This window comes from Ensifer sp. MJa1, from assembly GCF_037026475.1.
In the GTDB taxonomy this organism is placed as follows: domain Bacteria; phylum Pseudomonadota; class Alphaproteobacteria; order Rhizobiales; family Rhizobiaceae; genus Ensifer.
Genome location: NZ_JAKUMO010000009.1, coordinates 1 through 55393, shown reverse-complemented (window position 1 = coordinate 55393; position 55393 = coordinate 1). Strand labels below are relative to the sequence as shown.

Genomic DNA, 55393 nt, shown 5'->3' with positions numbered 1-55393 from the left:
AACCGCAGATCCGCACAAGACACAACCGTCTGCCCCGATACCGCTACTATGACGGCCCCTATACCGATCGCTTCGGACACCGCGGCGGATGGATGCGCGACCGGGCGGGGCGCGACATCTGGACATCCGGTGGCCGCCGCAACGATGGCCGCCCGGGCATCTATGACGGCTTGTCGGAACCGCAGACCCGCACGCGCCACAACCGCTTTCCTGGATACCGCCCCTATCCCGGGCCCTATGCCGAGCGTTGGGGCAACGGTGGTGGATGGATCCGAGACCGGGCCGGGCGCGAGATCTGGACGACCAGCGGCCGCCCTTATAGCTACGGCCGGGGAAGCTATGGCGGTGACGATTTTCCGGACAGCATCTCGGGCATCGGCACCTATGGCGGCGGTATTTCCGCCTATAGCGACCCGGGCAACGGCATCTACATCAATGTCGAAGGCAACTACGTCTACTCGGACGACGGCGATTACACGCAGCCGCCACAGGGCAATCGCGGCAAGATCATCAACGTCACGCCGAAGAACATGAACAGTTCCTGCTCTTACGAGCACGGCGTCTGCGTGATCCGGCGATAGCCACCCAGATGGCCGGCTAGTCCGGCCGCCATCACAGGCAAGAAATCATACGCCCATGGCGCCAATAATCGCGCCCATGGCGAGGAGCACCAGCAACCAGTGCACGCCGTCGATCAGCGTCAGGTCCCAGCCAAAGCCCTGATAGCGATGATTGACGACGATGGTGGTCGCAACGAAGCCGAGCCAGAGGAAGAAGGCGGAAGCGACACCGTTGACGAGTGTCACCTGTCCCGGCCCAAGATGGCCGACAGTGCCTGCGACCATGATTGCCATCACCAGTTCCGACCCGAAGGATATGGCGAAAAGCACCGGCGACATCTGCGCGCCGGCTGGATCGATGCGGGCCGCCTTCATCCAGGGCTTGCCAAGGATACCGTAATAGATCGCGCCAAGTGCAAAGGCCGCGATGGCGGCGATCAACACCGCGAGATAGTTCATGCCCGCAAATGCCATGTTCGTTTCCCCCGTTTTGGGCGGATTGGAATCGATGGCGCTGGGGCTGTCAACCGCCCGCGGAAACCGGCTCGGGAGCGCCGAAGTGCCAGACGGTCGTGCGCTTGACCTCGCTGTCTTCCAGTGCCCGGGTCACCGGCACCTCGTAGGTTGCAAGCGCCGTCATCATCTCGCGCGGGCAATAGGAGCGGCCGGGATCGCCGACAATGACGGTGGCTCCCCCGGCCGAAAGAGATGAAAACCATGGCTTCAGCCGATCGGCGAAGGCCTTGTCGTAGAAGACATCGCCGGCGAGATAGACATCGGCATCCAGATCGCGGCCGGTGATATCCTCTCCCGTATAGGCAACGGCCACTTGATTGAGTTCGGCATTGAGCCGGACCGCCGTTTCCGCCCACGGATCGATGTCGGCGGCAAGCACCGAGGCAGCCCCCGCCTTCATTGCGGCAATCGCCACCAATCCCGATCCGGAGGCAAAGTCGACGACACGGCGTCCGCGCACCACCTCCGGATGGTCGAGGATGTAGCGGGCCAGCCCCTGCCCGCCGGCCCAGGCAAAGGCCCAGAACGGCGGCGGCAGGCCGATCGCCTCGAGCTCTTCTTCCGTCTTCAGCCAGAGATCATGCGCCTCGGTTGCGAGATAGAGGCGGATCTCCGGCACATGCGGCGGCGAAAGTTCGTCGGTGTTGGCGAGGATGAAGCTCTCCGGATCGGTCTTCAAGAAACACTCCGAGCGTGGTGCGAAAAGCGGAAACCGGTTTTCGGACAGATCACGCGTAACTCAAGGCTAGCGCGGCGGGTTGTCGAAGCCACCCATGCGGCAGACCTGGATCCACTCGTCCTCGGTCACCGGCTGCACCGACAGGCGCATGGACGTGACGAGCGACATCTTGGCGAGCTTCGGATTGTCCTTGATCTCCTTCAGCGTCACCGGGCGCGGCACATCCATCACCGCGCGGATATCGACGCAGTCCCATCGGGCATCACCCTCGGCGGTCGAATCCGGATGCGATAGCGCACAGACCTCGGTGATGCCGACGATCTCGAGCCCTTCGTTCGAATGATAGAAGAAACCCTTGTCGCCGATCTGCATCGCCCGCATGTTGTTGCGCGCCAGATAGTTGCGCACCCCGGTCCATTCGGTGCCCTTGGCGCCGGCATCCTTCTGCATCTGCCAGGACCATTTGAAGGGCTCGGACTTGTAAAGCCAGAATGCCATCGCGCCTCAAGCCTCCGGATTGTTGAAGACCCAGTTGAAGGCCTTGATCTCGACGTTTGAAAAGAGTCCTGCCTTGGCATAGGGGTCGGCTTGGGCGATCGCGCGGGCTTCCTCGAGCGTCTCGGCCTTGACAATGACCAGGCTTCCGGTCGGCTTGCCGTCGTCGCCGAGGAACGGGCCTGCCATCTTCAGAATGCCCTTGGCATTGAGGTCGTTGAGATAGGCGACGTGATCCGGGCGGGTATCGAGCCGAAGCTGCAGCGCGCCTGGCTTGTCGGTGCAATGAAGTGCGAAGAGCATGCTTCCTCCTGAAGTTGTCGTTTAGCGCGGGATGCGGTCGGAAAACCGCATTGCACGTTTCGTCATCCTGCCGACCCGTTCATTCCTGGGTGATCGGGCGGGACATCAATTGTTCGAGTGCCGAGCGGACGTCGAGCTTGCCGTCGATGATCGCCGCGACCGCTTCCGTGACCGGCATTTCGACGCCGAGGTCATGGGCGACACGCGCGGCAACCGATGCGGCAAAGGCGCCTTCGACCAGTTCACCCTTTCGCGCGCCGGCGCGGCCGTCCTTGCCGAGCGCAATGCCGAAACGCAGGTTGCGCGACTGGTGGCTGGTTGCCGTAAGCACGAGATCGCCGAGGCCGGACAGACCGCGCACCGTATCCGCCTCGCCGCCCTCGGCGACGATGAAACGCGACATCTCGGCAAGCCCGCGCGCAATCAGCGCGGCGCGGGCGCTGTCGCCAAGGCCGGCGCCCTCGACAATGCCGCAGGCGATCGCCAGCACGTTCTTGAGCGCGCCACCGAGCTGCACGCCGATGCGATCCTCGGACGGATAAAGCCGGAATGTCGGACAGGAGAGCGCCTCGGCCAGCCATGTCGCCGTCGAAGTATCGGCCGCGGCGACGACCATCGCGGTCGGCAACCCCTTGGCGATATCGGCGGCAAAACCGGGACCGGAGAGCACGCCGATCGAATGGCCGGGCAGTTCTTCCGCCAGCACATCGGTCAGCAACCGGCCGGTCGCCTGCTCCATGCCCTTGGCACAGGTAACGATGGTGGCGGTCGCATTGATGACGCGGCCATACTGGCGCGCGGCGGCCCGATGCGCCTGCGACGGCATGACGAAGAGCACGATTTCCGCATCGGCAAGCACCGCGGCATCGGCCGTGTGCTTCAATGCCGGCGGCAGATCGATGCCGGGCAGAGCCTCTTCGTTGCGACCGGTATTGCGGCAGGCTTCCGCGATCTCGGCGCGGCGCGCCAGAAGCGTCACATCGCTGCCTTCGCCCGACGCCGCGACTGCAGCAAGGGCCGTGCCAAAGGCGCCAGCGCCGACCACGACGATCTTCGGCCCGAGTTTGGAGGTATCGTTCATTCGCTATCCGTCATGTCCTGACTGAATTCACTATGCCTTGGCGCCGCGCTTGCCGGAGCCGAGCAGCGTCTGTGCTTGGGCGTCGAGCGGCCAGCGCGAGCGCGGCGCGACATCGAGGCCATCCGCCGCCATGCCCGCGGCGAGACGTTCCGCCCCCGCCCAGGCGATCATCGCCGCATTGTCGGTGCAGAGCGCATGCGGCGGGGCGATGAACGCGAAACCGTTCTTGTCGCAAAGTTCCTGCAGCGTCGCCCGCAGCACCTGGTTGGCGGCAACCCCACCGGCAACGACGAGTGCCGGTTTTTCGACCGAGGCATGCTCCGCCTTGAAGCGCTTCAGGCCGCGCCCGACCCGGTCCTTCAGCGTGCGCGAGATCGCCCGCTGGAAGGAGGCGCAGATGTCGGCGATGTCCTGATCGGTCACCGGTTCCAGCGATTGCGCCGCCTGACGCACGGCCGTCTTCAGCCCCGAGAAGGAAAAGTCGAGCCTGGCGTCGCCGACGAGCGGCCGCGGAAAATTGAACCGTTCCGGGTTGCCCGTGCGCGCCGCCCGCTCGACCGCCGGACCGCCCGGATAGGGAAGCCCGAGCAACTTCGCCGTCTTGTCGAAGGCTTCACCGAGCGCATCGTCGATCGTCGTGCCCCAGCGCTCGTACTCGCCAACACCTTTGACGAGGATCAGTTGGGTGTGGCCGCCCGAGACGAGCAGCATCAAATAGGGGAATGGCAGTCCATCCGTCAGCCGTGCCGTCAGCGCATGGCCCTCGAGATGGTTGACCGCATAGAGCGGCTTGCCCGTTGCGCGCGCGATCGCCTTGCCGGTCATCAGACCGACAATCAAGCCGCCGATCAGACCGGGACCACTTGTCGCAGCGATGGCATCGATGTCGGACAGCGTGACGCCGGCGCGCAACAGCGCCTCCTCGATCAGCGTGTCGAGCGCTTCCACGTGGGCGCGCGCCGCGATCTCCGGAACCACGCCGCCATAGGCGCTGTGCTCTTCCAGCTGGCTCAGAACGACGTCACCGAGAATATGTCCTTTGCCGTCGGAATCGCGCAGAATGACGGAAGCGGCGGTTTCGTCGCAGCTTGTTTCTATGCCGAGGATGCGCAGGGGCGGAGACATCAGGAACTACTCAAAGATTGCGGTCGCACCGAAAGGTGGGTACACGGAACTCCGGTAACAATGGATAGCCTTTGATGCAAACAAAACCTTTCCGGATCGGCACGCGCGGCAGCCCGCTGGCGCTCGCCCAGGCCCATGAAACGCGCGATCGCCTCGCCGCAGTGCATGGTCTTTCGCCGGAAATGTTCGAGGTGGTCATCCTCTCGACCAAGGGTGATCGCATCACCGATCGCTCGCTCGCAGAGATCGGCGGCAAGGGCCTGTTTACCGAAGAAATCGAACAGCAATTGCTGTCGGGCGAGCTCGATTTCGCCGTGCACTCGTCGAAGGACATGCCGACGAAACTGCCGGATGGACTCTGTCTTTCCGCCTATCTGCCGCGCGAGGATGTTCGCGACGCCTTCATCGGCCGTACGGCGCCGAAACTGATGGACCTGCCTGAGGGCGTGACCGTCGGTTCGTCGTCGCTGCGCCGCCAGGCGCTGATCCGTCGGCTCAGGCCCGATATCAACGTCATCACCTATCGCGGCCAGGTGGAAACCCGACTTCGAAAGCTTGCCGAAGGCCAGGTGGATGCGACGCTTCTCGCCTATGCCGGCCTGAAGCGGCTTGGCATGACCGACGTTCCAACCGAACTGCTCGATCCGGAAGCGTTTCCGCCGGCACCCGCGCAGGGCGCAATCTGCATCGAGAGCCGGATCGGCGATAGCCGCATCAACGACCTGCTTGCGGCCATCGACGATGCGCGCACCCACGAGGCGGTTGCCTGCGAGCGCGGCTTCCTTGCCACACTCGACGGCTCCTGCCGCACACCGATCGCCGGCCTCGCCACCTCCGACGGCAAGCATCTGCGCTTTTCCGGCATGATCCTCACGCCGGACGGCCAGACGCATCATCGCGTGGAGATCGAGGGCAAGACAGCCGACGCCGAGGCGCTGGGCCAGAAGGCCGGCGAAGAGATCCGCGCCAAGGCCGGCCCCGGCTTCTTTGCAAGCTGGTCCTAGGCCGATGCGCGTGCTCGTCACCCGGCCGCTTCCCGCCGCCGAGGCGACCGCGCGCCGGCTGGAGGCTGCCGGCCACGAAGCGATCCTGCTGCCGCTGATGCGCGCAACCCACCTTACCGCGTCTGCCAGCGCCGCGCTCGAGGCGCCCTATGCGGCCATCGCCCTGACCAGCGCCGAAACCGTGAGAGTCCTTGCCCTGTCAGGCGACAACCTGTCAAAGCACCTCATCACTCCGTGCTTCTGCGTCGGCGAAGCGACCGCACAGGCAGCCGAACAGCTCGGCTTCACCGATATCCGCACGGGAGCTGGAACTGGCGAAGCGCTGGCCGAACTCATCGCTGTGTCCGTCGTCACCCCGCCGCAACTCCCGCTGCTTTATCTGACCGGTACGCCGCGTTCCAATGGCCTGGAAGAGGGCCTGAGGCAGCGTGGCATCGATTACAGAACAGTCGAATGCTACCGGATGGAGCCGATCGCCCATGTTGGCGACAGGCTCGTGGACCTGGCGCAGTCCAACCGACCCGATGCCGTCGTTCTCTACTCGCGCGAGACCGCGCGCCACCTTGTCCGCATCCTTGCCGAAGCGGGCCTCGATACGGCTTCCCTGTCACCGCGCTACCTCTGCCTCAGCCCTGCCATTGCCGCAGCGCTGCCAGGCGGGACGCTGTCGCAGACCGCCGCAAGGCCCGATGAAGACAGTCTTTTTAGGCTGCTCTAAAGCGAAAAGAGGAAAGGTTCTGGCGGTTTTCCGCCCGCATTCCGCGCCCGTCCCATGGCAATTCGGACAAAAACGGAACGGAGGGGCTTTCCCTCACCGTTCGGGCTGACTAGGTTTGAAAGAAGAGCCGACAGGCACCAACGGTAAGAGGTCACCATGGTATCGGAAAACCCGCCGCGCCGCTCGAAGTCCGAGAAGAAGGAACCGCTGACGATCGACCTCGAAGCGGAAAAAACCGTCGTGGAACCGGTCGAGGCCGAAACAAGTCGCGAAGAGGTGGCGGAGGCCACAGTCGAAAGCGCTGCAAGCGATGCCCCGGCAGAAGATCCCGCCGCGGACAGCAGCGATGACAGCGCGGGTGGATCCCGCCTGCAAGAAGAGATCGAGGAACAGCGCGCCGATGCCGCCGCGGCCGTTTTCACGGAAGAACCACCGCATGTCGCCCCCCGCGAACCGGAACCGGCACGAAAGCCGGTATCCAACTCCGGCGCGCTTGCCGCCGGAATTGTCGGCGGCCTGGTGACCTTGCTCGGTTTCGGCGGTCTGCAATATGCCGGCGTCATTCCGGCGCTTGGACCAGATCGCGGTGCTTCCCAGCAGAGCGTATCTGAGGAATTGCAGGCGCTGCGCGACCAGATCGCAGCACTGCCCGCGCCCGCTGCCGTCGTCGACAACACAGCACTCGAGGGCCGTATCGCCGCGCTGGAGCAGTCCGGTTCTCAGGCCGGTTCGAATGCTGCCTCCACGGCAGAGGCCGAGGCGCTGAAGGCGCAGGTGGAAAACCTCACCAAGGAGATCGCCGGCCTCAAGTCCACGCTCGCCGACGCGCAAACGGCGGCAACCGCCGAAAAGGCCGAACTCACGAGCCGCATCGAATCTGCCGAACAGAAGCTCAGCGAGCCGGTCAACGACATCCAGATGGCGAAGGCCGTCGCCGTCACGGCGCTCAAATCCGCGATCGACCGCGGCGGGCCCTTCCTCGCCGAACTCGACGCGTTGCGCAGCATCGCGCCGGACGAACAGGCCGTCGCCGGACTGGCTGCGGACGCTCAGGTGGGCGTGCCGACCCGCACCGATTTGCGGCGCGAGTTCCCGGCGACCGCCGATGCGATGCTCGACGCCCTCAACCAGCCGGACCCGAACGAAGGCATCTTTGATCGGCTGGTGTCGAGTGCGATGTCCGGCATTCGCGTCCGTCCGGTCGGCAGTGTCGAGGGCGACACGCCGGAGGCGGTCATCGCCCGCATCGAGGATAAGCTCAACAGCGGCGACCTGAAGGGCGCCGCTCTGGAATGGGAGGGCTTGCCGGCCGCCGCCAAGCCGGCGGGCGAGGCCTTCAAGGCCAAACTCGACCAGCGCCTGCGTGTCGAAGGCGTGATCGATGCCGCCGTTGCCGCGACGATGGCGAAACCGGGCACCGCGGGCTGAGGGAACCAGATATGATCCGCATTCTGCTTTTCATCCTCATCGTCCTCGGTCTCGGCCTCGGTTTCGCGTGGCTCGCGGACCGGCCGGGCGAACTGTCGCTCGTCTGGCAGGGGCAACTTGTCGAGATGAGCCTGATGCGCGCCGCATCGCTGCTGATCTCGCTGATCGCCGCGGTGCTGATCGCCGTCTGGCTGGTGCGCACCATCTGGCTGTCGCCGCACACGGTCACCCGCTATTTCCGCGCCCGCAAGCGCGATCGCGGCTACCAGGCGCTTTCGACCGGCCTGATCGCCGCCGGCGCCGGCGACGCCAATCTTGCCCGCAAGATGACGGCCCGCACCCGCGGCCTGATCAGCGCCGATCAGGAGCCGCTGATCCATCTGCTTGAAGCGCAGACGGCGCTGATCGAAGGCAAGTACGACGATGCCCGCCGCAAGTTCGAGCTGATGGCCGACGACCCGGAAACCCGCGAACTCGGTCTTCGCGGTCTCTACCTCGAAGCCAAGCGTCTTGGTGCTCATGAGGCTGCCCGGCAATATGCCGAACGCGCCGCCGAAAAGGCGCCGCACCTGCCCTGGGCTGCACTCGCAACGCTCGACAGCCAGAGCCAGGCCGGACAATGGGACGACGCCCTGCGCCTGCTCGACCAGAGCCGGGCTGCCCATGTGGTCGACCGCAAGGAAGCCGATCGCAAGAAGGCGGTGCTCCTGACCGCGCGTGCGATGACAAAGCTCGAAGGCGACGCGAAGGCAGCGCGCGACGATGCGCTCGCAGCGCTGAAGCTCGACGAACATCTGGTGCCGGCAGCGCTGATGGCCGCCAAGGCGCTGTTTCGCGAGGACAACCTGCGCAAGGGCACTTCAATCCTCGAAAAGAGCTGGAAGCATGAACCGCATCCGGAGGTGGCGCGCCTCTACGTGCGGGCCCGTGGCGGCGACACAGCCGTCGACCGGCTGAAGCGCGCCCGCAAACTCGAAGCGCTCAGGCCGAACAATGCCGTCGCCATGGCGGCCGTTGCGGAAGCGGCGCTTGAAGCACGCGAGCTGCTGCTCGCCCGCACCAAGGCCGAAGCCGCAGCAAGGCTTGATCCGACCGAGAGCGTTTTCCTGTTGCTGGCCGACATCGAGGAGGCCGACACCGGTGACGAGGGCCGCATCCGCCACTGGATGGCGCAGGCGTTGCGCAGCCCGCGGGACCCCGCCTGGACCGCCGACGGCGTGACGTCGCCGACCTGGCTGCCGGTCTCACCGGTCAGTGGCCGGCTCGACGCCTTCGAATGGAAGGCCTCGCCGCACGCGCTTTCGGCGACGGTCGACCACGACCAGTCGGACGCCGACGAGGCGATCCGCAGCCTGCCGCCGGTCGCGGTGGAGCCGCATGCACACGAGGTGGTCCCAGCGACCCGACGTGCCGATGCGCCGGTCATCCTGGAAGCCGAACCCGAAGAACCCCGCGTCGAGCCGTCGCCGATCAAGGTCGCCGAGCGCAAGCCGGTCGAAGCGGTCGCCGACAAGCCTGCGCCCAAGAAGGGGAAGGCAGAGGCTGCGAACGGCGAGCAAGTGCCGGATCCCTTCTTCGGGCGGCCGCCGGACGATCCCGGTGTCCGTGATCCGACCTCCGGCGAACAGGCGCCGGAAAAGGCCGGTTTCCGATTATTCTGAGTTCTCAAGGGGCTGTGGCAAGATCAATGTTTGAACGCTTCCGGACGTTTCTCGACGGGCTGACCGGCCCGGCGACGCGCATAGAGCATGGCGATCCGAGGGTGGCCGTCATCGCTCTCTGTTTCCAGGTGATGGAAGCGGACGGCAGGATCCTCGCATCCGAGCGTCGCAAGATGCGCAAGATCATCAAAGAGCACTACAATCTCGATGATGCGTCGCTCTCCGCGCTGATCGAAGCGGGCGAAACTGCCGAAAGCGAGGCGATCGACTTCTACCAGTTCACCGCCGAGATCAAGCGCCACCTCTCGGAAGAACAGCGCATCGAACTCGTCGGCATGCTCTGGGATGTCGTCTACGCCGATGGCGAGCGCAGCGAGATGGAGGATCACGTGATCTGGCGGATCGCCGATCTGCTCGCCGTCTCCGGCCGCGACCGCGTGCTGCAGCGGCAGGAGGCTGCGGCCAGGAGCGAGACAGCCGTGCCGACCGAGAGCCAACAGGAAAACTGAAATGCCGATGCCGGAGACGACCGACAGGAAGCCGGTTCTCATCATCCTGCACCAGGAGCGCTCAAGTGCCGGCCGCGTCGGCCAGATTCTGCTGCAGAAGGGTTTCCCGCTCGACATCCGCCGCCCGGCCCTTGGCGACGACCTGCCGTCGACCCTGGAGCATCATAGCGGCACGATCGTCTTTGGCGGCCCGATGAGCGCCAATGACGAGGAGGAATTCGTCCGCCGCGAAATCGACTGGCTTTCCGTCCCGCTCAAGGAAGACAAGCCCTATCTCGGCATCTGCCTCGGCGCGCAGATGCTGGCGCGCAACCTCGGCGGCACGGTTGCGCCGCATCACGAAGGCATGACCGAGATCGGCTGGTATCCGCTGGTGGCGACGAAGGCCGGCAAGGCGCTGATGGACTGGCCGGCCATGGTCTACCACTTCCACCGCGAAGGCTTCGATCTGCCGGCCGGCGCCGAGCTTCTGGCAACGGGCAGCACCTATCCCAACCAGGCCTTCCGCTACGGCGACAATGCCTGGGGCATCCAGTTCCATGGCGAACTGACGCGCGCGATGATGCATCGCTGGGTCGTGCACGGTGCGCACCGCTTCGAAATGCCGGGTGCGCAGATCGGCAAGGCCCATCTCGACGGCCGCATGCAGCATGACGGGCCGCTGCGGACCTGGATGGAGAGCTTTCTTGAACTGATCTTCCTGCGCGACGAGCGGCAGCAAACCCTTCCAGAAAAAGCGTAACGCGGACTTCGGTCCGGAGCTGCGTGGTCCAAGGAAGCGGTCTGCCGAACAGGCACGCCTCTATTTGTGATGCGCAGGCACGTCGAGTGTGTCGATCTTGCGCAGTTGCGGGAAGCCCAGCGCCCAGAGCCCTGAGACCAGCAGCGTGCCCATGCCGCCGAAGACGACGGCAAAGACCGCGCCGAAGCCGGACGCCATCATGCCGGCGCGGAACTCACCGAGCTCGTTGGATGCACCGATGAAGACCATGTTGACGGCGTTGACCCGGCCGCGCAGCTCGTCCGGCGTCCACAGCGTGATCAGCGTCTCGCGCACATAGACGGAGATCATGTCGGCAGCGCCCATGACGACGAGGGCCACGATCGAGATCCACGGCGTCGCCGAAAGACCGAAGATGACGGTACCGAGACCGAAGAGCGCAACGCCCGTGAACATATAGAAGCCGGCGCGATGGCGGATCGGATGCGCTGCGAGCCACACGGCCATGCCGACGGCGCCGATGCCGGGTGCTGCCCGAAGCAGGCCGAGCCCCCACGGTCCGAGGGCGAGAATGTCGCGGGCAAAGACCGGCATCAGTGCGACGGCACCGCCGAGCAGTACGGCGAAGAGATCAAGCGATATGGCGCCGAGCACCACCTTCTCCGCCTTGATGTAGCGGAAACCGGCGGTGATCGTCTTCCAGCTTTGCGCCGAGGGCGCAGTGCGCGTCGCCGGCTTCGGGATGGCAAAGACCATGAGGGCCGAGGCCAGGAAGAAGCAGACGCCGACCGTATAGGGTACGACCGCGCCGAGCGCATAGATCAGGCCGCCCGCGACCGGGCCGACGATCATCGCGGTCTGCCAGGAGGTGGAGTTCCAGGCGATCGCGTTCGGCAGGTCTTCGGCCGGCACCAGATTGGGCGCCAGCGACTGCGAAGCGGGCGCCAGGAAGGCGCGCTCGATGCCGAAGACGACGAGGATGGCATAGACGGGCCAGGGCGAGAAAAGCCCGGTAACGGTCAAGATGAGCAGTGCTGCGGCGCAGAGCGTGCTGACAACCATGCAGACGCCCATGATCATGCGCCGGTTGTAGCGGTCGGCGACCGTTCCGGTAACAAGGATCAGCACCAGCGACGGCAGGAACTGGAAGAGACCGATCAGGCCGAGATCGAACGGATCGCGGGTGAGATCATAAATTTGCCAGCCGACGGCCACCGAGATGATCTGGATCGCGAAGTAGGCGAGGAAGCGGGAGAAGAAATAGCGGCGATAGCCGACATGCCGGAAGGCGGCAAACCGATGCGAGGCATGAACGGCGGACATGGGGGAAGCGCTCCTAGGACACGCCACGCAAAACTGCACAGCGGTTTGGCGATAAAGGCAGGCGACAAATCAAAAACTTAAGGCGCATGGAGCGAAACGGAAAGATCGCGACACGCTTTCGTCTGAACCGACTGTCGTGCGGCCTCATGTTAAACATGATCGCGCCCGAATAAACCGGCGTACTTGCTCGTTTAGGTCTCAATGTCTACATGTCTGTCAATAACGATTTGGAGACCGGCATGCTTGCTGTCATCGGCACCTTGAACTTCATCATCAACATCGCGTGGTTTCTGGTCATCGCGTCGGCCATCTTTTCCTGGCTCTATGCGTTCAACGTCATCAACGTGAACAACCAGGCGATCAACATGATCGGCCGCTCGCTCTATCAGCTGACCGAGCCGCTCTACCGTCCGATCCGCCGGGTATTGCCCGACATGGGCGGCGTCGACCTATCGCCGCTGGTCGTGCTCGTGATCCTCTACTTCATCCAGCTGTTCCTCAACACGACGATCGCGCCGGCTCTGCTTGGCTAACGATGGCCAGTTCGGCCTTCAGCGCACATGGTGATCATGTGCGCGTCACGGTGCGTCTGACGCCGAACGGCGGCCGCGATGCCATTGAACGCTTGGAAGCGGCTGCCGACGGCGAAGAACATCTGAAAGTACGCGTCAGCGCGGTTCCGGAAAAAGGCAGGGCCAACCAGGCACTGATTGCGCTTCTGGCGAAGAAGCTTGGGCTGCCCAAGAGCAGGCTCTCCCTCATCTCAGGCGAAACACAGCGCAAAAAAATCCTCCGGATCGAGGGCGATCCGGAGGATTTAAGGAAGCGACTTGCTGAGCTCGTCGGCCGTTAAGCCTACTTTGCTATAAGCTTACTTGGCGCCCTTGGCGCGCTCGACGGCTTCCTGGATGAGCTTCTTGGCGACCGAAGCATCCTTCCAGCCGAAGATCTTGACCCACTTGCCGGGCTCCAGATCCTTGTAGTGCTCGAAGAAGTGCTCGATCTGCTTCAGGGTGATTTCCGGCAGGTCGGTGTACTCGACGACCTTGTCATAGCGCTTCGTCAGGTGCGACGACGGAACCGCGATGATCTTTTCGTCCTGGCCGGAATTGTCTTCCATCATCATCACGCCGATCGGGCGGACGTTGATGACGCAGCCCGGAACCAGCGGGCGGGTATTACAGATCAGAACGTCGATCGGGTCACCGTCGTCGGACAGAGTGTGTGGCACGAAGCCGTAGTTACCCGGATAGGTCATCGGCGTGTAGAGGAACCGGTCAACAACGAGCGTGCCGGCTTCCTTGTCCATCTCGTACTTGATCGGATGGCCGCCGACGGGAACCTCAACGATGACGTTGACATCTTCTGGTGGATTCTTTCCGATGGAAATCGCGTCGATGCGCATGGACTACTCCAGGGTCAGTTGGGAAGTTTGCCCGTCGGATAAAGGGAAACATGCCGCGATGCAATATAACTTTCGTCCGCAGCGCAGATTCAACCGGTCGTTTCGTGTCTGCCGAGCGACCTCTATAGATCCTCTCGCCGCGCTCAAGGGAGCTCCACATGAACGGAAGGGTTGCATTCCTGCTGCCGGTACTTCTTTCCGCTGGATCGGCCATGGCCAATGAGAGCGTCTACACCGACATCGGCCGCGACAAGTGCAAGACGATTGCGGAAGAGGAGGGCATCTATGCGCTGATGACCTGCGCGGGTCATGGCGACTACCCCGTTCGCTTCAAGGAAGCCGACATCCGCCAGAGCGTCTCCTTCGGCCACCTCAACCAGCGCTATGCCGACGGTGCCTTCGAGAGCTTCATTCCGTTCAACCATACCGGTACGACGGTGGAGTGGCGGATTGCAAAGGGCGGCACGCCCGTCGCAACGATCCTGCGCTGGTTCATCGAGAACACGGATGCATCCGGTGCATCCGTCCCGGCGCTGCAGGGGCAGGTACTCGTCATCTCCAAGGTGGCGCAGAAGGACGATGGCAAGGGCTGTGTTGCGGGCTACGTCGATGCACTTGCCAATCACGATCCCAACACGCTCGCCCGCAAGATCGCCGACGAAGTGGCGCCGACCTTTCGCTGCGGCACCGACAAGGCGGCCTATCACGGCATGCGCGGCGACAAGGCGGCCGAACCCAACAACGAGCTACCCGAATAAGCTCTTGATTTCAGCATTTTGTAGGAAAGCTGGCGGCGGCGCTTAGTTCCAGACGAAGCCGACCTTTTTCAGGTGCTTGTCGCCAAAATCTTCCATGCCCTCGGCAATATCGGTGCCGCCGGCGCCTTCGAAGAACTGGTAGGCGTGCTCGCTATCCTCGAGGCACCAGACGACCAGCCCCTTGCAGCCGAGCGAGCGCAGCAGGCTCTTGGCTTCGCCGAAGAGAATGCGCCCGAGACCGATGCCCTGATATTCCGGCCGAAGGTAGATCTCGTAGATCTCGCCTTCCTGCGGCAGTGCCTTGGCGCGGCTGAGCCCGAGCGTTGCATAGCCGGCGATGGTTCCGGCGACGTCGACGACGAGCAGCGTCGCGGGTCCGCGCGTCGCCTTGCGCCACCAGGTCTCGTCGCGGCGATTGACCATTTGCACGAGGGGACGATGGGGAATGAGACCGCCATAGGCCTGCAACCACGAAACGCGGTGCACATCGGCGATTGCCGAAGCTTCCTGCGGCTCCCCTGGCCGGACCTCGATCGAAACAGTCTTCATGACTCGCGACTCTAAACGCACACAGGGCGAACAGGAATCCCGCCCGGTTGCCTGCCAGCGTTAACCCACAGGCAACTTTAACGGCACCCAATGGAAGGTTAACGCCTTTTTAACTTTATCCGCAAGTCGCCCATCCGTGGCACACACAGCAAAAAACCCCGGATCGCTCCGGGGTTTTTTAGAAAGTCTTGGGATCGCTTGGGATCGATCAGGCAGCGCCAGCGGTACGGGCCTTTTCGAAGCGCTTGCGATCGTTCGGGTCGAGGTAGAGCTTGCGCAGGCGGATCGACTTCGGCGTCACTTCGACGAGTTCGTCGTCCTGGATCCAGGACAGCGCGCGCTCGAGCGTCATGCGGATCGGCGGCGTCAGACGAACAGCTTCATCCTTGCCGGCAGCGCGCATGTTGGTGAGCTTCTTGCCCTTGAGCACGTTCACTTCGAGGTCGTTGTCGCGGGTATGAATGCCGATGATCATGCCAGCATAGACCTTCTCGCCGGCGTCGATGATCATCGGGCCGCGGTCTTCCAGGTTGAACATAGCGTAGGCGACCGATTCACCGGCGTCGTTCGACAGCAGAACGCCGTTGACGCGACCACCGATCTCACCCTTGTAGGGCTGGTAGTCGTGGAACAGGCGGTTCATGATCGCGGTGCCGCGGGTGTCGGTCAGAAGTTCCGACTGGTAGCCGATGAGGCCGCGGGTCGGCGCGAAGAACACCAGACGGACGCGGTTGCCGCCGGACGGACGCAGCTCGACCATTTCGGCCTTGCGCTCCGACATCTTCTGCACGACGACGCCCGAGTGCTCTTCGTCGACGTCGATGACGACTTCTTCGATCGGCTCGAGCAGCTGGCCGTTGTCGTCCTTGTGCATGACGACGCGCGGACGCGACACGGCAAGCTCGAAGCCTTCGCGGCGCATGGTTTCGATCAGAACCGCGAGCTGCAGTTCGCCGCGGCCAGACACGAAGAACGAGTCCTTCTCGGAGGATTCCTCGATCTTCAGCGCGACGTTGCCTTCGGCTTCCTTGAACAGGCGGTCGCGGATGACGCGGCTCGTGACCTTGTCGCCTTCGGTGCCGGCAAGCGGGCTGTCGTTGACGATGAACGACATGGTGACGGTCGGCGGGTCGATCGGCTGCGCGGTCAGTGCCTCGGTGACCGACGGGTCGCAGAAGGTGTCGGCGACGGTGCCCTTGGTGAGGCCAGCAATGGCAACGATGTCGCCTGCCTGCGCCTCTTCGATCGGCTGACGTTCGATGCCGCGGAAGGCGAGGATCTTCGAGATGCGGCCGCTTTCGAGCAGCTTGCCGTCCTGGCCGAGAACCTTGACGGCCTGGTTCGGCTTGACCGAGCCCGAGTGAACGCGGCCGGTGATGATGCGGCCGAGGAAGGGGTTGGCTTCAAGGATCGTGCCAATCATGCGGAACGGGCCTTCGGCAACCGTCGGCTCCGGCACGTGCTTGAGCACCAGGTCGAGAAGCGGCGCCATGCCCTGGTCCTTCGGACCTTCCGGGGCAACGTTCATCCAGCCGTCTCGGCCCGAACCGTAGAGGATCGGGAAGTCGAGCTGTTCGTCGGAAGCGTCGAGGTTGGCGAAGAGGTCGAAGACCTCGTTGATGACTTCTTCGTGGCGGCCGTCCGGACGGTCGATCTTGTTGATCGCGACGATCGGCTTCAGCCCGACCTTCAGCGCCTTGCCGACGACGAACTTCGTCTGCGGCATCGGGCCTTCGGAGGCGTCGACGAGAACGATGGCGCCGTCCACCATCGACAGGATGCGCTCGACTTCACCGCCGAAGTCGGCGTGGCCGGGGGTGTCGACGATGTTGATGCGGGTTCCCTTCCACTCGACCGAAGTCGCCTTGGCGAGAATGGTGATGCCGCGCTCCTTTTCGAGGTCGTTGGAATCCATGACGCGTTCGGCAACGCGCTGGTTTTCGCGGAACGAGCCCGACTGCTTCAGGAGCTCGTCAACAAGGGTCGTTTTCCCATGGTCGACGTGCGCGATAATCGCGATGTTACGAATGCTCATTTTTCGTCTCGGAAGGTTTAGGGCAAGCCCCGATGGGCCACGCCGCTTTTTCAATGGTCGCGCTCATACAGGTTTTTTTGCGAATGCGAAAGGGGGGCACGGCGAAGAGACCGGCAGCGAAAGGCCGACTGGCCATGGCTTTGCAACCGATACCGGTCCCGTGAGCCGGGTTTGCGAAGATGCCGGGCACCACCGAATTGATCATGCGACCGCCGCCGGATCGAGCGTCACGCGCCACAGTTCCTGGTCCTGCCGGTCCATCAGCCGGACGGTCATCTGCTTCGTCTGACCGTTGATGTCGACGATGCCGAAGAACTGCAGACCGACCGATGGCGGCAGGTTGCTGTCGATGCCGCCGCCCGACGCCTTGATGAAGCGAACCTCCGGTTCGAAGGTCATGTCGAGCTCCTTCGGCCCATAGGTTCCGGAATGAAGCGGACCCGACACGAACTCCCAGAAAGGGGCAAATTCCTTGAAGGCGGCGCGCGACGGGTCGTAGTGATGCGCGGCGGTGTAGTGCACGTCTGCCGTCAGCCAGACCAGATTGTCGATCGCATTGTCGCGGATGAATCTGAGAAGATCGGCAAATTCCAGCTCCCGCCCGGTCGGCGCGCCATTGTCGCCATTGGCAATCGCGTCCGATCCGCGCCGGTTGGCATAATCGTCCCAGACGACGAGCCCAATCGGCATGTCGCAGGCAATCACCTTCCAGACCGCGCGGGAAGCGGCAAGCTCACGCTTCAGCCAGTCCGCCTGCCGCCAGCCGAAAAGCTCACCACCCCCCTCACCCTGGTTGGCGCCGCGATAGGAGCGCAGGTCGACGAAGAACACGTCGAGCAGAGGGCCGTAACCGACCTTGCGGAAGATGCGGCCGGGCTGCGTCGGCGGCATGCGGATCGGCGTCATCTCGTGAAACGCCCGCGCGGCGCGGGCCGCGTAGACGGCGACGTCCTTTTCCGGATAGCGCGAATCGTCGCGAAGGTCTGTCGAGGCGGACCAGTTGTTCAGCACCTCGTGGTCGTCCCACTGATAGAAGGTGGGGCAGACGGCATTCAATTGCCGGACATGGTCATCGAGCAGATTGTACTTCCATTGCCCGCGATATTCCTCGAGCGTGCGCGCGACGTCACGCTTCTCATGCGTCACCACCCGGTTTTTCCAGACGCCGCCATCGCGAAGTGTGATCTCGTCGGGGATCGGGTTGTCGGCATAGATCGTATCGCCGGAATGAATGAAGAAGTCCGGCTCGTGCTGCCGCATGGTCGAATAGCTCTTCATGCCGACATCATCGATGCCCCAGCCCTGCCCGGCGGTGTCGCCCGACCAGACGAAGCGGAGCGAGCGCTTGCGCAGAGGGGCCGTGCGGAACCGGCCAATGACCGGCTCTGAGACACGATTGACGTCATAGAGGTCCGTGGCGGTGAAGCGATAGAAGATGTCCTGGTCCGGCAACAGGCCGTCGAGCGAACATTTCACCGCGCAATCGGTCTGCGGCGTCGCCGCGAGCTCGGCATGGCGGACCGGATTGGAGAAACTCTCCGTCGTCGAATATTCGACCGATACGCGCGACGGCCGATCGACCCGGGTCCAGATCATGCCAGACGACGTATCGACGTCGCCAGACTGCACGCCATGGACGAATTCCGGCCGGCCGTAACCTCGTGCATAGAAAGGTGTCGCAAGACCGGACGAAGCCACGAAGCCAGCGGCACCGGCGGACAGAAGGAAAGAACGCCTCGAAAGCGTCTTGAGGATATCGGCCAAACAGACCTCCGAATCGACCGCGCAATCGCGCGTGCCGGACCTTTGGTCATCCCGATGTCAGCGACGTAACAGCCGCATGAAACAATTTGAACGATTTGGCGACAGTTCGGTGAAGGTTCCGACCACCATGACCGGTCGCGAGGCGATGGCAAAAGCAGCCAATGCTGCTATCAAGGCTATGCCCGTTCGATCCGGTGAATCCGGACAACGATCGAAATTGAATACCGCCGACCGGTGGCGATGCACTCGACAGGTCCTCATCATGTCCCATTCGACGGCCACATCGGCGCGCGATCGCCTGGAGCAGATCCTGAGCCGGCTCAACGAACGCCGGCATGAGGAGAAGGCCTTCATGCGCGTTTACGCCGACAGCGCCCGCGCCGAGGCGGATGCGGCCGACCGGCGACGCCGGGAAGGCAACGGCCTCGGACCGCTCGACGGCAAGATCGTCTCGATCAAGGACCTGATCGACGTCGCAGGCGAGCCGACCCTTGCCGGCTCGGTCATCCGGCGCGATACGCCAGCAGCCGAAAGGGACGCGCTCGTCGTCCGACGTCTGCGCGCCGCCGGCGCGGTCATCATCGGCAAGACCCATATGACCGAGTTCGCCTTCACGGCAGTGGGGCTCAATCCGCACTACCCCGCGCCTGGCAACGCCACGGACAAGACCCTCATTCCCGGCGGTTCCTCCTCTGGTGCCGGCGTCTCGGCGGCGGAAGGCACCTGCGATATCGCCATCGGCTCCGATACCGGCGGCTCCATTCGCATTCCCGCAGCGCTGAACGGCATCGCCGGCTTCAAGCCGACGGCGCGCCGCATCCCGCTCGACGGGACCTTCCCGCTTTCGCCAACGCTGGATTCGATCGGCCCACTGGCCCGCGCAGTCGCCGATTGCGCGATGGCCGACGCCGTCATGGCCGGCGTGCAACCCTATCCGCTTGCTGCCCGCCCCGTAGCCGGCCTTCGCATCGGCATCCCCTTCGGCCTGCTGCTTGAGGATCTTTCGCCCGAAATCGCTACCGCGTTTTCCGCAAGTCTCGACCGGCTCGCCGGTGCCGGTGCCGAGATCGTCGACTGCACGATCGACGACCTGATCGGACGCCTGAGACAAGCAACGCGGATCGGCTCGATCGCCGGGCTGGAAGCCAGCCGGATCCACGCCGCCTGGCTGCCCGATGACACGGCACCGGTGGATGAAAGGGTCAAGGCGCCGTTGCGCCGGCGCCTCGCCGTTTCCGATGAGGCCATCGCGAACCTTCTCCAAACGCGCCGCGCGCTCGCTGCGGAGATGGATGAAAGGCTGTCGGCCTACGACCTCGTCGCCTTGCCAACGACACCGATTGCCGCCGTACCGATCGCCAGCCTCGAAACGGATGAGGCCGAATACGACCGTGTCGAGGGCCTGCTGTTGCGCAACTGCCAGGTGGCCAACCAGTTCAACCTCAACGCCGTTACCCTGCCGATGCCCGGACTGACGCGTCCGGCCGGCTTGATGCTGGTGGGGCGCAATGGAACCGATGAAACCGTGCTGGCGACGGCTCTTTCTGCCGAGGCGCTTCTCCGGGACAAATGACGCGGCTGTGACCGGAAAATACAGCGCGTGTCACCGAGCAGCGAGATGGTCTGCCCAGCGGGTGCTTCTCAATGGCATCCGCTCAGACGCGCGTGCGCGCAGTCCCCGATGGGCAAACGATCTGGACTTGCGGAAAAACTAGCGCTGACGCTTGAGCAATCGGATAACCAGCCATACGGGCACGCCGATGACCACCAGGGTTATCACCATGCCAGATCGAAAATGTCATCACGCCTGCCCCCCTTAAAGCGCTGCCAGCGTTCCGGCAGGCAGCTTCGACGTCACGAGGTTACGTTGACGCTCATCCGATCCGCAATCACAGATAGGCTTCCAGATGCAGGCATCCCGGAAACGTCGCACAAAAGGCGGCGTCAGTGCATGGTCTCGCCTGCGATCTCATCACTCAAGATGCGGAACGCATCTTCAAGCGCGGCGACCAACGTATCCGTCAGTTCCTCTCCGTCATTGTCGGCGAGATAGAGGGCAACCATCGAATCCGACGGATCGCGATACTGCTCGATTTCGTTTGACATATCATTGTCCTTCATTCGCCGTGTCACATTCCGGCCATTGACGTGACGATAGGCGGAGGGACTTGCGCAAAGCTGGCGCGAAGCAACGCGCCAGTTTCACCGGCGTCTCTATAGAAGCGATCACGCCCCAGGAACAGGACACATCCCCTCTTATCCGTGGACTGCGAACACGGGCAGCGTTGCCGCAGATCCTGTCGTGCGTCGACCGCCACAGATATTTGCGCGTTCACACCATTTTCGATTCGCGGATTTTTGCGCTAGAGGACGCCAAACGATTGTTGGAAGTGAGCATGTCAAAGAAACCGAAGCGCGACGACGCCGATGACCTCCAGCGCCTCAAGCTCGACTTCCCCGAGATCCACGCCGACCTCCTGGCGGGACGGATCCCGTCCTTGCGAAAGGCACTGGTGGCAGCAGGGCTGAAGGACGAGCGCACACGCCTCGACAAGCTCAAGAACTCCTGGAACAAGGCAAGCTCCGGCGAACGTCAGGCTTTCCTCGCGTGGCTCGGTACGAACGGCGTTGACCAGGTGACCGACAAGGACACTGGCAGCGAAACACAGCCGTCGCGTCGCACTCAGCCGGGAATTGCCAGCGGCCGTTACCTTCTTCCCGAAACGGTCACCGAGATCCGGGCGATCATGAACCGGCGCCGGATGCGGCCGAACGCGATCATGGCGGAAATGGGCTTTCCGGCCGACGACATGTCGTTGACGCGTGCGCTAGCCAAGGGCGCCAGCTTGCGCCTGTCGGTCATTGCCGCTCTGGAGGTCTGGCTTCGCAACAACAGCGACCAGTGACGTCAAAACATCTCGACATCCACATTTCCGTTTTCCTGGCCGTATCCGCGCCAGGCACGGCACTTCAAGGGATAGCTGTGATCTTTGTGCGTCCCGCAAGAGGCGCGGCGCTTCATCCTTGACCGCCTCGTCAAGCCGCAGGCCATGTATGGCTCGACGCGCCCGACACGGGCTGACGCGCGATTAAGAAAAATACAACCTAAAACTGAGCCAGCCCTTGAAAGCACAAAAGCGGTGCTTTATTTTATTAGCATGGCTCAACTCAACCATACATCGATCCTTCGCTACGACCTCGCGCCGGATGATGATGCACGCCAGGCCCTGGACGAGACCTTTGCGGCCTACGGCTCCATGCTTGCCATGCTCAACGAACTGGCCGCCGAAAAAGCCGGGGCAAACCTCGTGACGCTGCACGAGCTGGCCTATGAAACCGTCCGGGAGCACACCGGCCTGCCGGCACGGCTGGTGACCCTCGGCCTGCGCGACTTTGCGGCGAACCGCGGACATGCCGGCAGCATCACAAGGCTGCCGCTGGACGAGAAACTGTTCGCGATCAAGGGTCCCTCGGACCTGACCGTTGCCACCGTGCGCGGTCGGGTCGCCATCCCCTACGACGTCGCCGGTTACTCCCAGGGCGCCTTGACCATATTTGCCGCCCAGCTCGTTCTCGAGAACGGCAGCTACCAGATCCACATCGGCGTCACGCCCCACTCTGACCGAACGGAGAAGAACATGATGACGAACGAAGGCATTCTCTCGCGCATGGGACGGCTGATCGCTGGCCTCGCCAACACCGCGGTCGACAAGGCCGAAGGCAGCAACAAGATCGTCATCGTCGAGCAGGCACTGCGCGAGATCGACGCCGCCGCCGACGAAGCCCGCACCGACATCGGCAAGGCGCGCGCCGAGGAGTACCGCATCCTCAGTCGCCGCGACGAAATTGGCGCCGACCTCACCATGCTGGACGAAAAGATCCGCACGGCAATTTCCGCCGGACGTGATGATCTTGCCAAGGCGGGCGTGGCGCGGCAGATCGACCTGGAATCGCAACTGGCCGCGCTGGACAAGGCGCTGGCTGGCGCCCGCAACGGTCTCGATGAAGGCCAGCAGGCGCTGCAGGCGGTGCTGGCCACCCGCCGGGAGGCCGAGGCAAGGCTTTCCGACCTGAAGCGCAGCATCGCCCAGTTCCCGGACGCCGCGCCTTCCGGTCACGCAAGGGCGAACCCGGTCGATGGTGCCGCCCGCGCCGCCGCCGCCGTCTCCCGCGCAACCGGTGTTCCCTCGGGCGAGCGCGGCACGAGCGCGGAGTTGGACGAACTCGACCGCCTCCACCGCGAACAAGCGATCGAGGCGCGTCTCGCCCAGTTCAAGAACAAACAGAATTAGCCCATGCAGCTTTTCCTCGCCCCGGAATCCCTGCCCTTTGCCATTGCGGCGGTGATGCTCGCCGCCCTCACCGGCATCGAGATACTGTGCCTGTTGCTCGGCTTTTCTCTGGGCGAGGCGGTCGACAAGGCCTGGCTAGACGACCACAACGGCGTGTCCGGGCTCTTGTCCTGGCTGAACGTCGGCGGTGTGCCCATCCTCGTCCTCTTGATGCTGTTCCTCGGCCTGTTCGCCATGACCGGTTTTGTCATCCAGGCCGTCGCCGTTGCCACGTGGGCGCTGCTGCCGGCAACGCTCGCCGCCCTGCCCGCATTCGTTCTGTCCTTGCCGGCAGTACGGGTCACAAGCCGATGGGTCGCCCGCATCGTGCCACGGGACGAAAGCTATGCGGTCGATCTCGGTGACTTCGTCGGTCGCAGCGGCGAGGTCACGGTCGGCCCGCTGGACCAGGGCCTGCCCGGACGTATCCGGCTCAAGGATCGCCACGGCAACTGGCATGTGCTGCGCGCCAGGGCCGCCCGCAACGAGCAACCGATCGCGATCGGCGCGCAGGTGCTCGTCGTTGATCGCGCCGCAGACATTTTTATCACCATATCCGCGCCGTCGGACCTCCTGACGCCGCCAAATCCTTAATCCTTCCTCGTGGGAGCAACCATGTTCTATGACCTCTTGGTGCCGGCCGGCATCGGCATTGTCCTGATCCTCGGCATCGGTTTTGTACTTGCATCGCTTTATACGCGCTCCAGCCGCGACGAAGCCTATGTGCGCACCGGCCTCGGTGGCCAGAAGGTGGTTCTCGACGGCGGTTCGATCGTGCTGCCGATCTTCCACTCGATCGCCCGCGTCAACCTGAAGACCCTGCGTCTCGAAGTGCGGCGCGGCGAAGGCGACGCGCTGATCACCAAGGACCGCATGCGTGTTGATATCGGCGCGGAATTCTATGTCCGCGTGAAGCCGGACGCCTCCTCGATCGCGCTTGCCGCCCAGACGCTCGGCGACCGCACCAACGACGCCGAGCAGTTGCGCGTGCTGATCGAGGCCAAGTTCGTCGACGGCCTGCGCTCGGTTGCCGCAACCATGAGCCTCGACGCGCTGCAGGAACAGCGCATGGATTTCGTCAAGGCGGTGCAGGAGGCGGTCGGCGCCGACCTGCAGTCGAACGGTCTTGAGCTGGAATCGGTTTCGCTCACCCGCCTCGACCAGACCGACATCAAGCACTTCAACGCCAACAACTTCTTCGACGCTCACGGTCTGGCGGCGCTGACCCGCATCACCGAGGGCCGCAAGAAGGAGCGCAACGAAATCGTCCGCGACACCGAAGTGGCGATCGCCCAGAAGGATCTCGAAGCCCGCCAGCAGTCGCTGGCGATCGAGCGCACCAAGCGCGAGGCGGAGCTGAACCAGGAACGCGACATCGCCAACAAGTCGGCCGCGACCCGCGCCGAAACCGCACAACAGGAACAGGCCGCCAAGCGCGCCGAAGAGGAAGCCCGCATCGCCACCGAACAGGCGATTGCCGAGCGCGAGGCAACCGCCAAGCAGGTGCGTGAAACCGCCAACATCGACGCGACCCGCTCTGTCCAGCAGCGCGACACGGAAGCCAAGCGCGACCTGCAGATCGTTTCCCAGGAGAGCGCGATAGCGGTCGCCAACAAGAGCCGCGAGGAATCCGAAGCCAAGGCCAAGGCTGAAAACGCCCGGGCACTGGCCATCGCCGCAGAGGAAAAGGTTGAGACCGCAAAGGCGGTGGAGATCGCCGAACGCGAACGCCAGATCGCCGTCATCGACGCCCGCAAGAACGCCGAAACCGAAGCAACCGCCGTGACCGTTGGTGCCGAAGCCGAAAAGCAGGCGGCCCTCGACCAGGCGGACGCAATCAAGACGCTCGCCACCGCCGAAGCCGAAGCCGCCATCATCAAGGCGAAGGGCGTGCTTGAAACCGGCAAGGCGGCGGCCGAAAGCGAAGCCCTGCTCAACGATGCGCGCAACAAGCTGAGCTCGGCGATCATCGAGTTCGAGATCCTGCGCGAACGCATCCGCATCATTCCCGAAGCGCTTGCCGAAGCAGTCAAGCCGATCGAGAAGATTTCCGACATCCGCATCTTCGACACCGGCGGCATGCTCGGCCGCGGCACCGGCGGCGACGGCGCCACCAAGGGCATCGGCCTTGGTGACGGTTTGGCGGGCCAGTTGCTCGCCTACCAGGCCAACAAGCCGGTCCTTGACCAGTTGCTGAAGGAAGCCGGCTTCAACGGCGAAAACGCCATCTCTTCACTGCTCGGCGACCTGCAGGCAGCCCCACCCGCGGAGAAAGCCCCGAAGAAGTAAGACGACCCTGGCATGATCCCTGGCTCCGGGAGGGGCCGGGGATCAAGCCTCGATCACGATCACCAACATGGATCGTGGCGTGGGGGCGCAAGTCTCCGCTGACACCCTTACACCCAGCAGCGCCAGCCGAGCCCGAAGACCGGAGCATCCCCTTCGCTCCGCTGTGGCGAACAGGTCATGGCCGGTGCGGAAGGCGGCGGCTCCATGGATCGTTATGCATCCGCCGGGCTCCGCCGTTTCCGCAAGTTGCCGAGAACTGGGCAAATACATCCAGAAGTGCTAATGTTCACGCGCCGAGGGTTCCCAGACGAACCGGTCTCGCATCAGACAATCAGATAAACGCGTATTGCTTGCAGCCAATTGCCGCGCCGTCGGGCGACCGCTCCATGAGCGGGTCGTTGTCCGACGACATCAACGTGGAGGAATAGCCAATGGCCAGCAATCTTGTTTCCTATATCGCACAAATGCTTACCCCTGACATGATCGCCCGCATCGCCTCGGCACTCGGGCTCGACAGCACCAAGGTGCAGAGCGCCGTCAGCGCTGCCATTCCTGCGGTGCTCGCAGGACTGTCCGGCGTTGCGGCGCAACCAGGCGGCGCCCAGAAGATCGCCGACACCGCCAGGCAGCAGGGCGGATCTCTCGACAATCTCCTCGGCATGCTTTCGGGTGGCGATCAGGCGTCACTCGCCCAGAGCGGCTCGCAGATCATCTCGTCGCTGTTCGGGGCCAAGGATGGCAGCGCACTGGCTAGCGCCATCGGCGGCGTTTCCGGCATGGACCAGCGCGCGAGTGGCTCGCTGCTGGCGACGCTCGCCCCTCTTGTCATGGGCGGCCTTGCCCGTCAGGGCGGCGCGGACCTTAGCGCCAACGGCATTAGCAACTTGCTCGCAAGCCAGAAGGACAATATTGCCGCCGCGTTGCCAGCCGGCGCCAGGGAGCTTTTGGGCGGCAGTGGCCTGCTCGGTGCGCTCGGCGGCTCTGCTCAGTCGACTGCGGCTGCCGCCAGCCAAGCTGCACGCGAGGCGGCGACAACCGTCGGCAGCGCGGCGCAACGGTCGGCTGCAGCCGCCGCGCCTTCCGGATCACGCAACTGGCTCTATTGGGTGATCGCGATCCTGGCGCTCGCAGCCGTTCTTTTCTACATGTTCGGCAAACCGAGCGGAGAGGTTGCGCCCGAGGCCGGAACAGCGGGCCCGAGCTTGACGGTTGGCGGGGTCGACATCGGCAAGCAGGTCAACGACAGCATGGCCAGTCTGCAGACAACGCTGAACGGTATCACCGACGCCGCCTCGGCCACGGCAGCCCTGCCGAAGCTTGAGGAGGTCGCAAGCGGGCTCGACAAGGTCAGCGGCGCGGCCGGGCAAATGTCGGCCGAACAGAAGGCAGCCCTTTCGGCTTTGGTCGGCCCCATGATGTCGCAACTCAATGGTTTGTTCGACAAGGTTTTGGCCATTCCGGGCGTTTCCGACATTCTAAAGCCCGCGATCGACACATTGAAGGCCAAGCTTGCCGCCTTGTCTGCCTAAACGGAGGCAACCGCAAGAAGCCGTAGCCATCGCCGCCGGCCCGTCAACGCCACATGGACCGGCGGCAATTGTCATGGACGATATCGAACGAAGGAGGATCAGCCATGGCTGACAAATCGACATTCACCCCGGACGAATGGACGCTGCTTTTGGAGAGCGTGATGATGGCCGGCATTGCCATGACCGCGGCAGAGCCGAGCGGCCTCTGGGGCATGATGAAGGAAGGCATCGCCAACAGCAGCGCGCTTCTGCAGGCAAAGACGGATGCGGCGGCAAGCCCGCTCGTCAAAGCCCTGGTCGCCGACTTCGAAACTTCGGAAGGGCGGACCGCCGCGCGCGACGGACTGCAGGCAAAACTGAAAGGCGCCAAGGCGGCGGACATGAAGGCCAGGTGCATCGAGACACTGCAGCAGGCCCGAACGGTCGTCGAGACCAAGGCCCCGGGCGATGCCGCGGCCTTCAGCGCATGGCTGTACCAGATCAGCCAGAAGGTGGCGGAAGCTGCCAAGGAAGGCGGGTTCCTGGGCTTTGGCGGCGTTGCGGTGAGCGATGCGGAAAAAGCCACGTTGTCGGAAATTTCCGCGGCACTGAAAGTCGCTTGAAAAAACGCGCCGGAACGAGGGCGTCATCGGGCCGGGCTGCGACGATGCGGCATGTGCATTGCCGGCCTTGGCCTGTTTGGCGAACTGCAGCGATCAAGTCGATGATGGATAATATGGCGGAGAGGGTGTCCGCTGAACTCTTGTCGCATGACGTCTCATGACATCGCTGATGTGCTTATTTTCCGGGAATTTTTGCGCCTTGCCGTCTTCTATTGTCGCATAGCGTCGCATATGATTGCACCTATAAGGTGCAATACAAGGTGCAAGCGGCATGGCGCGCAATCTCAACAAACTCAGCGCAAACGGCGTCAAGAACGAAACCCACCCCGGACGGCATAGCGACGGCGGCGGGCTCTACCTGCAGGTCTCCCCGACCGGCACTTCAAGTTGGGTGTTCATGTGGAAAGATGGTGGCAAGAGAACCGCCATGGGGCTCGGGGCCTATCCTGCCGTCAGTCTCGCCGACGCGCGTGACAAGGCCGCCCTTTGCCGCAAGCAGGTGGCAAGCGGCCTCAATCCGCTTGTCGAAGCGCGCCGAGAGGCCGCGCCGACATTTGCCGTAGCCGTCGAGCGCTTCCTTGACGATCAGCGGATGGCGGCATGGCGGAACGACAAGCACAAGGCGCAGTGGAAGATGACGCTTGGCAAATCCTATTGCACCGCGATCCTCGACAGGAAGGTGGACGAGATCGGCACCGCCGAAATCGTCAAGGTGCTGAAACCGGTGTGGCAGACCAAGGCGGAAACCGCCTCGCGCCTCAGAGGTCGCATTGAACGGGTGCTCGCATTCGCCGAAGCGCAAGGCTGGCGCGCCGAAGGCAAGAACCCGGCGCAATGGAAAAACGGGCTCGACGCCATCCTGCCGCAGCGCAAGAAATTGGCGCGCGGCCATCACCGCGCCATGGCCTACGCGGAAGTGCCCGCCTTCATCGAAAGGCTTAAGGCATCGGTCGGCGTGGCGGCACGGGCGCTGGAATTCCTCATCCTCACCGCCGCCCGCAGCAGCGAAGTCGTCAACGCCCGATGGGAAGAGATCGATTTCGCCCACAAGGTCTGGACGGTTCCGGCAGCGCGCATGAAGGCGGGCAAGGAGCACCGCGTGCCGCTTTCGCCCCGAGCCGTGGAAATCCTCAAACTCATGGCCGAGGTGCGGGAGGACGGAAACGATTTCGTCTTTCCCGGCCAGAAAAGCAGGAAGTCGGTGAAGGCCGGAAAGCCGGTCAGCGCCGCGTCAATGGAAATGCTGCTTCGGCGGATGGAGGTGAAGGACGCCGCGACGATCCACGGCTTCCGTTCGTCGTTCCGCGATTGGGCGGGCGATCAGACGAGTTTTCCGCGCGAGGTCGCGGAAGCTGCGCTCGCGCACGTGGTCGGCGGCGTGGAAGGGGCCTACCGACGCGGCACCGCGCTCGAAAAGCGCCGCAAGCTAATGGAGGCGTGGGGCGACTTCCTCGCGGGAGCCAAGGCGAAGGGCAAGGTGGTGGCGCTTGCCTCGAAACGCGGATGAGCCGCAGAATGACCGGGCAGGGATAGGACGGCCATCCAACAAGCCGGGACTGCACCTCCCGGTTTCCCTGCGTCTGATCAGGTGCGGTGCGGTGCAGGCACATGGACGAAAAATCCACGGCGAAGCTTAGGGCAGCTTTTCTCAAGGCCGCCTCGGATCTCGGCGATACCGAGACCGTCTACCGGCTCGCGATCCTTATCCTGCGGAGTTACCGCGATCCCGAGTTGAGGCTGCTTGCTCGTATCTTGAGCCGCAAGGCAAAGACCGGTGTCACCGTTCACTTCAGCAGACGGCAAGGTCGTCAGACGGGGCCATCCACGCCAGTCCGATGCCGCGATGGCCCGACCTCCCGGCGCGAGATTGCGCGCGCCGCCTACGATTTATTGGGCAAGCCGGAAGAGGGGGAAAAGATTGAACGTGGACGCATGAAGGAAGCCGTCGGCAAGGTCGCTGCGCGGCACGGCATCACCGACAAGATCGTGCGCGATTGCTACCACCAGCATCGGCGGTCGCTGGCACAGGAGGAAGCCTTTCGATCCTTGCTGAACGAACGTGACGGCTAAATACCCGGATTTGCTCGTCGCTCTCTCTTGTCGCGTTTCGCCAGATAATGCGTAATGTCTTTGATTGTCTTCGTTTTCTTTGGAGGGCAATCATGCCGGACCCGATCCTCGAACAGTTCTGTTTCACGGTGACGCAAGCCGCAAAGGTTCTTGGGCGGCACAAGTCAACGATTTACCGTCTGGTAAAGGACGGGCACATCAAGACCCGGCAGACCGTGGTCGGGCCGGTGATCATGCGCTCGGAAATCATGCGCCATCTTAGCGAAATGCCCGTTGAGCCGGAAGACCGCCCCGGCCCGCCGCTTCATTCGCCTTGGTAAACGAAACCCGTCGGCGAAAGCTCGGCGACGGGCTCCAGGTTTCTGTCGTCCTTAAAGGTCCCGGACGGCGGATTGTACCTCCCCAGCCTTCGCCAGCGCAACGCCGCATCACTCGACAGATGGTGCGCCATGCAAAGCCAAGAACTCGACATCCGCCACCCCTCCATGGGAAGTCCCTCGGAGATTTTCTGCATCGGCCTCAAGAAGCTCGACGGCCCCGCAAGCCTTCGCGGTTTCTGCGATCTGCATATTCCGGCGTGGAGACTGCAAATCTTCGGCTGTCCGATAAATGAAGACCGTGGCAAGCGGTGGGTAGGCCTTCCGGGTAAGCCGTGGCTCGATGCAGCGGGCAATCTCGTGCGCGATCCGGAGACCGGCAAGCCGCGCTATTCGCCGGTGCTGCAATTCGACGATCAGGAGCGATTGCGCGCCTTCAGGCAAGCGGCTGTCGAAGCGGTTCTTGCCTACGATCCCGACGCATTCGGCGGGAGGTGAGCGATGGGCCGGCGCTCTGGGTTCCCTCGCAACAAGCACGACCTCTACGATACGCCTGCCTTGGCAGTCGTCAGACTTCTTCCCTTGCTACAAGCGGAAGGCATAAAAAGCTTCGCGAGTCCATGTGACGGCAACGGTTGTCTCAGGCGGCATCTCGTTTCCGCTGGCCTCAACTGCGTTTACCACGGCGATATCCGCCAAGGGCAGGACGCGCTCGCCGAGACGGGCTTCGGCGGTGCCGATGCAATCGTTGAGAATCCGCCGTGGTCGCGGCACCTGCTTCATCGGCTGATCGAACATTTCATCGAGTCTGTGCCTGTGGTGTGGCTGTTGTTCGACGCCAATTGGGTTTGGACGCAGCAATCCGCGCCACTGATCGGACGTTGCACACATGTCGTGCCGGTCCACCGCCTGAAATGGATTCCGGGATCGAGGGACACCGCCAAGGACGATTCTTGCTGGCACAGGCTTCAGCGCGATCACGCGGAAGGTCCGCGCGTCGTGGGATGGGGCACCAAAGCGGTATCGCGCTCCTTGCCCCATCGAGAGCATCAGGGAGCGATCCCCTCGCTGCCCGGTGCCTTGCCCACCAGCACCCGGCGAACGCGCTCCATCCCCTCTCTACCGGCGTTTGCGCGCGGGAGGACGTGATGACGAGCCTCGAAGAGCGATACAGCGCCCTGACAGGCTTCCACGCGGAGGACGGGCGATGACGATGCTCGACGCCGCGCTCGCCTATGCCGCCCGTGGCTGGCCGGTGTTCCCGTGCAAGGCCGACAAGACCCCATTGGTCGGCGGCGGCTTCAGGGCCGCGACGACGGACGAGGCGACGATCCGGGCATGGTGGGCGAAATGGCCGATGGCCATGATCGGGCTGCCGACGGGGGAGCCTTCCGGCCTCATCGTCATCGATATCGACATGAAAGGCGAGATTGACGGCGAGAAGTCATGGAACGACCTCATGGTCAAGCATCGCGCTGCGCCACCGATCACGCGCGAGATCCACACGCCATCGGGCGGGCGGCATCTTACCTTCCGGCATCCGGGCAACGTCAAAATCCGCAACTCGGCAGGCAAACTCGGGCTCGGGCTCGATGTCAGGGGCGACGGCGGCTATGTGATCGCCCCGCCATCTGCAAACGCCGACGGCGGGGCTTACGAACTCTTCCGCGACATCGAGCCGATGGCAATGCCGGAATGGCTCAGTGCCGAACTCGTGCGGGCACCGGAACCGCAACGGCAGGAACGAAAGCGGGTGAGCCATGACGCCGACCGTTGGCGCGCTTATGGCGAGGCTGCGTTGCGCGACGCCTGCCGGGAGATAGCGACGACACCGGAAGGCAGGCGCAATCACACATTGAACGCGGAAGCGTTCTCGATCTTCCACCTTGTCGCGGGCGGCGTTCTCGGCGAAGGCATGGCTCGCGGCGCGCTTCTCGACGCAGCGCGCTCATGCGGACTGCCCGAAGAGGATGCTTTGCGGACCATCGGAAGCGCCTGCGAGGCAGGCATGGCAGAGCCGAGATATCCACCGGAGGCGGCAGGCAACGGCGCATGGCAGGCACACGACAGCAACAGACGTCATGACCAGCGCGGCCGATATTCCGACTATGGCGCGGACGATCCTTCCGGGCTGCCGGAGATGGAGCGGATCAGGCCACCCGCCAACGAGATGGCATGGAGCGGTGAGACGGCGGATGACGGTGCTCCGCCCGAGCCGCTCGAAACTTTCTCCCTTGCCGAGTTCGCTGGCAAGGAAGTCCCCACGCGCGAATTCGTCGATGAGCGGCATCTGGTCCCGTGCCGCAACGTGACGCTTTTGATGGGTGACGGCGGCACCGGAAAATCGCTGCTGGCGCTGCAACTGGTCATCGCCGTCGCGAGCGGCGGGGAATGGCTCGGCATTAAGGTAAAAACAGGCGCAACGCTTTACGTCAGCGCGGAAGAGGACAAGGACGAAAACCATATCCGCGCCGACGCCATATGCGCCGCCGAAGGGCTCGACTTCACCGCTCTCGCCGATGCCCGTATCACCTCGCTTGCCGGAGAAGATGCCACGCTCGCAATGGACGAGCACAAGGGGCGACTTGTCCCGACACGGCTCTATGGAAGGCTGGCGCTGACCTTGGAAAAGTACCGACCGGCACTGCTCGCGCTTGATAATCTAGCCGACGTTTTCGGTGGCAATGAAATCTCACGTGTGCAGGTCAAGCAGTTCATCGGAATGCTGCGCAAGCTCGCGATCAAATACGATTGCGCCATCCTGCTGCTCGGTCATCCGTCGCTCTCCGGCCTCAGTTCCGGCTCGGGCACATCGGGCTCAACGGCATGGAGCAATTCCGTGCGATCGCGGCTCTATCTGCGCAGGGAAATCGGACAGGACGGAAGCGAGGCCGATGAGTTGGCGCGCATGCTTGAGACGATGAAAGCGAATTACGGCCCGAAAGGCGACCCGATCAACCTGCGGTGGGAGCTTGGCGTGTTCGTCTGTACCGACATGCCGAAACGCGCCGGATCGGACATTGGCAAGGCGGACAAGGCCGAGCGGGTTTTCATGAAACTCATGAGGACATATCAGCAGCGCGGCATAGACGTTTCCGCTAACCCGGCTGCCACAGCCAACTATGCGCCGTCGGTGTTTTTCCATGACGGCGCGCGTGAGGGTGTAACCAAACCGTCGCTCGAAAAAGCAATGCTCGCGCTCATCGATACAGGCGCGATCAAGGTCGAGAAGTATGGCCCGCCATCGCGAAAACGTCAGCGCTTGGTGGTTGTTGAGGATAACTGAATTGCGATTTCTAGGTTTGTGTTGCCACACCCAAAATCGGCCCTCTCCCAGCAACCAGTCAAGATTTTGGATTTATTAATGAAATGCCGTATGTCGCCACACCTCCATTACTACGTAATGGGCCGCGCCGCTTTTTGCGGCGGCGCGTCCTCTTCGTTGCCCAAGCCGATGGTCGGGATCGGCTCGCGAGTGGATCCTTGTGAAGACCGCGCGGTTACTGCATCGTCTCGAAGGCAAACAGTCACTTTTCGCGGGCCCGACCATGGCGGCGCTGAGTTGCTACCGCAAGAGAGAGCCTTGGAACCGTACCATCGTCGAAGGCTGGTTCACGCCCCGCCACAGATGGTTCTGCCGTTTCGTGGCACTCGGATGCGGCCCGAAGGCTGCTGCCATCTTCTCCGGCTTGGACACCGCGAACGCGTCGCGGATGATGCACCACCTAGGCTTTCACGAGCACATAACCGAACTGCGGACGGGCAAGGACAGGTGGATGGCGACCGCGCGCCGCGGGATCCTACCGCGCCTCAATGTGAGGCGCGAGGCTGCCATGCGAAGCGGCCGGTACGACGAAGCCGCGAAGGCAACCATGCTCATGGCGCTGATAGCCGGGTTCCTGCCGCCGTCGAAAGGCGAGCGCATTGGCCGGCTGCCGGCCTGCGAGGCCCTGAGCGTGGACGCGGCAAAGGCGCTAGGACTGCATTTGCTTTCCCCGAAATACATCCCGAAGAAGCACAGGCTAAGACGGAAGGCGAAGCGCCGCGTACCGGCCGGAACCAGCGAGTCCGCTGCCGCTGCTGCATGATCCCGCATAGTCAACGCAGGGCGGTCTAGGGGTGTCTTGTAGGCGGTTGCGACCCGTACCATGATGCACCTATGGGAACCTTCCGACCGACGCCGGCGGCGCTGGTTCAAAGCGTGGCATTTTTTAGAGCGGCGACATGAGCAGCAAAAAGAAGATCATCGCGGCCTTGGCCAAGCGTTATGCCGACCGCAAGTATGGTGTTTGCAGCGGCGTCCATGCCATGACCAAGGCCATCCGCAGGCGCGCCATCGTGCAGTATGCCGAGAACTGGCTCGCCCAGCATGGCCGCCTGCCAGAGGGGGTGCATGTCTGCACGGGCCGCGCCGACTGGTGCTCTACCCCGCTCAAGGTCGAAATCGACTTCACTCGGCTCATGCACGATCCCGACTACCCTTGCCCTCATGGGCCTTCCCCCTTCATTGCATCACCGGGTAAGGAGTAGGGCGACGCCGCCTGGGGAAACTTTTGCCAGCGTGCAGCGATAGCGGTTGAGCGCGTCTCGGCCCTTGGCCGGTACATAGGGGCCATCCTGCGAGCGTCTGACGGAAATCTGAATGCTCTTTCGGCAATATACCAACCACAGCGAAAAGGGGATGCGTGATGTATTGGCACTGGATTGTGGTTATTGCGTCAGTGGCGGCGATCATCACCGCATTTCTCGATCCCTCCCGTTCCCGTGATGGGAAGGCGGAAAGTCACCGCGATGAGGAGAGGATGGCCCGCCTAATCGCCGAGGAAGCCGCATCGGGCCAGAGCGCTCATTCGACCAACATCAACCTTGTCGGCATCCGGCTCGTGCTTAACCGGATCAATACCGGCATCTGGTTGATCCTTGCGGTTCTGGTCGCCTTCCTCGGCCTTCAGGCTGACAAGCTGCTGTGACGGCACATGCAGTGATGGGACGGCCACCAGCAGGCAGATGGCCAGCGAAAACCCGGAAACGATGGTGTCGCGATCTTTCGCCTGCGGTCTGCGCAGTGACACCGCTTGAGGGCATGGTGTCCAGAACAAAAAAAGAACAAGCGTCGGGCTTTTGCGATTGCGCTCGGGGAATCTTCATGCCACCCTGGCGCAAATATTCCCAGCAGGAGAATCAATGTGGACCTTCAAAACGATGCGGAGCCGGAATTCTCGGCTCTTCGCAGGCAAGCGGGACTCACTATTGAAGAGGTCGCCAGCATAACAAAATCATCGGTACGCGCCGCTTACCGGCACGACAGGGGTGAGTGCTCTCCCTCACCTCTTGCGCTTGATGCTCTTCGAAATGTGGCAAGCTCGCGAAAGGGCAACAGCCCGGCCGCGTTCACGTTCATCGATCTCTTCGCCGGAATCGGGGGGCTTCGTATTGGCTTCGAGAACATCGGCGGAAAATGCGTTTTCACCAGCGAGTGGGACAAGTATTCCAACGAGACCTATCGACGCAATTTTCCGCACCAAGACGGTCACATTTTGGTGGGCGATATCCGTCCGTTCACGCAGGACGAAGAAGGCCTGAACCGCATTCCTGCTCACGACGTGCTACTGGCTGGTTTCCCCTGCCAACCTTTTTCCATCGCTGGTGTTTCAAAGAAGAATTCTCTGGGTCGTCCCCACGGCTTCCTCTGCGACACTCAGGGCACCTTGTTCTTCGACGTTGCGCAGATCATCAAGCACCACCAGCCGGAAGCGTTTCTACTGGAAAACGTCAAGAATCTTGAACGCCATGACGGCGGGCGCACCTTTGCCACTATCATGAACGTTCTCCAGAACGAACTAGGCTATCACGTCACAAAGAAAGTGATTAGCGCGCGGCCTTGGGTTCCGCAGGGGCGTGACCGAATTTTCATAGTCGGGTTCCGCAAGGAGACGCGGTTTACCTTCGATGATGTCGTCTATCCGGAAGGCCCAGCGCCGACGCTTGGCAGCATTCTCGAAGAGACCGTGGACGAGAAGTATACCCTGACGCCGAAGCTCTGGCAGTACCTTCAGGATTACAAGAAAAAGCACAATGCCGCAGGCAATGGTTTCGGCTTCGGCCTTTTTGGGGCCGGGGATGTGGCCCGGACTCTGTCGGCCCGCTATCACAAAGACGGCTCTGAAATCCTGATCGATCAGGGTCCGAAGAAGCGACCCCGCCGGCTGACACCTATGGAATGTGCGCGACTGATGGGCTTTGCCCGTGGCACTCGGACATGGCAAATTCCAGTTTCTGATACACAAGCTTATCGACAGTTTGGTAATGCCGTGGTCGTCCCGGTTGTTGAAGCTATCGCGGAAGCGATGGCGCCACATATCCTTGACGCTGTCACTGATGTAGCCCACGCGACCAATGGTTGACATCGTAGCGCCGGACGTAAGAAGCCGTCTGATGTCCGGCATCAGGTCTAAAAATACCCGCCCCGAAATGGCTGTCCGCCGAGGATTGCATGCGGCGGGCTTCCGCTTCCGGCTGCACAACAAAAAATTGCCCGGCACTCCGGACATGACGTTCCCGAAATGGCGGGCCGTGATCTTCATTCACGGTTGTTTCTGGCATGGCCACGGGTGCCACCTCTTCAAATGGCCGGCCACCCGCACGGACTTCTGGAAAGCGAAGATAAATCGCAACCAGCAAAACGACCTCAAGCACAGCCGCGAATTGCAGCTTGCGGGATGGCGAATCGGTGTAGTGTGGGAATGCGCATTACGGGGTAAAAAAAAGCAGCCGCTCGAATCCGTCGTTGAACACCTTGGTCAATGGCTTATCTCGGGGCGCCCCAGCATTACGCTAGGGAGTCCTGAAGGTGAAATTGCCGAAAGCCGAACGGCCCAATCTGACGCTTGACCAACTGCGTGACATGATGACAGCAGCTGGTGCAAAACGCATCCTAGTGAAGGATCTTGCGCCAAACGACAACGCAAAGAACCAGCCCTACCTGTCCGGCAGCATGAACGTCACTAACATTCTGCCGGCGGGCGAGATCTACGTGGATCAGACCGACAAGGGCAACCGCATAATGAAGGCGCCTCTGCCGTTGGAATGGCTTCAGCCAGACGGCACGACCCGCAAGGCTCCCCACGCGAAACTTATCCTTTATCCCCAGTACCCCGAGGTCCGCTTCTCCGGCTTCCTGCGCGGCTCTGTCAATGCGCCGAACGACATCCTCACCACGCGGACACCCGGGCGCCGCCTCTACCTTGGAATTACTGACGACCGCCGCATCATCGGATGGGCCAGTTGGGCAGAAGATACACTTAGCCAAAACATCGATGCGCTCGGAGAGCTGGAGCCGGAAGGTGTGTTCCGACGCGTTCCGCTCGCCGGTGAGCCAAAGGACAGCCATTCGCTGCTGCTCGCGCAATTACGGCGCATTCATCAGCTTGACTGGATTGCAGGGAAGCGTCTGAGCGGCGGTGTGGTGCGACCATACAATGCCAACAACGGCATCGGTTACACACTTGAGGCCGAACTGGGTATTTCCAACAACGGTGTGGCCGGTCCGGACTTCGAAGGCTGGGAGGTGAAGGCTGCGCAGGTACCAAGTTTTCTATCGATTCCCAATTCCAAGAAGAACACCCTCCTTACTCCGGAGCCAGACGGCGGCGAATACACTGGCATTTCGCTCCTCGAATTCGTGACGAAATTCGGTTACGCGGATAAGAACGCGGTTGAGGATCGCCTGAACTTTGGAGGTCAATTCAAGGTAGGCAAACGCCACGCCCTCACAGGATTGACCACCCACCTGCTGGGGTTCAACAGCATGACAGGCGAGGTTGAGGACGTTGACGGCAAGTTCGTCTTAGCCAACGACGCAGGGCTAGAAGTAGCAAGCTGGAGTTTCAAGAAGCTCCTTTCGCACTGGAATAAGAAGCACGCCAAGGCAGTATATCTTCCGGGTGAAATCCAGAAAGTTCCCCGTACCGAATATCGATACGGACCGCACGCCTATCTTGGCGAGGGCACGGACTTCAACATGTTCCTTTCTGCCCTTTCATCAGGTCGCGTGTTCTTTGACCCGGGAATGAAGGTCGAGAATGTTTCCTCCGCCAACCCACTTCCGAAAAAAAGAAGCCAGTTCCGAATCGTATGGAAGGACCTCCCCAGCCTCTATCACAAGATGACGAAAACCGACGTTCTTACAGCTGGCTAACAGCAGGGCGGTAAGCAGTTTTGGGTGACATTCCTGATTGTCTGGGACGCGCGCCACCTCCAAATGCCTCATTGGACTAGACAAAAACGGTTTGCCTGCATTCTATAAGACGGAGTGTTGTAGCCGGTTGCAAGCTGGGCATTGCAACCTGCAATGATGTCTTTTCTGAATCTATGAGGAGTTGTCGTGGCCCGATACAATCCGGAGGCTGATCTTTCCCCGCTCTACGAAACTATGGACCGCCTTCGCACCGATTGCCTGATTGGTAACGGCTCGCTTCTTTCGCCTGGACGCTCACTTTGGACCGCAGAGAATTTCGCCGAGCTGCGGCGAACCTATGTGCAAAACCTCGATGAGGGCGAAGGAAAGTTCTTCGAGAAGCTCAAGGTTCAGCTATTGGACGCCACGGCTGACGGTCATTGCCTCATGGCCGAGCTGATATGGCTGCTCTATGCGTTTCAGCGACGTGATGTCTCGCCAGCCACAAAGAATTTGAAGGTCAGAGATGTCTGGTCTTGGTCCGGTGAAGAGTTGCCACAAGACGTCCCAGCGCTGACCATTCCGGTGCTTTATGGTGTTGGGCGCGGGGGCCAAGGATACAGCAACAACAAATGGCGCGAACTTGTTCTGCTAATTACCGCCCTGCAGGATCTGAAGGCCAAACCGCAGGAAGAGCGTCGAGAACTGCTGGCTGACAGCGCCGCCTTCGCACAGTGGTTCCAAGTGCAGGCGAACGGTGGGAATCGGCAGTTGCTTCATATTCTGCCTTTCCTGCTGTTTCCGGATAGTTTTGAGCGAATCAGTGCCGCCCAGCACAAGCGAGAGATTCTTGCAGGTTTTAAGGTCGCATCAGCATCGGACGTTGCCGCGATGAGCATTGCTGATCTCGATGCGGCGCTTCTGAATCTGAGGAAAGGGTTAGAAGCAAAGCACGGCTCGCGTGTCGATTTCTATGAGGGCGATCTCAGGAGCGTCTGGCAAAAGTCGAAAGAGAAGAAGCCACAGTTGACGGCAGAACCGGACGAGGATGCACCAGCGCCGACGTCATCCGCTTATGAGTTGAACACAATATTCTATGGCCCGCCCGGCACGGGAAAGACTTTCAGCACCGCGAAGCGCGCCGTTGAAATCTGCCTCGGACGGGCGCCAGACGAGCCGATCGCTGTGCGCAAGTCCTATGAGCAACTGGTCAGGGACGAGCGCGTCGGCTTCGTTACTTTCCACCAGAGCTACACTTATGAGGATTTCGTCGAGGGGCTGCGGCCCAAGCCGATGGCATCGGGCGCGGGTTTCACACTCGAGCCGGAAGCTGGCATCCTGAAAGTGATGGCAGAACGAGCATCAAAACGGCCGGAAAACCACGTCCTCATTATCGACGAAATCAACCGCGCCAATATTTCGAAGGTCTTGGGCGAACTCATTACACTTCTGGAAGCAGATAAGAGACGGGGAGCGCCAGCGGCCGTTCCCGTGACACTGCCCTATTCAAAGTCGGCGTTTTGCCTTCCGGCCAACCTCTACATTGTTGGAACGATGAACACCGCCGACAGGTCGATCTCGCTGCTGGACACGGCGCTACGCCGGCGCTTTTTCTTTGAGGAATTGCCACCGGACACGTCAAAGCTCGAAGATATAAAACTCGATGACAGCGCGCTCGACCTCGCGACCATCCTAGAAAGTATCAATCAGCGTCTGATCTATTTTCTGGGAGAGGACGCCCAGATTGGCCATGCGTGGTTCATGGGGGCTACGACGAAGGCCAGTCTTGATCGAATTATGGCTTTCAAGGTCATCCCGCTCTTGCGCGAGTATTTCCATGATGACCTCGAACGGGTGCGTATAGTTTTAGGCGGCGGCGATGGGTTCTTGTCGCGATCGACGCTTCCGGTGCCTAAAGGGGCGGAAGGACGCGCAGAGGATCGGTATCGTTATACGGATGTTTATCGTGATGAGGGCGCATACCCAGAAGAAGCCTATATGACGTTATTGGCTAAGGCGTGATGCTCGCTCGAGGGCCCCACTATACACTGCCGGAATGGTCCTCGTTGCCGATCGGAGCAGATGGCATCACCGAGGCGCAGGCGGATAGCTTGCATCTTGCGGCGATCTCGGCGGCTCGTCGGCTAGGCCTTCCAGAAAATGGCGTATTAGCGCGCGGGTTTCGGCGTCTTGAGACGAAACAGGTCTGCGGGATCATTGCCACTCCGGGGATCACTCTCGAAATCCTGCCCAAGTTGCGCGACGAAGATGGCGCCTTACGCGCAACCCTAGTCCAGATGCTCGCCGTGGCCTTCGATGTACCGCTTTCGGAAGGGCAAATCGTGGATATGGGCGCACAGGACAATGATTTGCTCGACGTGTTCATCAATCTGTTCGTAACGCGCCTCGCGCAACAGACGCAGGCAGGCCTCACGCGAGCCTACATCCCGGAAGAGGATGTTCTGCCGAAGTTGCGAGGCAGTCTCGACCTGCGAAAGCAAATTGCACGCCGCGCGGTGGATCCCTCCAGACTACATTGCCGGTTTGATGAGTTTTCCGAGAACACTCCGCTCAATCGCTTACTCAAATCCTGCCTTTCGCACATTGCATCCTTTGTGCGTTCAGCTTCTCTCCGGCGGCGCATCGTCAGCCTGACGGAGCGCTTCACGGAAGTTCCATGTAGCCGCGATCCGATGAGAGAGCGGATCGTTTGGAGCCGTATGAATGAACGCTATCGGCAAGCCCATGCGTTGGCGCGCTTGTTGCTCGAGGCGAAATGGCAGAACACGACATCGGGGCACGTCGCGGGTATCGCGCTGCTGTTTCCCATGAATCTGTTGTTCGAGCGTTATGTTTCGCGATGGCTGCAAAGGGTTCTTCCAGCGGGATCAGTGTTGCTTCAGAGACGCCAACATGCGTTATTGCAACACGGTGCCTATCCTCTGATCCCCGACATCGTGATTGAGACACAGGACGGACCACTCATCGTTGACACAAAGTGGAAGAATATCGGCGACCAGACTGAATCTGATCCCGATGTCAGTCAGGCCGACCTCTATCAGCTCGCGTCATATGGTGCGGTGTATGGCGCGAGTCGCGTCATATTGCTCTATCCCGGAACGGAGCCAAGCCGACCCCCAACTGTCTGGCGTTATACCGCCACAGATCGACGGGTGGAAATTTGGCGCATCGATCTACGGACAGCCACGGGCAGGACGGAATGGGAAGGCATCGCGCAAAAGCTGACCCAGCCAGACCAAGCAACTTAGTGCAGTTCAGCGCCCAAGCCTCGGGGCAGCATATTCCGCATCGCCGGCCAAAACGGGGTTACGGAATTCCGTTCGACGCGCGAAGGTGCAGTCAAAGGTGCACTAGCCTAGTCAGGCCATGAAAAAACGCCTGAGTATCCAACAGCTTGCCGGATTAAAGTGGCGGAGAGGGTGGGATTCGAACCCACGGTGCGGTTGCCCGCACGCCGCATTTCGAGTGCGGTGCTTTCGACCACTCAGCCACCTCTCCGCTTTGCTGGTCGGCGCTTGTTCAGCGCGGTCGGGTTCATAGCGGCAGATTCGGGTGCTGGCAAGTGCCTGTTTGAAGAATATGTAACGGCCCTGTGGGTTTCGCCTTGACAGAGGCGCGCAAATCCTTGTAATCCGCGCAATGAAGTGGTGTGGCCTAGCTTCACCGCATCGGGTGTGATTTGCGCCCTTTCACCGGTGGATATCCTATTTGGAGCTCCACTCAACTGTCGACTGACAAAAAGACGGCCTTGCCCTTGGGGCAGAGAGCCGGATCGAACATGAAAGGATAAAAAATGTTCGCAGTCATCAAGACCGGCGGTAAGCAGTACCGCGTGGCCGCCAACGACGTCCTCACCATCGAAAAGCTGGAAGGCGTTGCAGGCGACAAGATCGAATTCACCGAGATCCTGATGGTCGGCGTTGGCGCCGATGCAACCATCGGCGCTCCGTTCGTTGAAGGCGCCGTTGTCAGCGCTGAAGTTGTTGAGCAGGGTCGCGCCAAGAAGGTCATCGCCTTCAAGAAGCGTCGCCGCCAGAACTCCAAGCGCTCGCGCGGTCACCGCCAGCACCAGACGACTGTCCGCATCCTGGACATCGCTGCTGCCGGTGGCAAGGCAAAGAAGGCTTCGAAGAAGTCTGAAGCTGCCGCTGAAGCCGCTGCAAACTGAGTTCCCGGATCTAAGGTTTAAAGGAGAACACCAATGGCACACAAAAAAGCTGGCGGTTCGTCGCGTAACGGTCGCGATTCTGAGTCCAAGCGCCTTGGCGTGAAGAAGTTCGGCGGCGAAAATGTCGTTGCAGGCAACATCATCGTGCGCCAGCGCGGCACGAAGTGGCATCCGGGCGCCAATGTCGGCCTCGGTAAGGACCACACGATTTTTGCACTTACGGCCGGCAACGTGGACTTCCGTACGAAGGCCAATGGCCGCGTGTACGTGTCTGTAATGCCGAAAGCCGAAGCAGCGGAATAAGCCGGTAGCGCTCTAAAACAGCCGGCGTCTCATCGACCCGGCTGACGCACCTGATGGTTCCAAGCCAGACTTAAAAGGGGAGATGGGGCAAGACCCAACTCCCCTTTTTCGTTTCTGGAGGAAACCATGCAAACCGAGTTGTTGAGGGAAGACCAATCCCGGTCTCCCGAGCAGAGGCTGAGGCCCCAACGGTCAAGGACCGATTGCCCGATATTGTTGTCACCCAGGCTCGTTCTGCGCGCCCCCCATGAAGACGATATCGACGCCCTTGCCCATCTTGCCAACAATGCCAATGTCGCGACCATGGTCTCGCGCATGCCGCACCCGTATACGACGGCTGACGCCGCCGACTTCGTGCGACGCGCGAAAGCCGGCACGATTGGCAAGTGCGTCTACGCGATTACCAAAGCGGACAATGGCGCATTTCTCGGTTGCTGCGGTATCGAGCCGCATCCCGACGGCAAGACGGCGGAACTCGGCTATTGGCTGGGCGAACCCTATTGGAACCAGGGTTATGCCACCGAGGCGGCCCAGGTCCTGACCGACATGGCCTTCCGCACCCGCGACATCGACCAGATCGATGCGCGCTGCCGGGTCATGAATCTGGCGTCCCGCCGGGTCATCCAGAAGTGCGGCTTCCAGTTCCAGGGAAGCGGCATGGTCGGCAGCCTGGCGCTCGGAGGCTCGATCGCGGTTGAATGGTACCGGCTCGACCGCAAGACCTGGGTTTCCTTGAGAAGCTGGGGAGGCATGCGATGAACGCGCTCGTTTCCGAACGCCAGCGGGCCGTCGCCCGCCCCGGCCCCGGCCCCTGCCCGGTCATCGAGACCAAGCGCCTCATCCTGCGTCCGCATCGGCGGAGCGACGCCGAAGCGATCGCCCAGTCGCTTGGCGACTTCCAGGTCGCGCGCATGCTCGCGCGCGTCCCGGCACCCTACGACCTGCAGGACGCGCTCGACTGGTTGACCGCGCAGACGTCGGGGCTGACACCCGACTGGACATTCGCCATCACCACTGGCGACGATGTCCATATCGGCTGCGTCGGCATCGAGCTTCGCCATGGCCAATGGCATGTCGGCTACTGGCTGAACCGTTTCTACTGGGGCAAGGGCTTTGCCTCGGAAGCGGGTTATGCGGCGGTTGAGCGCTTCTTCCGGCGCATGCCTGAAACGACCCTGCATTCCGGCGTCTTCGCCGACAATCCGGGATCGCTGAAGGTCCAGGAGAAGATCGGCTTCAAGGTCACCGGCTGCTCACAGGTCTATGCGCTCGCCCGCAACGCCATGGTCGCACATATCGAGACCAAGCTGACGTCTGCGGACCTGCACCGCCCGCACTGAAGAACACTCCCCCCGCGAAGTAAACCTTCGCGGGGGAGTTTCGTTCATGCGAGCGTGAAGCCGACGGGAAGATGGTCGGAGCCCTTGGCGTCGTAGTCGATCCAGGCATCCGTCAGACGTGGCAGGAGGCCGGCACTGAGGAAACAATAGTCGAGATGCATGCGTCGGTCGGGGTTTTCAGGATGAATCCAGCTATAGCTTTCAGGCGTCAGCCGGCCGAGATGGGCAAGCGCATCGACCGGGTTTTCAAGCCGCAGCGAGCGGCCGTAAAAAGCGTCGCGGGAACCGACCATGGCGCAATATTCGGGCGTCTCCGGCTCCATGTTGAAATCGCCCATGATGACGAAATCTTCCGGGTGCGGCGGTTCGGCGAGGCCGAAATCAGCCGCCCCGGTGATGGCGCCGCCTTCAAGCGGGTAACCGAGCAGCCGGTCCTTGAGGTAGCGGATCTGGGCAATGCGCTCGGTCGGCAGCACATGGTCGAGATGCACCGAATAGACCCGGAGCGGACCACCGGGCGTGGCGATGAGCGCTTCGGTCGCGCCGCGCTGCAGGTTCATCGGGCTGATCGTGCGGGTGCGCGGCAGGGGGATCAATCGGGTCGCAAGGATCGGCCAGCGCGACAGGATCATGTTGCCGAACTGGAAGCGGCGGCTGACGGCGCGGCCGTCTTCGATGGCCGAGCCGATATCGACGTCGCAAGGCGCATGAAAGGTGGCGAAGTGGCCGGGAAACAGTCTTTCGAAACGGGCGACGAGATCGACATGGTCGTTGCGATGAAAGCCGCGCGTCACTTCCTGCAGCGCGATGATGTCGGCGCCTTCAAGCGCGGCAGCGATCCGCTCGGGATCGAAACGGCCGTCAAGACCGATGCCGTATTGGATGTTGTAGCTGACGAACCGCACGATATTCTTTGACCTCCGAATAAACCGCCTATATCGATGGCGGCAAAATAAAGCGGGATGAGGAAAAGTGTATGCGGTTTTCCGCCCGCATCCCGCTCTCACCGTGACCTAAGACCGCGCACTTACACAAAACAGATGGCAGCCAAATGAAATTTCTCGACGAAACGAAAGTCTACATCCGCTCCGGCGACGGTGGCGCAGGTGCCGTCTCGTTCCGGCGCGAGAAGTTCATCGAATTCGGGGGCCCTGATGGCGGCGATGGCGGTCGCGGTGGCGACGTCTGGGTGGAGGCGGTCAACGGCCTCAACACCCTGATCGACTTCCGCTATCAGCAGCACTTCAAGGCCAAGACCGGTCAGCACGGCATGGGCCGCAATCGCACCGGCGCCGGCGGCGACGACGTGACACTGAAGGTGCCGGTCGGCACCCAGATCTTCGAGGAAGACAACGAGACGCTGATCGTCGACATGGTGGCCGAAGGCCAGCGCTACCGGCTGGCTGCCGGCGGCAATGGCGGTTTCGGCAACGCCCACTTCAGGTCCTCGACCAACCAGGCGCCGAACTGGGCCAATCCCGGCCTCGAAGGCGACGAGAAGACCCTGTGGCTGCGGCTGAAGCTGATTGCCGACGCCGGTCTCGTCGGCCTGCCGAACGCCGGCAAGTCGACCTTTCTTGCCGCCTGCACCCGGGCGCGTCCGAAGATCGCCAATTATCCCTTCACGACGCTGCATCCCAATCTCGGCGTTGCCACCATCGACGGCAACGAATTCATTATCGCCGACATTCCAGGCCTCATCGAAGGCGCGCATGAGGGTGTTGGCATCGGCGACCGCTTCCTCGGGCATGTCGAACGCACCCGCGTGCTGCTGCACCTTGTATCCGCTCAGGAAGAAGATGTGGCCAAGGCCTATAAAACCGTGCGGCACGAACTCGAAGCCTATGGCGGCGGACTGGAAGACAAGCCGCAGATCGTCGCGCTGTCGCAGATCGACGTGCTCGACGAAGACGAGTTGAAGGCAAAGAGCAAGGCGCTGGCGAAGGCCTGCGGCGAGCAGCCCCTTCTGCTGTCTGCCGCCGTCGGCAAGGGCATGACCGAGGCGCTCAGGGCGCTGCGTAGCGTCATCGTCGCAGCAAAAGCCGGCGAAGGCTTCTGCGAGGAGGACCTCTAAGATGACCAAGACCCGCAAGCCGCTTCAAAAGTATCGCCGGGTCGTCATCAAGATCGGGTCGGCGCTTCTGGTCGACCGCGCGACCGGGCTGAAGAAAGCCTGGCTTGACGCCATGTGCGCCGACATCGCCGGTCTGAAAGCCAAGGGCGTCGAAGTCCTGGTCGTTTCTTCGGGCGCGATTGCACTCGGCCGCACCGTCCTCAACGTGCCCGCAGGGGCGCTGAAGCTCGAAGAGAGCCAGGCGGCTGCCGCCGTCGGCCAGATCGCGCTGGCCCGCGCCTGGTCCGAAAGCCTCTCGACCGACGCGATCGTTGCCGGCCAGGTACTGCTGACGCTCGGAGATACCGAAGAGCGCCGCCGCTACTTGAACGCCCGCGCCACAATCAACCAGTTGCTGAAGCTCGGCGCCGTGCCGATCATCAACGAGAACGATACGGTCGCAACCACCGAAATCCGCTACGGCGACAATGATCGCCTCGCCGCTCGCGTCGCCACCATGGTCGGCGCCGACCTCTTGGTGCTGCTTTCCGATATCGACGGGCTCTACACGGCCCCGCCGCATCTCGATCCGAACGCCCGCTTCCTCGAAACGATCGCCGAAATCACGCCCGAGATCGAGGCGATGGCCGGCGGTGCCGCATCCGAGCTTTCGCGCGGCGGCATGCGCACCAAGATCGATGCCGGCAAGATTGCAACGACCGCCGGCTGCGCCATGATCATCGCGTCTGGCAAGCCCGACCATCCACTGGCGGCAATCGAGGACGGCGCCCGCTCGTCCTGGTTCGCCCCGTCGGGCTCGCCGGTGGCCGCGCGCAAGACCTGGATCGCCGGGCAGTTGCTGCCGGCCGGAACGCTCCGTGTCGATGCCGGCGCCGAAGAGGCGCTGCGCTCCGGCAAGAGCCTGCTGCCGGCCGGTGTGCGCGATGTCACCGGCAGCTTCAGCCGCGGTGACACGATCGCCATTCTCGGCACGTCCGGCCGCGAGATTGCCCGCGGGCTTGCCGGCTATGATGCCGACGAAGCGCGCCAGATTGCCGGCAAGAAGTCGGCCGAGATCGCCGCGATCCTCGGCTATGCCGGCCGCGCCGCCATGGTGCACCGCGACGATATGGTAATGACCGGAAAACGCGCCCAGGAAGAGGGCAGCCGGAAGGATGAGGTCCATGCTTGACGAGGTGAAGAACAAGGACGACGTCGAAAGCGTCATGCTGGAAATCGGCCGAAATGCCAAGGCCGCCAGCCGACCGCTTGCCGTCGCCAGCGCCGAGCGCAAGCACGCGGCCTTGATCGCCATGGCCGACGCGATCGTCGCCGCTAAGGACAGGATCCTTGCCGCCAATGCGATCGACCTTGAAAACGCCCGCGAAAGCGGTGTCGCCGCGTCCTTCATCGACCGGCTGACGCTCACCGAAGGCCGCATCCTCGACATGGCGAACGGCGTCCGCGCCATTGCCGATTTCAAGGACCCGGTCGGCGACGTCATTGCCGAATGGGACCGGCCGAACGGCCTGCATATCGAGCGCGTGCGCACGCCGCTCGGCGTCATCGGTGTCATCTACGAAAGCCGGCCGAACGTGACGGCCGACGCCGGCGCACTGTGCCTGAAGGCCGGCAACGCCGTGATCCTGCGCGGCGGCTCCGATAGTTTCCATTCGTCCGGCGCCATCCATGCCTGCCTCGTCGAGGGGCTGAAATCTGCCGGCTTGCCGGAGCATGCCATCCAGATGGTACCGGTCGCCGACCGCGCCGCCGTCGGCGCCATGCTCTCCGGTCTTGGCGGCACGATTGACGTGATTGTCCCGCGCGGCGGCAAGAGCCTCGTCGCTCGCGTCCAGAACGAGGCGCGCGTGCCGGTCTTTGCTCATCTGGAGGGCCTTTGCCATATCTATGTCGACGCCTCGGCCGACCTTGCCATGGCGGAAAAGATTGTCGTCAACGCCAAGATGCGCCGCACCGGCATTTGTGGTGCTGCCGAAACGCTGCTGATCGACCGCAACGATGCTGACCGGCTGGCAAAGCCGCTCTTGAGCGCCCTTCTTGTGGCCGGCTGCGAAGTGCGCGTGTCGGACGAACTTGCCGGCACCGTCGACGGCCTGAAACCCGCCAAGGACGAGGACTGGGCGACCGAGTATCTCGACGCCATCATCTCGGTGAAACTCGTCGACGGCATTTCCGGCGCGATCGAGCATATCGCCACCTGGTCGTCAGCTCACACGGAAGCGGTGATCGCCGAGGACGCTGCCGTGGTCGAGCGCTTCTTTTCGGAGATCGATTCCGCGATCCTCCTGCACAACGCCTCAACGCAGTTTGCCGATGGCGGCGAGTTCGGCATGGGTGGCGAAATCGGCATTGCCACCGGCAAGATGCATGCCCGCGGCCCGGTCGGCGTCGAGCAACTGACCTCCTTCAAATATCGGGTGCGTGGTGCTGGACAGGTCAGGCCCTGACGTGAGGGCGGGCAGGGTCAATGCCCGCTACCTGCGCATGCCCCATGTAGAAAGCGGCATGGTGGTCGGCCTCTTCGGCGGATCCTTCAATCCGCCGCATGAGGGCCATGTGCTCGTTGCCGATACTGCAATCCAGCGGCTTGGGCTTGACCAGCTCTGGTGGATGGTGACCCCTGGAAACCCGCTGAAGGACCACAACAATCTGGCGCCGCTTGCCGACCGCATCGCCATGAGTGAAGAGATCGCGCGCAATCCGCGCATCAAGGTGACGGCTTTCGAGCAGGCGCTTGGCCAGAGCTACACCGCCCGCACGCTGGAAAGGGTGCAAGCCCGCAACCGCGGCATCCGTTTCGTCTGGATCATGGGGGCCGACAACCTCCGAGGCTTCCATCGCTGGCAGAACTGGCAGAAGATCGCCCGCACCTTCCCGATCGCCGTCATCGACCGGCCGGGCTCAACCCTTGCCTATCTCTCGTCTCGCATGGCGAAAACCTTCGATTATGCTCGCATAGACGAGGACGACGCCCGGCGCCTGGCCTTCCATCCAGCGCCTGCCTGGACCTTCATCCATGGGCCCCGCTCCTCCATGAGCTCGACCGCCCTTCGCGCAGCAAAGACTGCATGAAATCCCATGATTCACTTCTCGTGTCTTGAAACCGTTTAACTTTGATGCCTACATTCATGGACGGTTCGATCTTTGTTCGAATCGAAAGTGCCTGTTCTGTTCATTTGGAAAGGAAAGACCCTGACAACAGCACACGCCAAGGGATTTGCGGTCTCCGCATTCCCGCGCAGCACGGGATCGAGCGACGAAGCCGCTGTCCGTGCGCTTCAACTGGTCCTCGAAAGCCTAGAGGACTCGAAGGCAGAAGATATCGTCACCATCAACATTGCCGGTAAGTCGGCGCTGGGAGACTTCATGGTCGTTGTCTCCGGGCGATCGAACAGGCATGTGATGGCCATTGCCGATCACCTGACGACCGACCTGAAAGACGAGGGCTTTGGCAATGCCCGTGTCGAAGGTCTGGAAAGCGGTGACTGGGTGCTGATCGATACCGGTGATGTGATCGTTCACATTTTCCGGCCGGAGATCCGGGAGTTCTACAACATCGAAAGGATGTGGGCGGCTCCTGAGATCGAGGACGGCACCCTGCATTAAGACCGACCGGGTCGCCGCGCATCTGAATGCCGGATGAGCCGGGTTGCGGTCATGCGTGGAGTTGAAAGGCTGTCGCCGCTTGAGCGGCGTTGTCAGCCGGAATTTTGTTGCGACTGATCGTGGCCTGCAGTGCCCAGCGCCGGACAAGAGGGCGCCAAGGATACTGCAACGCTTCGCAAGCGCTGCAGTGACTTTCCCCTGGATCGACGTGGTCTCAGGGACTGTGCAGTGCGCGGTTCAGTGCAGGCGGAGACGGATTGGGTCATGCGTATCGGACTTTTCGCAGTCGGCCGCCTGAAGGCGGGGCCGGAGAAGGATCTTGCGGCTCGCTATCTCGATCGTTTCGCCAAGGCCGGACCGGCGATAGGCCTTGAGCTTGCCCGCGTGGTGGAGGTCAACGAGAGCCGCTCGACGAACGCCGACACGCGCAAGCGTGATGAAGCCGCCCAGCTTGAGAAGTCCCTCGCCGAAAACAGCCTGCTCGTCCTTCTCGATGAGCGCGGAAAAGCGTTGGATTCCGAAGGGTTCGCCTCGCTCCTTGGCACGTTCCGCGACAGTGGCAAGCGCGACCTGATGATCGCGATCGGCGGCGCCGATGGCCTCGACCCGAGCCTGCATGCCCGTGCCGATGCAGTGCTCAATCTTGGAAAGATGACCTGGCCGCACCAACTGGTGCGCATCCTGATTGCCGAGCAGCTCTATCGCGCCGTCACCATACTCTCCGGCCATCCCTACCACCGCGTCTAGGCAGTCCACGACAATGTGAACCGGTCCTGCACCTGCGCAGTCGCGGGCGGCGATAACGAGAATATGTCTTGGTCGTGCGCTCCAAATCAGATTAGGCTTTTTTCTTCGTATTTTTCGGATGGACAGACGCGAACCGATGACGCGCCAAGGCAAGCCCAGCGCTTTGTGCAAGACAACAGCCAACGCAGGGCGGCTTGGCCGCGGTGCGGCGCTGTTGGCGCTGGCGCTTCTGACCGGCCTTCCCGCGAATGCCCAGGATGCTGCCCCTGCCGGCAGCACGATGGCGGGTGAGGAACAGGGGCCGCCGGATCCGGCCGCCGACCTTACCCTTCGCCGCAACAGTACCCGTAGCGAACTGGACGCACTTTCGAAGACCATCACCCTCTCGCAGGAGCGCGCCGAGGCGCTGACGGCGACCATTGCCGAAATCGACAAGAGCAACGAGGCGCTGCGGGCGGCAATCGTCGATTCCGCCAAAAAGCGCCAGGATCTCGAGCAGCAGATCGTCGACGGCGAGAAGAGGCTGGGTGAACTCAGGACCACGGAAGACACGGTCCGCCGGTCGCTGCGCGCGCGCCGCGGCGTGCTCGCCGAGGTTCTGGCAGCCCTGCAACGGATGGGGCGCAACCCGCCGCCGGCAATCCTTGTTACGCCCGAGGATGCGCTTGCCTCGGTGCGTAGCGCCATCCTGCTCGGCGCCGTCGTGCCGGGCCTGCGCAAGGAAACCGAAAATCTCGTCGCCGACCTCAAGGCGCTTGCCGACATCCGCGCCGGCATCGACCAGCAGCGCAAAGAGCTGACCGCAGCGATGACCGCGAATGTCGAGGAAGAGCGCCGCATGTCGATGCTCGCCACGGAAAAGGAAAAGCTGCGCCAGTCGAGTGCCAGCGAACTCGCTGCCGAGCAGCGCAAGGCCCAGGAACTGGCAAGCCAGGCCACCAATCTGCAAGGGCTGATCGGCTCGCTCGAAAGCCAGATCGCTTCCGTTCGTGAGGCCGCCGAGGCGGCACGCGCCCAGGAGGAGGAGCGCCGCCGCATGAGCGAGGCCGAGCGCGAAGCGGCGCGGGAACTGGCCCGCAGCGCCGTGCCCGACAAAAACCGCATTGCCCCCGCATATGTGTTTTCGGAGCTGAGGAACAAGCTTGCCTATCCGGCCGCGGGATCGCTGTTGCGTAAATTCGGCGATGCAGACGGCACAGGGCACTCCCTGCAAGGGATCATGTTGGAAACCAATCCCGGCGCGCTGGTGACCGCACCGTCAGATGGCTGGATCGTCTATGCAGGCAATTTCCGCAGTTATGGGCAGATGATCATTCTCAATCCCGGTGACGGCTACCATGTGGTGCTGTCCGGCATGGAGAAGGTGAACATACAGCCCGGACAGTTCGTCGTGGCCGGTGAGCCGCTGGCAACTATGGGCGCAAAAAGAGTGGCGAGTGCTGCGGCCTTGGCGCTGGAAACAGACCGGCCGACGCTTTACATTGAATTCCGGAAAGACGGGAAACCGGTTGATTCCCGACCGTGGTGGACCGCAGTTGAGGTTGGAAAGGCGCGAAATGATACGTAGGGCTTCACTTGTTCTGGTCGGGGCGCTCATGGGCGCGACCGCGATGGGCGTGGTTTATTCGGCTGTCGTCCCGGCTGTCGCGGCCAACACTTCGACCTATCGCGAACTGGCTATCTTCGGCGACGTGTTCGAGCGCGTACGCGCGCAATATGTGACGCCGCCGCAGGACGACAAGCTGATCGAGAATGCCATCAACGGCATGCTCTCCTCGCTCGACCCGCATTCGAGCTACATGAACTCGGCTGACGCCGAGGACATGCGCACCCAGACCCGCGGCGAGTTCGGCGGCCTTGGCATCGAAGTGACGATGGAAGACGACCTCGTCAAGGTCACGAGCCCGATCGACGACACGCCCGCCGCGCGCGCCGGCGTGCTTGCCGGCGACTTCATTTCCAAGATCGACGGTGCGGACGTTCGTGGCCTGAAGCTCGAGGATGCCGTTGAAAAGATGCGCGGCGCCGTCGGCACCCCGATCAAGCTGACGATCCTGCGCAAGGGCGCGGACAAGCCGATCGAACTGACGATCGTTCGCGACGTCATCGCCGTTCGCGCCGTCAAGTTCCGCACCGAAGGCGACGTTGGCTACCTGCGCGTCATCTCCTTCACCGAAAAGACCTACGACGACCTGAAGAAGGGCATCGAGAAGATCAAGGCGGAAGTCCCGGCCGACAAGCTCAAGGGCTACGTGCTTGACCTGCGCCTCAATCCGGGTGGCCTGCTCGACCAGGCGATCAACGTCTCCGACGCCTTCCTCGAGCGTGGTGAAGTCGTTTCGACCCGCGGCCGCAACCCGGACGAAACCCGCCGCTTCAACGCAACGCCGGGGGATCTCACCGACGGCAAGCCTGTCATCGTGCTCGTCAACGGCGGTTCGGCTTCCGCGTCGGAAATCGTCGCCGGCGCCCTGCAGGACCTGAAGCGTGCAACCGTACTTGGCACGCGTTCCTTCGGCAAGGGCTCGGTCCAGACGATCATTCCGCTCGGCGAGGCCGGTGCACTGCGTCTGACGACGGCGCTCTACTACACGCCGTCGGGCAAATCGATCCAGGGCACGGGCATCGCGCCTGACATCAAGGTTGAACAGCCGCTGCCGCCGGAACTGCTTGGCAAGGTCGAGGCCCAGGGCGAGTCCGATCTGCGTGGTCACATCCAGGGCCAGAGCGAGACCGACGAAGGCTCGGGCTCGGTCGCCTACGTTCCGCCGGAGACCAAGGACGACCTGCAGCTCAACTACGCGCTCGATCTTCTGCGCGGCAAGAAGACGGATCCGTCTTTCCCGGCCAATCCGGAACAGGCGGAACTGAAGAAGAAGTAAGCCTCTTAAAGGCGCCGGACTGGTCAACCCGGCGCCTTTAAATTATACGGGCAGCAGGCGCTGCCGCGACCGCTGATTCTCGGAAGCTGATGCGCTTGCGCACTGCTCGGTTCGCCGGTCGCATCGATCTCCGGACAGGTCCCGTGTGCAGATACGAAGTGGTGGCGCGCCACGCCTCCTTTTAGGAGTAGGGCGCACCCATTGACGGGAGAGAGCGGAAACAGGCGAAGATCGCCCCGCGCCGATCTCGCCCCACAGCGTCGCGCGTCTTTTCAGGCGCGCAAAGGTCGCTGTAGCTCTTTGAATTGCTGCATGTTTTTCCTTTATCGGTCGCGATTACGGAAACATGCAGTTTGCGGCAACACCCTTAGGTCGACCGAGGCTCCATTTGGGAACTGATCTCAATGCCCCCCTGGGCCAGAACCGGCGGGTAAAGCCAGCGTCGAAGCGCAATCCCCGGCGGTTGCTCGCTTTTTCCTTCCTCGGCATCTGTTGCGCCTCGATCGTCGGACTGTCGCTCTGGGGTGCCCTGTCTCCGGACGGGCTGAAGCGTGATCCGCCACAGGCTAAGGTGGCGGCTGCGGGCACGAAGGAAGCGGACGACAAGGCGCCGAATCTGCCCAGCGGCCAATCGGGCGCAGGCGGAACGATGACGCCTGGAACCGCCTATTCCGGCGCCAACGTCGAGCGCGCTGTCAATGACGACGGCACCACGGTCACCACGTTTTCGCCGCGCAGCCGCGACGGCAAGGGACCGGCGCTGATCAGTACCGGCCCCGTCCACGGCCAGGGTCCACGCATGGCGGCCATGCCCAACGACGACCTGCTGGAAGAGAGCCCAGCCGGGCGCCTGCCGGTCACCGGGCCAGACGGTCTGCGACCGATGGACCAGTATGCCCGCCCCTGGTCCGGCGCGCGCGGCACGCGCATAGCGCTCGTCGTCGGCGGCCTCGGTCTTAGCCAGACCGGAACCCAGAAGGCCATCCGCGAGCTGCCGGCCGACGTGACACTTGGTTTTGCGACGGCTGGAAACAGCTTGCAGCGCTGGATGCAGGAGGCGCGGCGCAGTGGCCACGAGGTCCTGCTGCAGTTGCCGATGGAACCGTTCGATTATCCGGATAACGATCCGGGGCCGCACGCGCTGCGCGTTGGTGTCAGCGCGAAGAAGAACCTGGACGAATTGCATCGCAATCTTGCTGAGATCACCAACTATACCGGCGTGATGAACTATCTGGGTGGCCGCTTCCTTTCTGACGCGGACGCGCTGGAGCCGGTGATGCGCGATCTTGGCAAGCGTGGCCTGCTGTTTCTCGACGATGGCACCTCGGCCCAATCCCTGTCGGGCAAGCTTGCCGGCGCCTTCGATGTGCCGCACGGCTTTGCCGACCTGACGCTTGATACGGAGCTCAGCCGCGCTGCAATTCTGCGCAAGCTCGACGAGCTCGAGCGCATTGCGCGGCGCAACGGCACCGCCATCGGCATCGCTTCCGCCTTCGACGAGAGCGTCGCGGCAATCACCACCTGGGTCGTCGAAGCGCAGGGCCGCGGCATCGAGATTGTCGGCGTTTCGGCGCTCGTCAAGGATCCGCAACACAACTAGCGTAGAGCAGTCCCGAACATTCCCCGGGGACCGTGCGACAATTGCGAGGAAGAGGCAGTCGATGAGTAAGGACAAGAAATTGAAACCGGAGGACCTCCCTTATCGCCCCTGCGTCGGCGTCATGGTGCTGAATCGCTCCGGTCTCGTCTGGGCTGGTCATCGCATCGCCGTCGGCAATTCCGAGTATGACGGCTCGCCGCAGCGCTGGCAGATGCCGCAGGGTGGCATCGACAAGGACGAGGATCCGCTGAAGGCAGCCTATCGCGAGCTCTACGAGGAAACCGGCATGTGCACGGTCTCGCTGCTTGCCGAAGCGCCGGGCTGGATCAACTACGACCTGCCGGAGCATCTGATCGGCATTGGCCTTAAGGGCAAGTATCGTGGCCAGACGCAGCGCTGGTACGCCTTCCGCTTCGAAGGCGAGGAGAAAGAGATCGCCATCAACCCGCCGCCAGGTGGCCACGACCCGGAGTTCGATGCCTGGGAATGGAAGCCGATGCGCGAATTGCCGGAACTGATCGTGCCTTTCAAGCGCAAGGTCTACGAAGAGGTCGTCTCGGCCTTTGCGCATCTGGCGGCGTAGCCGGATCGCCCAGCAACATAAACGAAAAGGCCGGGTCACCCCGGCCTTCAGACTGCTGACAAACCCCTGGCGAGAGCTGGGGGTTTGTGATTCAGTGGGCCATGTTGAAGAAACCCGGCCC

General features: G+C 62.4%; 58 protein-coding genes and 1 tRNA gene (1 of these 59 cut by a window edge). 44 read left to right on the top strand and 15 right to left on the bottom strand.

Annotated features, from left to right (window positions below):
• A protein-coding gene (locus MKZ91_RS14190) for a hypothetical protein (RefSeq protein WP_336171547.1) crosses the window boundary here: on the top strand, positions 1-581 show its 3' portion. 253 nt of this gene lie to the left of the window's left edge; the window shows 581 of its 834 coding nt (coding positions 254-834); its start codon lies off the left edge, out of view; the stop codon is at positions 579-581.
• A gap of 45 nt (positions 582-626) precedes the next feature.
• Here the strand turns inward: MKZ91_RS14190 and MKZ91_RS14185 are convergent, their stop codons facing one another.
• The 6 genes from MKZ91_RS14185 to tsaD all read right to left on the bottom strand — a co-directional run bounded on the left by MKZ91_RS14185 (position 627) and on the right by tsaD (position 4759).
• Positions 627-1034, bottom strand: coding sequence for a DUF1761 domain-containing protein (locus MKZ91_RS14185; RefSeq protein ID WP_336171546.1), 408 nt, complete (start codon positions 1032-1034; stop codon positions 627-629).
• Between the two features lie 49 nt (positions 1035-1083).
• Entirely contained in the window at positions 1084-1755 is a 672-nt protein-coding gene (locus MKZ91_RS14180) for a class I SAM-dependent methyltransferase (protein ID WP_336171544.1), read from the bottom strand.
• Positions 1756-1821: 66 nt separating this feature from the next.
• Positions 1822-2253, bottom strand: a complete 432-nt coding sequence (locus tag MKZ91_RS14175) for an EVE domain-containing protein (RefSeq protein ID WP_336171542.1) — start codon at positions 2251-2253, stop codon at positions 1822-1824.
• A 6-nt stretch (positions 2254-2259) separates the two neighbouring features.
• Complete coding sequence (locus MKZ91_RS14170; RefSeq protein WP_336171539.1) at positions 2260-2553, bottom strand: YciI-like protein; 294 nt, start codon at positions 2551-2553, stop codon at positions 2260-2262.
• A 79-nt stretch (positions 2554-2632) separates the two neighbouring features.
• Entirely contained in the window at positions 2633-3634 is a 1002-nt protein-coding gene (locus MKZ91_RS14165; RefSeq protein ID WP_336171537.1) for an NAD(P)H-dependent glycerol-3-phosphate dehydrogenase, read from the bottom strand.
• A gap of 30 nt (positions 3635-3664) precedes the next feature.
• Entirely contained in the window at positions 3665-4759 is a 1095-nt protein-coding gene (tsaD, locus tag MKZ91_RS14160; RefSeq protein WP_336171535.1) for a tRNA (adenosine(37)-N6)-threonylcarbamoyltransferase complex transferase subunit TsaD, read from the bottom strand.
• A 74-nt stretch (positions 4760-4833) separates the two neighbouring features.
• Between tsaD and hemC the strand changes: the two genes are divergently transcribed.
• The 6 genes from hemC (at position 4834) to MKZ91_RS14130 (ending at position 10821) form a co-directional block, all read left to right on the top strand.
• On the top strand, positions 4834-5763 hold the full coding sequence (gene hemC, locus MKZ91_RS14155) for a hydroxymethylbilane synthase (protein ID WP_336171533.1): 930 nt from the start codon (positions 4834-4836) through the stop codon (positions 5761-5763).
• A 4-nt stretch (positions 5764-5767) separates the two neighbouring features.
• Positions 5768-6481 (top strand): uroporphyrinogen-III synthase, encoded by a 714-nt coding sequence (locus MKZ91_RS14150; RefSeq protein WP_336171531.1) that lies wholly within the window; start codon positions 5768-5770, stop codon positions 6479-6481.
• A 156-nt stretch (positions 6482-6637) separates the two neighbouring features.
• The gene (locus MKZ91_RS14145; RefSeq protein WP_336171529.1) at positions 6638-7909 is read left to right on the top strand and encodes a COG4223 family protein; all 1272 of its coding nucleotides are present in this window, start codon (positions 6638-6640) and stop codon (positions 7907-7909) included.
• Between the two features lie 11 nt (positions 7910-7920).
• Positions 7921-9570: a heme biosynthesis protein HemY gene (locus MKZ91_RS14140; RefSeq protein ID WP_336171527.1), complete on the top strand. Its 1650-nt coding sequence runs from the start codon at positions 7921-7923 to the stop codon at positions 9568-9570.
• Positions 9571-9596: 26 nt separating this feature from the next.
• A complete protein-coding gene (locus MKZ91_RS14135) occupies positions 9597-10079 on the top strand; it encodes a tellurite resistance TerB family protein (protein ID WP_336171525.1) in 483 nt (160 codons plus the stop codon).
• A gap of 1 nt (position 10080) precedes the next feature.
• On the top strand, positions 10081-10821 hold the full coding sequence (locus MKZ91_RS14130) for a glutamine amidotransferase (RefSeq protein WP_336171523.1): 741 nt from the start codon (positions 10081-10083) through the stop codon (positions 10819-10821).
• A 60-nt stretch (positions 10822-10881) separates the two neighbouring features.
• Here the strand turns inward: MKZ91_RS14130 and MKZ91_RS14125 are convergent, their stop codons facing one another.
• Positions 10882-12123: an MFS transporter gene (locus MKZ91_RS14125; protein WP_336171522.1), complete on the bottom strand. Its 1242-nt coding sequence runs from the start codon at positions 12121-12123 to the stop codon at positions 10882-10884.
• Between the two features lie 239 nt (positions 12124-12362).
• Here MKZ91_RS14125 and MKZ91_RS14120 point away from each other — a divergent pair, with 239 nt between their 5' ends.
• Together MKZ91_RS14120 and MKZ91_RS14115 are read left to right on the top strand one after the other, a co-directional pair.
• On the top strand, positions 12363-12656 hold the full coding sequence (locus MKZ91_RS14120) for a YggT family protein (RefSeq protein WP_139108271.1): 294 nt from the start codon (positions 12363-12365) through the stop codon (positions 12654-12656).
• Positions 12657-12658: 2 nt separating this feature from the next.
• The gene (locus MKZ91_RS14115) at positions 12659-12976 is read left to right on the top strand and encodes a DUF167 domain-containing protein (protein ID WP_336171518.1); all 318 of its coding nucleotides are present in this window, start codon (positions 12659-12661) and stop codon (positions 12974-12976) included.
• Between the two features lie 18 nt (positions 12977-12994).
• On the opposite strand, the gene ppa is transcribed toward MKZ91_RS14115, so the two are convergent.
• Positions 12995-13528 carry an inorganic diphosphatase gene (gene ppa / locus MKZ91_RS14110; protein WP_336171516.1) on the bottom strand — a complete coding sequence of 178 codons (534 nt, stop codon included), beginning with the start codon at positions 13526-13528 and terminating at the stop codon, positions 12995-12997.
• 158 nt (positions 13529-13686) lie between these two features.
• On the opposite strand from ppa, the gene MKZ91_RS14105 reads away from it, so the two are divergent.
• Positions 13687-14286, top strand: a complete 600-nt coding sequence (locus MKZ91_RS14105; RefSeq protein ID WP_336171514.1) for a hypothetical protein — start codon at positions 13687-13689, stop codon at positions 14284-14286.
• A 42-nt stretch (positions 14287-14328) separates the two neighbouring features.
• Here the strand turns inward: MKZ91_RS14105 and MKZ91_RS14100 are convergent, their stop codons facing one another.
• From MKZ91_RS14100 to MKZ91_RS14090, 3 genes are all read right to left on the bottom strand, one after another.
• Positions 14329-14835: a GNAT family N-acetyltransferase gene (locus MKZ91_RS14100; protein WP_336171512.1), complete on the bottom strand. Its 507-nt coding sequence runs from the start codon at positions 14833-14835 to the stop codon at positions 14329-14331.
• A gap of 208 nt (positions 14836-15043) precedes the next feature.
• Positions 15044-16870: a translational GTPase TypA gene (gene typA, locus MKZ91_RS14095; RefSeq protein ID WP_336171510.1), complete on the bottom strand. Its 1827-nt coding sequence runs from the start codon at positions 16868-16870 to the stop codon at positions 15044-15046.
• Positions 16871-17071: 201 nt separating this feature from the next.
• A complete protein-coding gene (locus MKZ91_RS14090; RefSeq protein ID WP_336171509.1) occupies positions 17072-18634 on the bottom strand; it encodes an alkaline phosphatase D family protein in 1563 nt (520 codons plus the stop codon).
• A gap of 262 nt (positions 18635-18896) precedes the next feature.
• On the opposite strand from MKZ91_RS14090, the gene MKZ91_RS14085 reads away from it, so the two are divergent.
• Entirely contained in the window at positions 18897-20207 is a 1311-nt protein-coding gene (locus MKZ91_RS14085) for an amidase (RefSeq protein WP_336171508.1), read from the top strand.
• Between the two features lie 371 nt (positions 20208-20578).
• Here the strand turns inward: MKZ91_RS14085 and MKZ91_RS14080 are convergent, their stop codons facing one another.
• Entirely contained in the window at positions 20579-20740 is a 162-nt protein-coding gene (locus tag MKZ91_RS14080) for a hypothetical protein (protein ID WP_336171506.1), read from the bottom strand.
• Between the two features lie 290 nt (positions 20741-21030).
• Between MKZ91_RS14080 and MKZ91_RS14075 the strand changes: the two genes are divergently transcribed.
• From MKZ91_RS14075 to MKZ91_RS14030, 10 genes are all read left to right on the top strand, one after another.
• Positions 21031-21540, top strand: a complete 510-nt coding sequence (locus tag MKZ91_RS14075) for a hypothetical protein (RefSeq protein WP_336171504.1) — start codon at positions 21031-21033, stop codon at positions 21538-21540.
• A gap of 252 nt (positions 21541-21792) precedes the next feature.
• Positions 21793-22926 (top strand): PspA/IM30 family protein, encoded by a 1134-nt coding sequence (locus MKZ91_RS14070; protein ID WP_336171501.1) that lies wholly within the window; start codon positions 21793-21795, stop codon positions 22924-22926.
• A gap of 3 nt (positions 22927-22929) precedes the next feature.
• Positions 22930-23559, top strand: coding sequence for an OB-fold-containig protein (locus tag MKZ91_RS14065; protein ID WP_336171499.1), 630 nt, complete (start codon positions 22930-22932; stop codon positions 23557-23559).
• A gap of 21 nt (positions 23560-23580) precedes the next feature.
• Positions 23581-25254, top strand: a complete 1674-nt coding sequence (locus MKZ91_RS14060; protein ID WP_336171497.1) for a flotillin family protein — start codon at positions 23581-23583, stop codon at positions 25252-25254.
• Positions 25255-25685: 431 nt separating this feature from the next.
• Complete coding sequence (locus MKZ91_RS14055; protein WP_336171495.1) at positions 25686-26783, top strand: DUF937 domain-containing protein; 1098 nt, start codon at positions 25686-25688, stop codon at positions 26781-26783.
• Positions 26784-26947: 164 nt separating this feature from the next.
• On the top strand, positions 26948-27385 hold the full coding sequence (locus MKZ91_RS14050; RefSeq protein ID WP_336171493.1) for a hypothetical protein: 438 nt from the start codon (positions 26948-26950) through the stop codon (positions 27383-27385).
• 271 nt (positions 27386-27656) lie between these two features.
• Positions 27657-28892 (top strand): tyrosine-type recombinase/integrase, encoded by a 1236-nt coding sequence (locus MKZ91_RS14045; RefSeq protein ID WP_336171491.1) that lies wholly within the window; start codon positions 27657-27659, stop codon positions 28890-28892.
• Positions 28893-28993: 101 nt separating this feature from the next.
• A complete protein-coding gene (locus MKZ91_RS14040) occupies positions 28994-29455 on the top strand; it encodes a hypothetical protein (RefSeq protein WP_336171489.1) in 462 nt (153 codons plus the stop codon).
• A gap of 92 nt (positions 29456-29547) precedes the next feature.
• Entirely contained in the window at positions 29548-29775 is a 228-nt protein-coding gene (locus tag MKZ91_RS14035; protein ID WP_336171487.1) for a helix-turn-helix domain-containing protein, read from the top strand.
• A 129-nt stretch (positions 29776-29904) separates the two neighbouring features.
• On the top strand, positions 29905-30270 hold the full coding sequence (locus MKZ91_RS14030; RefSeq protein WP_336171484.1) for a hypothetical protein: 366 nt from the start codon (positions 29905-29907) through the stop codon (positions 30268-30270).
• Positions 30271-30357: 87 nt separating this feature from the next.
• Here MKZ91_RS14030 and MKZ91_RS14025 read toward each other — a convergent pair whose 3' ends face one another.
• Positions 30358-30753 carry a hypothetical protein gene (locus MKZ91_RS14025; RefSeq protein WP_336171482.1) on the bottom strand — a complete coding sequence of 132 codons (396 nt, stop codon included), beginning with the start codon at positions 30751-30753 and terminating at the stop codon, positions 30358-30360.
• Between the two features lie 226 nt (positions 30754-30979).
• Between MKZ91_RS14025 and MKZ91_RS14020 the strand changes: the two genes are divergently transcribed.
• The 9 genes from MKZ91_RS14020 (at position 30980) to MKZ91_RS13980 (ending at position 41217) form a co-directional block, all read left to right on the top strand.
• On the top strand, positions 30980-33058 hold the full coding sequence (locus MKZ91_RS14020; RefSeq protein WP_336171480.1) for a bifunctional DNA primase/polymerase: 2079 nt from the start codon (positions 30980-30982) through the stop codon (positions 33056-33058).
• Positions 33059-33257: 199 nt separating this feature from the next.
• On the top strand, positions 33258-33860 hold the full coding sequence (locus tag MKZ91_RS14015) for a hypothetical protein (protein WP_336171478.1): 603 nt from the start codon (positions 33258-33260) through the stop codon (positions 33858-33860).
• 136 nt (positions 33861-33996) lie between these two features.
• Positions 33997-34302: a hypothetical protein gene (locus MKZ91_RS14010; RefSeq protein WP_336171477.1), complete on the top strand. Its 306-nt coding sequence runs from the start codon at positions 33997-33999 to the stop codon at positions 34300-34302.
• Positions 34303-34574: 272 nt separating this feature from the next.
• Positions 34575-34742: a hypothetical protein gene (locus MKZ91_RS14005; protein ID WP_336171476.1), complete on the top strand. Its 168-nt coding sequence runs from the start codon at positions 34575-34577 to the stop codon at positions 34740-34742.
• Positions 34743-34958: 216 nt separating this feature from the next.
• Positions 34959-36176 (top strand): DNA (cytosine-5-)-methyltransferase, encoded by a 1218-nt coding sequence (dcm, locus tag MKZ91_RS14000; RefSeq protein WP_336171475.1) that lies wholly within the window; start codon positions 34959-34961, stop codon positions 36174-36176.
• Entirely contained in the window at positions 36169-36663 is a 495-nt protein-coding gene (locus MKZ91_RS13995) for a very short patch repair endonuclease (protein ID WP_336171473.1), read from the top strand. Before dcm ends, MKZ91_RS13995 begins: the two co-directional genes overlap by 8 nt.
• The gene (locus MKZ91_RS13990) at positions 36623-37969 is read left to right on the top strand and encodes an MvaI/BcnI family restriction endonuclease (protein WP_336171471.1); all 1347 of its coding nucleotides are present in this window, start codon (positions 36623-36625) and stop codon (positions 37967-37969) included. Before MKZ91_RS13995 ends, MKZ91_RS13990 begins: the two co-directional genes overlap by 41 nt.
• A gap of 186 nt (positions 37970-38155) precedes the next feature.
• Positions 38156-39970: an McrB family protein gene (locus MKZ91_RS13985; RefSeq protein WP_336171470.1), complete on the top strand. Its 1815-nt coding sequence runs from the start codon at positions 38156-38158 to the stop codon at positions 39968-39970.
• 44 nt (positions 39971-40014) lie between these two features.
• A complete protein-coding gene (locus tag MKZ91_RS13980) occupies positions 40015-41217 on the top strand; it encodes an McrC family protein (RefSeq protein ID WP_336171469.1) in 1203 nt (400 codons plus the stop codon).
• A gap of 160 nt (positions 41218-41377) precedes the next feature.
• Here MKZ91_RS13980 and MKZ91_RS13975 read toward each other — a convergent pair.
• Positions 41378-41467: transfer RNA gene (locus tag MKZ91_RS13975), tRNA-Ser, on the bottom strand.
• A gap of 295 nt (positions 41468-41762) precedes the next feature.
• Between MKZ91_RS13975 and rplU the strand changes: the two genes are divergently transcribed.
• The 4 genes from rplU to MKZ91_RS13955 all read left to right on the top strand — a co-directional run bounded on the left by rplU (position 41763) and on the right by MKZ91_RS13955 (position 43780).
• Positions 41763-42137: a 50S ribosomal protein L21 gene (gene rplU / locus MKZ91_RS13970; RefSeq protein WP_034802644.1), complete on the top strand. Its 375-nt coding sequence runs from the start codon at positions 41763-41765 to the stop codon at positions 42135-42137.
• A gap of 33 nt (positions 42138-42170) precedes the next feature.
• Positions 42171-42440: a 50S ribosomal protein L27 gene (gene rpmA, locus MKZ91_RS13965; RefSeq protein WP_037470908.1), complete on the top strand. Its 270-nt coding sequence runs from the start codon at positions 42171-42173 to the stop codon at positions 42438-42440.
• Between the two features lie 126 nt (positions 42441-42566).
• Positions 42567-43199, top strand: coding sequence for a GNAT family N-acetyltransferase (locus tag MKZ91_RS13960; protein WP_034802649.1), 633 nt, complete (start codon positions 42567-42569; stop codon positions 43197-43199).
• Entirely contained in the window at positions 43196-43780 is a 585-nt protein-coding gene (locus tag MKZ91_RS13955; RefSeq protein ID WP_336171468.1) for a GNAT family N-acetyltransferase, read from the top strand. Before MKZ91_RS13960 ends, MKZ91_RS13955 begins: the two co-directional genes overlap by 4 nt.
• Before the next feature lie 44 nt (positions 43781-43824).
• Here MKZ91_RS13955 and MKZ91_RS13950 read toward each other — a convergent pair whose 3' ends face one another.
• Complete coding sequence (locus tag MKZ91_RS13950) at positions 43825-44685, bottom strand: endonuclease/exonuclease/phosphatase family protein (protein WP_336171467.1); 861 nt, start codon at positions 44683-44685, stop codon at positions 43825-43827.
• Positions 44686-44831: 146 nt separating this feature from the next.
• Between MKZ91_RS13950 and obgE the strand changes: the two genes are divergently transcribed.
• From obgE to MKZ91_RS13900, 10 genes are all read left to right on the top strand, one after another.
• Entirely contained in the window at positions 44832-45854 is a 1023-nt protein-coding gene (gene obgE / locus MKZ91_RS13945) for a GTPase ObgE (protein ID WP_336171466.1), read from the top strand.
• A gap of 1 nt (position 45855) precedes the next feature.
• Positions 45856-47025 (top strand): glutamate 5-kinase, encoded by a 1170-nt coding sequence (proB, locus tag MKZ91_RS13940; RefSeq protein ID WP_336171465.1) that lies wholly within the window; start codon positions 45856-45858, stop codon positions 47023-47025.
• Positions 47018-48301, top strand: a complete 1284-nt coding sequence (locus tag MKZ91_RS13935; RefSeq protein ID WP_336171464.1) for a glutamate-5-semialdehyde dehydrogenase — start codon at positions 47018-47020, stop codon at positions 48299-48301. Before proB ends, MKZ91_RS13935 begins: the two co-directional genes overlap by 8 nt.
• 37 nt (positions 48302-48338) lie before the next feature.
• Positions 48339-48926 (top strand): nicotinate-nucleotide adenylyltransferase, encoded by a 588-nt coding sequence (locus MKZ91_RS13930; RefSeq protein ID WP_336171773.1) that lies wholly within the window; start codon positions 48339-48341, stop codon positions 48924-48926.
• 87 nt (positions 48927-49013) lie between these two features.
• Positions 49014-49460, top strand: coding sequence for a ribosome silencing factor (gene rsfS, locus MKZ91_RS13925; protein WP_336171772.1), 447 nt, complete (start codon positions 49014-49016; stop codon positions 49458-49460).
• Between the two features lie 264 nt (positions 49461-49724).
• Positions 49725-50207 (top strand): 23S rRNA (pseudouridine(1915)-N(3))-methyltransferase RlmH, encoded by a 483-nt coding sequence (gene rlmH / locus MKZ91_RS13920; protein ID WP_336171463.1) that lies wholly within the window; start codon positions 49725-49727, stop codon positions 50205-50207.
• Positions 50208-50343: 136 nt separating this feature from the next.
• Positions 50344-51774 (top strand): murein hydrolase activator EnvC family protein, encoded by a 1431-nt coding sequence (locus MKZ91_RS13915; RefSeq protein ID WP_336171462.1) that lies wholly within the window; start codon positions 50344-50346, stop codon positions 51772-51774.
• On the top strand, positions 51764-53089 hold the full coding sequence (locus MKZ91_RS13910) for a S41 family peptidase (RefSeq protein ID WP_336171461.1): 1326 nt from the start codon (positions 51764-51766) through the stop codon (positions 53087-53089). Before MKZ91_RS13915 ends, MKZ91_RS13910 begins: the two co-directional genes overlap by 11 nt.
• Before the next feature lie 388 nt (positions 53090-53477).
• Positions 53478-54689 (top strand): divergent polysaccharide deacetylase family protein, encoded by a 1212-nt coding sequence (locus MKZ91_RS13905; RefSeq protein ID WP_336171460.1) that lies wholly within the window; start codon positions 53478-53480, stop codon positions 54687-54689.
• A 61-nt stretch (positions 54690-54750) separates the two neighbouring features.
• On the top strand, positions 54751-55272 hold the full coding sequence (locus MKZ91_RS13900; RefSeq protein WP_336171459.1) for an RNA pyrophosphohydrolase: 522 nt from the start codon (positions 54751-54753) through the stop codon (positions 55270-55272).
• Positions 55273-55393 lie beyond the last annotated feature (121 nt).

What these genes read in the sequence shown, in the direction of transcription:
- rplU (WP_034802644.1), top strand. Translation starts at nt 41,763, where the DNA reads ATGTTCGCAGTCATCAAGACCGGCGGTAAGCAGTACCGCGTGGCCGCC.
- hemC (WP_336171533.1), top strand. Translation starts at nt 4,834, where the DNA reads ATGCAAACAAAACCTTTCCGGATCGGCACGCGCGGCAGCCCGCTGGCG.
- obgE (WP_336171466.1), top strand. Translation starts at nt 44,832, where the DNA reads ATGAAATTTCTCGACGAAACGAAAGTCTACATCCGCTCCGGCGACGGT.
- MKZ91_RS14140 (WP_336171527.1), top strand. Translation starts at nt 7,921, where the DNA reads ATGATCCGCATTCTGCTTTTCATCCTCATCGTCCTCGGTCTCGGCCTC.
- MKZ91_RS14170 (WP_336171539.1), bottom strand. Translation starts at nt 2,553, where the DNA reads ATGCTCTTCGCACTTCATTGCACCGACAAGCCAGGCGCGCTGCAGCTT.
- MKZ91_RS14070 (WP_336171501.1), top strand. Translation starts at nt 21,793, where the DNA reads ATGGCTCAACTCAACCATACATCGATCCTTCGCTACGACCTCGCGCCG.
- typA (WP_336171510.1), bottom strand. Translation starts at nt 16,870, where the DNA reads ATGAGCATTCGTAACATCGCGATTATCGCGCACGTCGACCATGGGAAA.
- MKZ91_RS14030 (WP_336171484.1), top strand. Translation starts at nt 29,905, where the DNA reads ATGCAAAGCCAAGAACTCGACATCCGCCACCCCTCCATGGGAAGTCCC.
- MKZ91_RS14080 (WP_336171506.1), bottom strand. Translation starts at nt 20,740, where the DNA reads ATGTCAAACGAAATCGAGCAGTATCGCGATCCGTCGGATTCGATGGTT.
- MKZ91_RS13910 (WP_336171461.1), top strand. Translation starts at nt 51,764, where the DNA reads ATGATACGTAGGGCTTCACTTGTTCTGGTCGGGGCGCTCATGGGCGCG.
- proB (WP_336171465.1), top strand. Translation starts at nt 45,856, where the DNA reads ATGACCAAGACCCGCAAGCCGCTTCAAAAGTATCGCCGGGTCGTCATC.
- MKZ91_RS14145 (WP_336171529.1), top strand. Translation starts at nt 6,638, where the DNA reads ATGGTATCGGAAAACCCGCCGCGCCGCTCGAAGTCCGAGAAGAAGGAA.
- MKZ91_RS14135 (WP_336171525.1), top strand. Translation starts at nt 9,597, where the DNA reads ATGTTTGAACGCTTCCGGACGTTTCTCGACGGGCTGACCGGCCCGGCG.
- MKZ91_RS14045 (WP_336171491.1), top strand. Translation starts at nt 27,657, where the DNA reads ATGGCGCGCAATCTCAACAAACTCAGCGCAAACGGCGTCAAGAACGAA.
- rlmH (WP_336171463.1), top strand. Translation starts at nt 49,725, where the DNA reads ATGCGTATCGGACTTTTCGCAGTCGGCCGCCTGAAGGCGGGGCCGGAG.
- MKZ91_RS14010 (WP_336171477.1), top strand. Translation starts at nt 33,997, where the DNA reads ATGAGCAGCAAAAAGAAGATCATCGCGGCCTTGGCCAAGCGTTATGCC.
- MKZ91_RS14055 (WP_336171495.1), top strand. Translation starts at nt 25,686, where the DNA reads ATGGCCAGCAATCTTGTTTCCTATATCGCACAAATGCTTACCCCTGAC.
- MKZ91_RS13960 (WP_034802649.1), top strand. Translation starts at nt 42,567, where the DNA reads ATGCAAACCGAGTTGTTGAGGGAAGACCAATCCCGGTCTCCCGAGCAG.
- MKZ91_RS14060 (WP_336171497.1), top strand. Translation starts at nt 23,581, where the DNA reads ATGTTCTATGACCTCTTGGTGCCGGCCGGCATCGGCATTGTCCTGATC.
- MKZ91_RS13915 (WP_336171462.1), top strand. Translation starts at nt 50,344, where the DNA reads ATGACGCGCCAAGGCAAGCCCAGCGCTTTGTGCAAGACAACAGCCAAC.
- MKZ91_RS14100 (WP_336171512.1), bottom strand. Translation starts at nt 14,835, where the DNA reads ATGAAGACTGTTTCGATCGAGGTCCGGCCAGGGGAGCCGCAGGAAGCT.
- MKZ91_RS14150 (WP_336171531.1), top strand. Translation starts at nt 5,768, where the DNA reads ATGCGCGTGCTCGTCACCCGGCCGCTTCCCGCCGCCGAGGCGACCGCG.
- MKZ91_RS13995 (WP_336171473.1), top strand. Translation starts at nt 36,169, where the DNA reads ATGGTTGACATCGTAGCGCCGGACGTAAGAAGCCGTCTGATGTCCGGC.
- MKZ91_RS14175 (WP_336171542.1), bottom strand. Translation starts at nt 2,253, where the DNA reads ATGGCATTCTGGCTTTACAAGTCCGAGCCCTTCAAATGGTCCTGGCAG.
- MKZ91_RS14165 (WP_336171537.1), bottom strand. Translation starts at nt 3,634, where the DNA reads ATGAACGATACCTCCAAACTCGGGCCGAAGATCGTCGTGGTCGGCGCT.
- MKZ91_RS13935 (WP_336171464.1), top strand. Translation starts at nt 47,018, where the DNA reads ATGCTTGACGAGGTGAAGAACAAGGACGACGTCGAAAGCGTCATGCTG.
- MKZ91_RS14050 (WP_336171493.1), top strand. Translation starts at nt 26,948, where the DNA reads ATGGCCGGCATTGCCATGACCGCGGCAGAGCCGAGCGGCCTCTGGGGC.
- MKZ91_RS14115 (WP_336171518.1), top strand. Translation starts at nt 12,659, where the DNA reads ATGGCCAGTTCGGCCTTCAGCGCACATGGTGATCATGTGCGCGTCACG.
- ppa (WP_336171516.1), bottom strand. Translation starts at nt 13,528, where the DNA reads ATGCGCATCGACGCGATTTCCATCGGAAAGAATCCACCAGAAGATGTC.
- MKZ91_RS14005 (WP_336171476.1), top strand. Translation starts at nt 34,575, where the DNA reads ATGGCCCGCCTAATCGCCGAGGAAGCCGCATCGGGCCAGAGCGCTCAT.
- MKZ91_RS14065 (WP_336171499.1), top strand. Translation starts at nt 22,930, where the DNA reads ATGCAGCTTTTCCTCGCCCCGGAATCCCTGCCCTTTGCCATTGCGGCG.
- rpmA (WP_037470908.1), top strand. Translation starts at nt 42,171, where the DNA reads ATGGCACACAAAAAAGCTGGCGGTTCGTCGCGTAACGGTCGCGATTCT.
- MKZ91_RS14130 (WP_336171523.1), top strand. Translation starts at nt 10,081, where the DNA reads ATGCCGATGCCGGAGACGACCGACAGGAAGCCGGTTCTCATCATCCTG.
- MKZ91_RS14120 (WP_139108271.1), top strand. Translation starts at nt 12,363, where the DNA reads ATGCTTGCTGTCATCGGCACCTTGAACTTCATCATCAACATCGCGTGG.
- MKZ91_RS14020 (WP_336171480.1), top strand. Translation starts at nt 30,980, where the DNA reads ATGACGATGCTCGACGCCGCGCTCGCCTATGCCGCCCGTGGCTGGCCG.
- MKZ91_RS14035 (WP_336171487.1), top strand. Translation starts at nt 29,548, where the DNA reads ATGCCGGACCCGATCCTCGAACAGTTCTGTTTCACGGTGACGCAAGCC.
- tsaD (WP_336171535.1), bottom strand. Translation starts at nt 4,759, where the DNA reads ATGTCTCCGCCCCTGCGCATCCTCGGCATAGAAACAAGCTGCGACGAA.
- MKZ91_RS14105 (WP_336171514.1), top strand. Translation starts at nt 13,687, where the DNA reads ATGAACGGAAGGGTTGCATTCCTGCTGCCGGTACTTCTTTCCGCTGGA.
- MKZ91_RS13955 (WP_336171468.1), top strand. Translation starts at nt 43,196, where the DNA reads ATGAACGCGCTCGTTTCCGAACGCCAGCGGGCCGTCGCCCGCCCCGGC.
- MKZ91_RS14125 (WP_336171522.1), bottom strand. Translation starts at nt 12,123, where the DNA reads ATGTCCGCCGTTCATGCCTCGCATCGGTTTGCCGCCTTCCGGCATGTC.
- MKZ91_RS13930 (WP_336171773.1), top strand. Translation starts at nt 48,339, where the DNA reads ATGCCCCATGTAGAAAGCGGCATGGTGGTCGGCCTCTTCGGCGGATCC.
- MKZ91_RS14185 (WP_336171546.1), bottom strand. Translation starts at nt 1,034, where the DNA reads ATGGCATTTGCGGGCATGAACTATCTCGCGGTGTTGATCGCCGCCATC.
- MKZ91_RS13900 (WP_336171459.1), top strand. Translation starts at nt 54,751, where the DNA reads ATGAGTAAGGACAAGAAATTGAAACCGGAGGACCTCCCTTATCGCCCC.
- MKZ91_RS14040 (WP_336171489.1), top strand. Translation starts at nt 28,994, where the DNA reads ATGGACGAAAAATCCACGGCGAAGCTTAGGGCAGCTTTTCTCAAGGCC.
- MKZ91_RS14085 (WP_336171508.1), top strand. Translation starts at nt 18,897, where the DNA reads ATGTCCCATTCGACGGCCACATCGGCGCGCGATCGCCTGGAGCAGATC.
- MKZ91_RS14075 (WP_336171504.1), top strand. Translation starts at nt 21,031, where the DNA reads ATGTCAAAGAAACCGAAGCGCGACGACGCCGATGACCTCCAGCGCCTC.